This window comes from Colwellia sp. MEBiC06753 (genome assembly GCF_053470325.1).
Window position 1 is genome coordinate 1 of the sequence record NZ_JBQMTM010000024.1, and the last position, 57,671, is coordinate 57,671.

General features: G+C 39.9%; 48 protein-coding genes, 1 tRNA gene and 1 riboswitch (1 of these 50 running past the window's edge). Of the genes, 31 read left to right on the top strand and 18 right to left on the bottom strand.

The window, feature by feature from the left end; genetic code table 11:
• Positions 1-308 precede the first annotated feature (308 nt).
• Both ACOB82_RS15880 and ACOB82_RS15885 read left to right on the top strand, forming a co-directional pair.
• Positions 309-518, top strand: a complete 210-nt coding sequence (locus ACOB82_RS15880) for a hypothetical protein (RefSeq protein ID WP_448213969.1) — start codon at positions 309-311, stop codon at positions 516-518.
• 100 nt (positions 519-618) lie between these two features.
• The gene (locus ACOB82_RS15885) at positions 619-1,332 is read left to right on the top strand and encodes a hypothetical protein (RefSeq protein WP_448213970.1); all 714 of its coding nucleotides are present in this window, start codon (positions 619-621) and stop codon (positions 1,330-1,332) included.
• Between the two features lie 419 nt (positions 1,333-1,751).
• Here the strand turns inward: ACOB82_RS15885 and yihA are convergent, their stop codons facing one another.
• Positions 1,752-2,390: a ribosome biogenesis GTP-binding protein YihA/YsxC gene (yihA, locus tag ACOB82_RS15890; RefSeq protein ID WP_448213971.1), complete on the bottom strand. Its 639-nt coding sequence runs from the start codon at positions 2,388-2,390 to the stop codon at positions 1,752-1,754.
• Between the two features lie 229 nt (positions 2,391-2,619).
• On the opposite strand from yihA, the gene ACOB82_RS15895 reads away from it, so the two are divergent.
• The 5 genes from ACOB82_RS15895 (at position 2,620) to ACOB82_RS15915 (ending at position 10,052) form a co-directional block, all read left to right on the top strand.
• Positions 2,620-3,846, top strand: a complete 1,227-nt coding sequence (locus tag ACOB82_RS15895) for a c-type cytochrome (protein WP_448213972.1) — start codon at positions 2,620-2,622, stop codon at positions 3,844-3,846.
• A gap of 118 nt (positions 3,847-3,964) precedes the next feature.
• Positions 3,965-4,591, top strand: coding sequence for a paraquat-inducible protein A (locus ACOB82_RS15900; protein WP_448213973.1), 627 nt, complete (start codon positions 3,965-3,967; stop codon positions 4,589-4,591).
• Positions 4,584-5,192 carry a paraquat-inducible protein A gene (locus ACOB82_RS15905; protein ID WP_448213974.1) on the top strand — a complete coding sequence of 203 codons (609 nt, stop codon included), beginning with the start codon at positions 4,584-4,586 and terminating at the stop codon, positions 5,190-5,192. Before ACOB82_RS15900 ends, ACOB82_RS15905 begins: the two co-directional genes overlap by 8 nt.
• Positions 5,193-5,212: 20 nt before the next feature.
• Positions 5,213-8,224, top strand: a complete 3,012-nt coding sequence (locus ACOB82_RS15910; RefSeq protein WP_448213975.1) for an MlaD family protein — start codon at positions 5,213-5,215, stop codon at positions 8,222-8,224.
• 88 nt (positions 8,225-8,312) lie between these two features.
• Positions 8,313-10,052 (top strand): M1 family metallopeptidase, encoded by a 1,740-nt coding sequence (locus tag ACOB82_RS15915; RefSeq protein ID WP_448213976.1) that lies wholly within the window; start codon positions 8,313-8,315, stop codon positions 10,050-10,052.
• A 27-nt stretch (positions 10,053-10,079) separates the two neighbouring features.
• Here the strand turns inward: ACOB82_RS15915 and ACOB82_RS15920 are convergent, their stop codons facing one another.
• The gene (locus tag ACOB82_RS15920; protein WP_448213977.1) at positions 10,080-10,379 is read right to left on the bottom strand and encodes a c-type cytochrome; all 300 of its coding nucleotides are present in this window, start codon (positions 10,377-10,379) and stop codon (positions 10,080-10,082) included.
• A 123-nt stretch (positions 10,380-10,502) separates the two neighbouring features.
• On the opposite strand from ACOB82_RS15920, the gene ACOB82_RS15925 reads away from it, so the two are divergent.
• The 3 genes from ACOB82_RS15925 to ACOB82_RS15935 are packed head-to-tail and all read left to right on the top strand — an operon-like array spanning position 10,503 to position 12,725.
• Entirely contained in the window at positions 10,503-11,975 is a 1,473-nt protein-coding gene (locus tag ACOB82_RS15925; RefSeq protein ID WP_448213978.1) for a protein adenylyltransferase SelO, read from the top strand.
• Positions 11,963-12,277 carry a DUF3630 family protein gene (locus ACOB82_RS15930; protein ID WP_448213979.1) on the top strand — a complete coding sequence of 105 codons (315 nt, stop codon included), beginning with the start codon at positions 11,963-11,965 and terminating at the stop codon, positions 12,275-12,277. The genes ACOB82_RS15925 and ACOB82_RS15930 overlap by 13 nt, the downstream gene beginning before the upstream one ends.
• Positions 12,270-12,725, top strand: coding sequence for a DUF523 domain-containing protein (locus ACOB82_RS15935; RefSeq protein WP_448213980.1), 456 nt, complete (start codon positions 12,270-12,272; stop codon positions 12,723-12,725). The genes ACOB82_RS15930 and ACOB82_RS15935 overlap by 8 nt, the downstream gene beginning before the upstream one ends.
• 44 nt (positions 12,726-12,769) lie before the next feature.
• Here the strand turns inward: ACOB82_RS15935 and ACOB82_RS15940 are convergent, their stop codons facing one another.
• Positions 12,770-13,774 carry a GGDEF domain-containing protein gene (locus ACOB82_RS15940; protein ID WP_448213981.1) on the bottom strand — a complete coding sequence of 335 codons (1,005 nt, stop codon included), beginning with the start codon at positions 13,772-13,774 and terminating at the stop codon, positions 12,770-12,772.
• A 325-nt stretch (positions 13,775-14,099) separates the two neighbouring features.
• Here ACOB82_RS15940 and ACOB82_RS15945 point away from each other — a divergent pair, with 325 nt between their 5' ends.
• The 3 genes from ACOB82_RS15945 (at position 14,100) to ACOB82_RS15955 (ending at position 18,736) form a co-directional block, all read left to right on the top strand.
• The gene (locus ACOB82_RS15945; RefSeq protein WP_448213982.1) at positions 14,100-15,872 is read left to right on the top strand and encodes a DUF885 domain-containing protein; all 1,773 of its coding nucleotides are present in this window, start codon (positions 14,100-14,102) and stop codon (positions 15,870-15,872) included.
• A 231-nt stretch (positions 15,873-16,103) separates the two neighbouring features.
• A riboswitch (cyclic di-GMP riboswitch) is annotated at positions 16,104-16,186 on the bottom strand.
• Positions 16,187-16,316: 130 nt separating this feature from the next.
• Positions 16,317-18,158 carry a tetratricopeptide repeat protein gene (locus tag ACOB82_RS15950; RefSeq protein WP_448213983.1) on the top strand — a complete coding sequence of 614 codons (1,842 nt, stop codon included), beginning with the start codon at positions 16,317-16,319 and terminating at the stop codon, positions 18,156-18,158.
• A gap of 23 nt (positions 18,159-18,181) precedes the next feature.
• Positions 18,182-18,736 (top strand): hypothetical protein, encoded by a 555-nt coding sequence (locus tag ACOB82_RS15955; RefSeq protein ID WP_448213984.1) that lies wholly within the window; start codon positions 18,182-18,184, stop codon positions 18,734-18,736.
• Positions 18,737-18,829: 93 nt separating this feature from the next.
• Here ACOB82_RS15955 and ACOB82_RS15960 read toward each other — a convergent pair whose 3' ends face one another.
• Positions 18,830-19,081 (bottom strand): hypothetical protein, encoded by a 252-nt coding sequence (locus ACOB82_RS15960; protein WP_448213985.1) that lies wholly within the window; start codon positions 19,079-19,081, stop codon positions 18,830-18,832.
• A gap of 385 nt (positions 19,082-19,466) precedes the next feature.
• Between ACOB82_RS15960 and tesB the strand changes: the two genes are divergently transcribed.
• Positions 19,467-20,330, top strand: coding sequence for an acyl-CoA thioesterase II (gene tesB / locus ACOB82_RS15965; RefSeq protein ID WP_448213986.1), 864 nt, complete (start codon positions 19,467-19,469; stop codon positions 20,328-20,330).
• A 23-nt stretch (positions 20,331-20,353) separates the two neighbouring features.
• Here tesB and ACOB82_RS15970 read toward each other — a convergent pair whose 3' ends face one another.
• Together ACOB82_RS15970 and ACOB82_RS15975 are read right to left on the bottom strand one after the other, a co-directional pair.
• A complete protein-coding gene (locus ACOB82_RS15970) occupies positions 20,354-21,592 on the bottom strand; it encodes a mechanosensitive ion channel family protein (protein ID WP_448213987.1) in 1,239 nt (412 codons plus the stop codon).
• A complete protein-coding gene (locus tag ACOB82_RS15975) occupies positions 21,592-22,497 on the bottom strand; it encodes an acyltransferase (protein ID WP_448213988.1) in 906 nt (301 codons plus the stop codon). The genes ACOB82_RS15970 and ACOB82_RS15975 overlap by 1 nt, the downstream gene beginning before the upstream one ends.
• Before the next feature lie 479 nt (positions 22,498-22,976).
• Here ACOB82_RS15975 and proB point away from each other — a divergent pair, with 479 nt between their 5' ends.
• Complete coding sequence (proB, locus tag ACOB82_RS15980) at positions 22,977-24,104, top strand: glutamate 5-kinase (RefSeq protein ID WP_448213989.1); 1,128 nt, start codon at positions 22,977-22,979, stop codon at positions 24,102-24,104.
• Entirely contained in the window at positions 24,091-25,344 is a 1,254-nt protein-coding gene (locus ACOB82_RS15985) for a glutamate-5-semialdehyde dehydrogenase (protein ID WP_448213990.1), read from the top strand. The genes proB and ACOB82_RS15985 overlap by 14 nt, the downstream gene beginning before the upstream one ends.
• Before the next feature lie 29 nt (positions 25,345-25,373).
• Here the strand turns inward: ACOB82_RS15985 and ACOB82_RS15990 are convergent, their stop codons facing one another.
• Positions 25,374-26,297, bottom strand: coding sequence for a hypothetical protein (locus tag ACOB82_RS15990; protein WP_448213991.1), 924 nt, complete (start codon positions 26,295-26,297; stop codon positions 25,374-25,376).
• Between the two features lie 432 nt (positions 26,298-26,729).
• Here ACOB82_RS15990 and hflK point away from each other — a divergent pair, with 432 nt between their 5' ends.
• From hflK to acnA, 4 genes are all read left to right on the top strand, one after another.
• The gene (gene hflK / locus ACOB82_RS15995; RefSeq protein ID WP_448213992.1) at positions 26,730-27,806 is read left to right on the top strand and encodes an FtsH protease activity modulator HflK; all 1,077 of its coding nucleotides are present in this window, start codon (positions 26,730-26,732) and stop codon (positions 27,804-27,806) included.
• A complete protein-coding gene (gene hflC / locus ACOB82_RS16000; RefSeq protein WP_448213993.1) occupies positions 27,803-28,777 on the top strand; it encodes a protease modulator HflC in 975 nt (324 codons plus the stop codon). The genes hflK and hflC overlap by 4 nt, the downstream gene beginning before the upstream one ends.
• 72 nt (positions 28,778-28,849) lie before the next feature.
• Positions 28,850-29,023, top strand: coding sequence for a hypothetical protein (locus tag ACOB82_RS16005; protein WP_448213994.1), 174 nt, complete (start codon positions 28,850-28,852; stop codon positions 29,021-29,023).
• Positions 29,007-31,763 (top strand): aconitate hydratase AcnA, encoded by a 2,757-nt coding sequence (acnA, locus tag ACOB82_RS16010; protein WP_448213995.1) that lies wholly within the window; start codon positions 29,007-29,009, stop codon positions 31,761-31,763. The genes ACOB82_RS16005 and acnA overlap by 17 nt, the downstream gene beginning before the upstream one ends.
• Positions 31,764-32,014: 251 nt before the next feature.
• On the opposite strand, the gene ACOB82_RS16015 is transcribed toward acnA, so the two are convergent.
• Positions 32,015-32,090, bottom strand: a tRNA-His gene (locus ACOB82_RS16015).
• 135 nt (positions 32,091-32,225) lie between these two features.
• Here ACOB82_RS16015 and ACOB82_RS16020 point away from each other — a divergent pair.
• Entirely contained in the window at positions 32,226-32,771 is a 546-nt protein-coding gene (locus ACOB82_RS16020) for a DUF1285 domain-containing protein (protein ID WP_448213996.1), read from the top strand.
• A 38-nt stretch (positions 32,772-32,809) separates the two neighbouring features.
• Here the strand turns inward: ACOB82_RS16020 and hemN are convergent, their stop codons facing one another.
• From hemN to purU, 4 genes are all read right to left on the bottom strand, one after another.
• Complete coding sequence (gene hemN, locus ACOB82_RS16025; protein ID WP_448213997.1) at positions 32,810-34,189, bottom strand: oxygen-independent coproporphyrinogen III oxidase; 1,380 nt, start codon at positions 34,187-34,189, stop codon at positions 32,810-32,812.
• A 121-nt stretch (positions 34,190-34,310) separates the two neighbouring features.
• Positions 34,311-34,808 (bottom strand): DUF2489 domain-containing protein, encoded by a 498-nt coding sequence (locus tag ACOB82_RS16030; RefSeq protein ID WP_448213998.1) that lies wholly within the window; start codon positions 34,806-34,808, stop codon positions 34,311-34,313.
• 6 nt (positions 34,809-34,814) lie between these two features.
• Positions 34,815-35,372: a Der GTPase-activating protein YihI gene (gene yihI, locus ACOB82_RS16035; protein ID WP_448213999.1), complete on the bottom strand. Its 558-nt coding sequence runs from the start codon at positions 35,370-35,372 to the stop codon at positions 34,815-34,817.
• A 1,027-nt stretch (positions 35,373-36,399) separates the two neighbouring features.
• On the bottom strand, positions 36,400-37,260 hold the full coding sequence (purU, locus tag ACOB82_RS16040; protein ID WP_448214000.1) for a formyltetrahydrofolate deformylase: 861 nt from the start codon (positions 37,258-37,260) through the stop codon (positions 36,400-36,402).
• A gap of 246 nt (positions 37,261-37,506) precedes the next feature.
• Here purU and ACOB82_RS16045 point away from each other — a divergent pair, with 246 nt between their 5' ends.
• Positions 37,507-39,354 carry a methyl-accepting chemotaxis protein gene (locus ACOB82_RS16045; RefSeq protein ID WP_448214001.1) on the top strand — a complete coding sequence of 616 codons (1,848 nt, stop codon included), beginning with the start codon at positions 37,507-37,509 and terminating at the stop codon, positions 39,352-39,354.
• A gap of 64 nt (positions 39,355-39,418) precedes the next feature.
• Here the strand turns inward: ACOB82_RS16045 and ACOB82_RS16050 are convergent, their stop codons facing one another.
• Entirely contained in the window at positions 39,419-42,292 is a 2,874-nt protein-coding gene (locus tag ACOB82_RS16050) for an ATP-binding protein (RefSeq protein WP_448214002.1), read from the bottom strand.
• Between the two features lie 228 nt (positions 42,293-42,520).
• Between ACOB82_RS16050 and ACOB82_RS16055 the strand changes: the two genes are divergently transcribed.
• The 6 genes from ACOB82_RS16055 to ACOB82_RS16080 all read left to right on the top strand — a co-directional run bounded on the left by ACOB82_RS16055 (position 42,521) and on the right by ACOB82_RS16080 (position 49,293).
• Entirely contained in the window at positions 42,521-43,135 is a 615-nt protein-coding gene (locus ACOB82_RS16055) for a peroxiredoxin-like family protein (RefSeq protein WP_448214003.1), read from the top strand.
• An 85-nt stretch (positions 43,136-43,220) separates the two neighbouring features.
• Positions 43,221-43,670 carry an META domain-containing protein gene (locus ACOB82_RS16060; RefSeq protein WP_448214004.1) on the top strand — a complete coding sequence of 150 codons (450 nt, stop codon included), beginning with the start codon at positions 43,221-43,223 and terminating at the stop codon, positions 43,668-43,670.
• 190 nt (positions 43,671-43,860) lie between these two features.
• Positions 43,861-44,667: an N-formylglutamate deformylase gene (gene hutG / locus ACOB82_RS16065; protein ID WP_448214005.1), complete on the top strand. Its 807-nt coding sequence runs from the start codon at positions 43,861-43,863 to the stop codon at positions 44,665-44,667.
• Between the two features lie 2 nt (positions 44,668-44,669).
• Positions 44,670-46,037, top strand: a complete 1,368-nt coding sequence (locus tag ACOB82_RS16070; RefSeq protein ID WP_448214006.1) for a formimidoylglutamate deiminase — start codon at positions 44,670-44,672, stop codon at positions 46,035-46,037.
• Between the two features lie 39 nt (positions 46,038-46,076).
• On the top strand, positions 46,077-47,006 hold the full coding sequence (gene fdhD, locus ACOB82_RS16075) for a formate dehydrogenase accessory sulfurtransferase FdhD (RefSeq protein ID WP_448214007.1): 930 nt from the start codon (positions 46,077-46,079) through the stop codon (positions 47,004-47,006).
• Positions 46,996-49,293 (top strand): FdhF/YdeP family oxidoreductase, encoded by a 2,298-nt coding sequence (locus ACOB82_RS16080; RefSeq protein WP_448214008.1) that lies wholly within the window; start codon positions 46,996-46,998, stop codon positions 49,291-49,293. The genes fdhD and ACOB82_RS16080 overlap by 11 nt, the downstream gene beginning before the upstream one ends.
• Here the strand turns inward: ACOB82_RS16080 and ACOB82_RS16085 are convergent.
• Entirely contained in the window at positions 49,270-49,626 is a 357-nt protein-coding gene (locus ACOB82_RS16085; protein ID WP_448214009.1) for a hypothetical protein, read from the bottom strand. The genes ACOB82_RS16080 and ACOB82_RS16085 overlap by 24 nt on opposite strands.
• Before the next feature lie 128 nt (positions 49,627-49,754).
• Between ACOB82_RS16085 and ccoG the strand changes: the two genes are divergently transcribed.
• Genes ccoG through ACOB82_RS16100 form a run of 3 tightly spaced genes read left to right on the top strand, consistent with a single transcriptional unit; the run spans position 49,755 to position 52,826 of the window.
• Positions 49,755-51,194: a cytochrome c oxidase accessory protein CcoG gene (gene ccoG, locus ACOB82_RS16090; RefSeq protein ID WP_448214010.1), complete on the top strand. Its 1,440-nt coding sequence runs from the start codon at positions 49,755-49,757 to the stop codon at positions 51,192-51,194.
• A complete protein-coding gene (locus tag ACOB82_RS16095) occupies positions 51,194-52,171 on the top strand; it encodes a serine/threonine protein kinase (protein ID WP_448214011.1) in 978 nt (325 codons plus the stop codon). The genes ccoG and ACOB82_RS16095 overlap by 1 nt, the downstream gene beginning before the upstream one ends.
• A gap of 10 nt (positions 52,172-52,181) precedes the next feature.
• Positions 52,182-52,826, top strand: a complete 645-nt coding sequence (locus tag ACOB82_RS16100; RefSeq protein ID WP_448214012.1) for a DsbA family protein — start codon at positions 52,182-52,184, stop codon at positions 52,824-52,826.
• A gap of 50 nt (positions 52,827-52,876) precedes the next feature.
• On the opposite strand, the gene ACOB82_RS16105 is transcribed toward ACOB82_RS16100, so the two are convergent.
• From ACOB82_RS16105 to ACOB82_RS16120, 4 genes are all read right to left on the bottom strand, one after another.
• Positions 52,877-53,467 (bottom strand): TVP38/TMEM64 family protein, encoded by a 591-nt coding sequence (locus ACOB82_RS16105; RefSeq protein WP_448214013.1) that lies wholly within the window; start codon positions 53,465-53,467, stop codon positions 52,877-52,879.
• A gap of 161 nt (positions 53,468-53,628) precedes the next feature.
• Positions 53,629-55,764 carry an SHOCT domain-containing protein gene (locus tag ACOB82_RS16110; RefSeq protein ID WP_448214014.1) on the bottom strand — a complete coding sequence of 712 codons (2,136 nt, stop codon included), beginning with the start codon at positions 55,762-55,764 and terminating at the stop codon, positions 53,629-53,631.
• A gap of 129 nt (positions 55,765-55,893) precedes the next feature.
• Positions 55,894-56,550: a single-stranded DNA-binding protein gene (locus ACOB82_RS16115; protein ID WP_448214015.1), complete on the bottom strand. Its 657-nt coding sequence runs from the start codon at positions 56,548-56,550 to the stop codon at positions 55,894-55,896.
• 71 nt (positions 56,551-56,621) lie between these two features.
• Positions 56,622-57,671: the 3' portion of a beta-ketoacyl-ACP synthase 3 gene (locus tag ACOB82_RS16120; protein WP_448214016.1), read on the bottom strand. 36 nt of this gene lie beyond the right edge of the window; the window shows 1,050 of its 1,086 coding nt (coding positions 37-1,086); the start codon falls outside the window, past its right edge; it ends in the stop codon at positions 56,622-56,624.

The window sequence follows — 57,671 nt, forward strand, 5'->3', positions numbered from 1 at the left end:
TGAATAATGACTAGCTCTGCACACTCACGTTTAAATTCTGCTGTTAATGTTTTCTTTGGCATTTTGACCTCGTTAGTTAATGTAATTTTACCTCTAACGAAGTCTCTAGTTAAATCATACCGTTACAGTCACAATGTATTTAAGAAAACACGTACCTTGTTAGATACGTTAGAGTCAATCAAATCAGAGGATTCATGGAAAGCTGGCGAACAGCTAGTACTGATTTAATACAACATCATTTTCAACGAACTAAAGCTTGAATGTAATAACTGAAGTGTTATATTTGAAGAACAAACGTTGGAGATTTTATGGCTAGATCAGATAAAAAAGATACGCTGATAAACTATAACCAAGATGTTGGTAAGGCATACCATATATCAAAAAATGGCGTTATAAATGTTGACTTGCACGATCAGAATTTTAAAGCTGAATTCATGAAACAGCTTCGAAAAATAAAACAAAAACGCGAAGAGTTAACAGTGAAGTTTAAGGAAGGTGAAGTAGAAATAGCGCAATAATCGAAAGGGAATTCTTTTAATAATGATAGCTATTCTAGTTATTTTCATTCTTGTATCTGGCTACATATATTCCAACAGACACCTACCATCAAGATATAAAATGGCAAAATCAGATGGGTGGGATCTGTACTTCCAAGTCGCTAAACGAGGAACTGAAATTACCTTAATTTCAGTAGGCATTTGTTTATTAATAGACATGACAGATATCGTTGGAAATGTCTTAAAAAGTTGCTTTGGGTTAATGTATAATGTTGACTTCAAACAGCTTCCTATCTCACATCATCAACTGAAATTATTATTAATAGGTATCTTTACAATTATCTTGTCTTATCTCTTTGCAGCTTTTAGCTCACGAGGATATGGCGATTCGAAAAACAAATTTATCTTATTGCGAAAAGTTGTAGCTGATAACCCATTAGAGTTTTTCATAATAGATGCGACTCTTACTTTTGTTGACAATGATCAGGATTCAAGAGTTGTATGTATTTCACTATCATCGGGCAAAGTGTATATAGGCTTTTGTGTAGGAGGAAATAACGTAACTCACGGGAACTTGGAACACATTAAAATAATCCCCATTAGAAGTGGTTATCGAGATAAAAATGATCAAGAATTAAAGGTAAAAAATAATTATGAAGAATATTATCTTGATCAAGAAGATGTTGATATAAATGAGTTTGTAATCGTCATACCTACATCCGAGATAATTTCATACCAAAACTTTGATCTTGCCGCATATGAAGCTATACAGCCCCCTACCATAATAGACCAAGAGAAATCCCAAATATTCAGAAGACCTGAAAATTATTCTTAAATAATAGAATTGACTCATTCTCGGATAATGTGACTGAAAATTGGAAAAATCGGATTTTTAGCTTTGCTACATACCACAGTTAGAAAGCCTCGACAGATGAGGCTCTCTCAAGCATTACGACTGGTCACACTCTCGCCTAATAAATCTAACCACAATTGCGTCAGGATGCCATGTAAAAAAATTTCAAAAAAATTAGAGTAACTACTTTACAATTATTGAGTAGTTACTCTATAATTCATCCTGTTCCTTGTGAACGCCTGTTGTAATAATTTGAAATTCTAGCTTTCCCCATAGCTAAATCCACCGCGGATACATTGTATCGGCGGTTTTTTTTGCCTGAAATTTAGTGCGTTGAACTAATTGAACTGAATTTTTAGTGCAGAGTGCTGAATATTTACTGAGGTGGGAAGAAGCAGCGATTAATTCGCTACTTCGTCAATTTGTTCATCGCTTGGAGTAATAAACCAATCACAAATCACTTGATTAGCTTGCGCTAAGCCAGTTTTTTTCAGTGATGAAAACGCTTGAACTTTAATATCACCACCTAAAGGTTTTAATGCCTTTTTCACATTTAAAACTTCTGCACTGGCTTTCCCCTGCGATAATTTATCTGACTTAGTCAGTAGCGCCAAAACTGGCAATTCAGAGTCAACGGCCCACTCGATTAAATCTTTATCGAGATCTTTTAACGGATGACGGATGTCCATTAATACTACTAAGCCTTTTAAACAGTCACGCATTTCTAAATATTCGCCCAGCGCTTTTTGCCATTTCTTTTTCATTTCCAGTGGTACTTTGGCAAAACCATAGCCGGGTAGATCGATTAATCGCTTGTTTTCGGCAATTTCAAACACGTTTATAAGTTGAGTGCGACCTGGTGTTTTACTGGTACGTGCTAAACTTTTTTGATTAGTTAAAGTATTTAATGCGCTTGATTTTCCTGCATTTGAGCGGCCAGCAAACGCTACCTCTATACCAATGTCTTCTGGTAGACGACGAATATCAGGGGCACTAATGGTAAATTTGGCTAGATTTAAGTTTATAGTTTGCTCAGACACAATAGTTTTTCCAAAGTTAATATCGCGCCATTATAGCGTCTTTTTCATTATTTCTGGCAGATAATTGCAAGAATAACCTGATTTTTTATAGGTTTTTATGTGCTAGGCTGTTACACAAAGAAAATATTCGTGTAAAATATTGCGATTAATTAAGTAACCAAGTTTATTGATTGCCGTACGTTGGGTAGTGGCAAAAGTAAATTAAATAAAAATAAGCAGAGATCATTCGATGAAAAAAGTTATCGTATCACTTGTTTTGGGTTTAGGCGTGCTTGCAAATGCGAATGCACAAGGCGACGCTGAAGCGGGTAAAGCAAAAGCTGCAACATGTGCCGCTTGTCATGGTGCAACAGGTCATAGTGCGGTAGACACTTACCCTAACTTAGCGGGTCAACATGCTGATTATATTGTTAAACAATTAAAAGCGTTTAAAGATGGCTCTACTCGTAATGATCCGGTAATGGCGCCAATGGCGGCGGCATTATCAGAGCAAGATATGCAAGATGTTGCGGCATATTATGCTAGTCAACCACGTGTAGCTGGTGGCGAATCGGCAGACGGTGGCTCTGCGCCAGCAGCTGCAGCGCCAGTTGCTATTGTTGGTGATGCAGCAGCGGGCAAGTACTTATATGAAAATGGCGATGAAGCTCGTGCCATTGGTGCCTGTATTGGTTGTCATGGTGCTAAAGGTAACAGTGACGTATTAATTTACCCTAATCTTGCAAAGCAGCACCCAGAATATATTGAAAAGCAATTAAAGAACTTCAAAAACGGTGATCGCCAAAACGCAGCAATGAATAACTTTGCTGAGCCATTAACCGAACAAGAAATTGCTGACTTAGGCGCTTACTTTAAAGATCCAGACTCAGTAGCTGATATTGTTGCAGTGAAAACCAAGGCTACGGTTAAAGTTGCGGGTGATGTTGAAGCAGGTAAGGCCTTATCAGCAACGTGTGCCGCATGTCACGGTGCAGACGGCAATGCTATGGTAACCATGTATCCTAAACTGGCGGGTCAACATGAAGGTTACTTGTTAAAGCAATTACAAGAATTTAAATCTGGTGCGCGTGATAATGCTGTGATGGCGCCAATGGTTGCAGCCTTATCAGAAGATGACATGAAAAACTTAGCGGCTTACTTTGCTAGCCAAACTACAGCTAAGCTACCAGCAGCGGATTCTGTGAATAATGCTGGTAAAGCAATATTCTTCGGCGGTATTCCTGCTAAAGGTGTTACTGCTTGTGCTGCTTGTCATAGCCCGTCGGGTCAAGGTATGGCCAATGCCCGCTTCCCGAGCTTAGTCAATCAACACCCTGATTATGTGAAGTCGCAGTTAGAGCAATTCCGTAGTGCTGGTCGTGCAAATGATATGAACGGTATGATGCGTGATGTCGCGGTTAAGCTTTCAGATAAAGAAATTGCTGATGTAGCTGCATTTATTGCAACATTAAAGTAATTACATAAAACCCTTAAAAAGCAGCTATATGCTGCTTTTTTATACCTAAAATTCGTGGATATTTGGCTTAAAGCCTCTTACACTGTCTATTAAGTGTTCACTACTTAGAGTTAAATAATTGAAGTCAGTTGACCCTCTTGATGACTTAATCGTATGTCCGTTTTGTGATGACGTTTCTCAACGTATACCCCTAAAAGCTGGGCATAAAGCTTTGTGCGCCTGTTGTGGTGAGGCACTTTATGAGCGCAGGAAAAATACTATTGAGCGCACGCTGGCAATCTCTATTGGCGGTTTATTGCTGATAATTCCCGTGTTAATTTTGCCTATTATAGGGGTAGGTATCGCCGGAAATTATAATGAAGCTTCGTTAATCGATTGTATTGTGTTAATGATTAATAATAAGTTTTATGTAATAGCCTTTAGCGTCTTTATGTTTACCATTGCCTTGCCTGTGGTCAAGCTGTTTTCATTATTCTATATTTCGTTCGCTCTATTTACCGACAACATCACGCCTTCCCTACTCAAATTTTTTCGCTCCTATCATCAACTGGAAAGTTGGGCCATGGTTCATGTATTTTTCCTTGGTGTTGTTATCTCTATGTATAAGTTATTTGAGCTAGCAGACCTAACTGTGGGTGTTGGTTTGATTAGTTTATTGATGCTTCTACTTTGCAGCACTTTGGTTTCAGTGACATTAGATCATCACTATGTATGGCACAAAATGGAGCAAGCTGTTAATGCCTAGTGGTATTTCTATGGGCTTAGGTTGCTGCCCGTGTTGTCATAAAACGGTGGATATGGAAAAGTATGCTCATTGCTGCCCACGTTGCCATAAAACCTTTGATTATCGAAAGGCTGATAGTTTACAACGGACGTTTGCATGGACTTGTGCGGCATTGGTTATGCTGATCCCCGCTAACATTTATCCAATGATGATTTTTTATATTCTCGGTAAGCCCGATGCGTCAAATATATTAGAGGGTTTATTTACCCTAATAGATTTAGGCATGTACCCAGTCGCGTTTATTATTTTTATCGCCAGCTTTATTGTACCGCTCAGTAAAATTGCCGGCTTATTTGTTTTAATGTACCACATGAAATGGGGTACAAATTTAACGACCAGGCAGCTGACTAAAATCTATAACGCCATTGAGTTTTTTGGCCCTTGGTCGATGCTGGACGTGTTTGTTGTAACTATTATGGCAACCGTAGTCAAACTAGGTTTTTTTACCTCAATTGAAGCCGCACATGGCGTGACGTTTTTTGCACTAATGGTAGTAACAACTATGGTGGCTGCAGAACAAATTGATACTCGACTCTTACTGGAAAAATCCACAACACAATAATAACTTTAAGGCAATTCTACATGGAAAAGGATACAAATACGCTTTCAACACCTATTGTAAAACCGCGCAAAGGTATTCCAGCGGTGTGGCTTGTGCCAGTTATTGCTGTGGTATTTGGTGCATGGTTGATTATTAAAACCGTTGCGGAGCGTGGTGTGTTTATCGATATTCGCTTTGATAATGCAAATGGTATTGTCGCCGGTAAAACTGAAATCCGTTATAAAGGACTAACGCTAGGTGTGGTCAAAACTATTAATACAACCGACGATCTGCAGGGTGTAGTTATAGAAGCTGAAATTATCAAAGAGGCTAAAGACACGTTAACTGAAAATACGAAGTTTTGGTATGTGACCGCAGATGTGTCATTAAGTGGTATTAAAGGCATAGATACGTTACTTTCGGGAAGTTATATTAATATGCTCCCCGATATTGATGCCGATGGTCAGCCGCAACGAGAATTTGTAGCTTTAAAAGAAGAGCCGATGCTAGATCAATTGGTACCGGGCTTACATTTAACATTGACCGCAGATTCTCTGGGTTCATTAGTCAAAGATTCACCGGTTAGTTACAAAGAGATTAATGTTGGGCATGTCTCTGGATATGACTATGATAAACAAGGAAATAATGTCGATATTTATGTTTTAATCGAGCCTGAGTATGCCGACTTAGTGAAAGGAAATACGCGATTCTATAATGCCAGTGGCTTAACAGTGACCGGGTCATTAACTACAGGTATCAACGTACATGCAGAATCGTTTGCCTCGCTTATTTCCGGGGGCATTGCCTTTGATACCTTAGATTATCAAGCAAGCAAACCGTCAGCAGAAAATGGCGATAAATTTCAATTACATGCAAACTTTCAGGATGCTGAGTTAGGGAAAACCATTAGTTTAGATCTAGATTGGGACTCTTCAATCGATGTTGGTACGCCGATTGTTTATCAAGGCATTACATTAGGCAGATTAGATAGTTTTACGAAAATTGATCCCGCGACTAAAAAAATACAGGCATTGGCAAAAATTAACCCAAGGGTTGATCAATACCTTAACACTGAAACTCAATTTTACCTGATTAACCCAACCTTTGATTTAGGCGGAGTAACCAACCTTAATCGCATCATATCCGGCACTCAAATTGGCGTTAGTCCTGCGCTTGGCGGCGAACCCACCACACAATTTCGCTTGTATCATGATAAGCCACCATTGAAATATTCTGAGCCAGGTTTGCATATTCAGCTTACCTCTAGCCATGCTAACTCGATTGCTGTCGGCACCGAAATTTATTATCAACAGCAGTTAGTTGGTAAAGTTGAAGCTATTGAAAATACAGATGTTAATAACAATCTACTTTACGTTTTTATTGAGCCAGAATTTCAACAATTTGTACGAGAAGATAGCCGATTTTGGGATGCCTCTGGCATTAACATTAGCGGTGGGCTGCAAGACTTCAGTGTGCAAACTCACTCGATGCAGGCGTTGTTAAAAGGAGCGATAGCGTTTGATAAAGGCAGTTCAACTAAAGAAGTGGCGAGTAATGGTCAAAAATTTAGTTTGTTTCAAAATAAAAACACCGCGCAGCAACGGCTATCTTTTGAGATACTCTTACCATCGGCTAAAGGTGTAAAAGTTGGAACACGAATTTTATACCGAGGTGAAGTTGCTGGTGCGATTCATCAAATTAAACATATCGATGGTCAGGTAAAGTTAACTGCTGGGTTATTTCCTGAATTCGATTTTATGCTTAAACAAGGTAGCCAGTTTTGGTTAGTTGAAGCGAGTTTATCACTGGCCGGACTTAACGATACCGATGCATTATTTGGTGGTAATTATTTTTCGGTAAATGTCGGTAGTGGCGCGGCAACTGATCAATTTGTTGGTTACTTGTCTGCACCTAAAAAACCGTTAAATGCTGAAGGTTTACAAATTGCTATTAACGCTAGTGCTGGTGGTAGTTTAGCACCTTCTAGTCCTATTAGTTATCGCGGTATTACGGTTGGTCAGATAGATAACGTCGCCTTGGCACAGGATGGTAAACAGGTGTTAATTAATGCCACTATAGATGAAAAGCATCGCCATTTGATTGGCAATGATACGCGATTTTATCAGGCAGGTGGCGTAACCGTTATCGGTGGATTAGGGAATTTTAGTGTCAAAACAGAATCTGCTTCGACAATGTTGACCGGCGGCATCAGTTTTTATAATTCATCTTCGTTTGAGCAAGAGCAAGAGCAAGAAATTGAAGAAGGTACCTCGTTTAAGTTATATGAAAATTTACTTCAAGCACAAAATGCCGGCTTGGCGATCAAAGTAGAATTTGACGATGTGGGCAGCTTACATGCTGCAATGCCGGTGAAGTATCAACAGCAACAAGTAGGTATGGTCGAACGGTTAGTGTATCGCGAAGATGGTTATGGCGTTACCGCGATTATTTTATTAAATGAACAAGGTAAAAAGTTTGCAGTGGCAGGTAGTAAGTTCTGGCTAGCAACGCCTGAGCTTGGTTTAGTGGGAAGTCAAAATTTGGGGGCGATTTTAGATGGTGGCGTAGTTGCTGTTTTGCCAGGAAATGGCGAGCAACTAACAACGTTTCATGCTGAGCAGGTACCACCAGCGGTATCACGCTTGCCTTTTGGTCTTAATTTAACCCTGATCGCCGATACACTTGGCTCGGTGCGTGTGGGTAACCCCGTGCTTTATCGCCAAGTAAAAGTGGGTACAGTAATTGGTGTTGATTTGGCCGCGACTGCAGATAAGGTCAATATTTTTATTAATATTGCTGATCGTTATCGCAACTTGGTTTCACCTGACAGCCAATTTTGGAATAGTAGTGGCTTTTCTGTTGATGCCGGGATTTTCTCTGGGGTTCAAATTGATTCGGAGTCCATAGAAACCTTGTTATCTGGCGGCATTGCATTTGCCACGCCTGAAGAGTCTGATGCTGGTAAGGCTAATCAAGGGCAGCAATTTATTTTAAATTCAACGGTAGATGAAAGCTGGCAGCAATGGCAGCCTAAAATTGCTATCGGCCAGTAAGCACTGGCGCAACTAACAGCACTCTATTTTTTATTATGAGCTAAATGGTGAAACTAAAAAGTTCAGTACTTATTGAATGAGTAACGTAATGAAATTAATCAAATATTTTATATTAATACCGCTAATAATTAACGGTATGTTGGGGTCGATAGTAACCGCACAAGACTTCACCCAAAAATCAGCTCAAAATTGCGATCATAGTGAGCCACAGCACGATCAAGCGTTACACCAAGCTCAGCTTAGAGGTTCGTTAACGGCCGAAAGAATATGGTGGGATTTATTACATTATGAACTCGCTGTCGATGTTGATATGAATAATCGAAAAATATCTGGCACTAATACCATTCGCTACAAAGTATTAGATAACGCCAAGCAATTGCAAATTGAGTTGCAGCAGCCAATGGTGTTGGTCAGTGCGATGCAGAACAACCAATTATTAGCGATTCGCCAAGATGGTTATAGCTATTTTATCCAAACACAAATGCCTCAAGAGCTAGGTGAAACCTACACGCTTACTTTGGCCTTTGAAGGCACGCCACCAGTCGCTAAAAATGCACCATGGGACGGTGGTTTTAGTTGGGCTGAAGACGGTTCAGGCATGCCGTTTATCGCAACCTCAAATCAAGGAGAAGGCGCAAGTTTGTGGTGGCCGAATAAAGATCATGGCTATGATGAACCGGATGAAGGTGCGCTCATTCATGTTACCGTTGCTCAGCCGTTTGTTGCGGTTGCTAATGGTCGATTAATTGATGCCCTAGATATTGATGAAGGCACCGGCACTCAGTTCACTTGGCAGGTGGTTAACCCAATCAATAATTATGGTATCAATATTAACATTGGTGATTACGTTAATTTCAGTGAAAAGTATCAAGGAGAAGCCGGCGAACTGGACATGGAATACTATGTCTTACGTGAAAATGAAGAGCAGGCGAGAGCGCATTTTAAAGAGGCAAAGCGCACACTAGAAGCGTTTGAACATTGGTTTGGCCCATACCCGTTTTATCAAGACAGTTATAAGCTAGTGGAAGTGCCATATTTAGGTATGGAGCACCAAAGCTCGGTTACTTACGGTAATGGTTATCAAAATGGCTATAAAGGTCGCGATTTAAGTAATACCGGTTGGGGATTATTATGGGATTTTATTATTGTTCATGAATCTGGTCATGAATGGTTTGCTAATAGTATCACTGCAAAAGATGTCGCTGATTTGTGGATCCATGAAGGTTTTACTTCTTATTCGGAATCACTCTTTATTGAATATTTTTATGGTAAAGCAGCTGGGGCAGAATATGTGCGTGGTGTGCGTAAAGTCATCAAAAACGAGCGTCCCATTATTGGTCAATATATTCTCAACCAAGTAGGTTCAGGTGATATGTACCCGAAAGGTGCCAATATGTTGCATACCATTAGGCAGCTGGTTGCAGATGATGAAGCTTGGCGACAATTGTTACGAAAGCTTAACCAAACATTTTTTCATCAAGTGGTAACGACTGAACAAATCGAAGCTTTTATCAGTGAGCAAACCAAACTTGATTTAGGGTCAGTATTTGATCAATACCTGCGTGACGTGAGAGTGCCAATATTTGAATATATGGTGGTTGGTCATGAGCTGAGCTATCGCTGGAGTAATGTGGTTAGTGATTTTGCTATGCCGCTAGGTGTCAGCATTAATGGTAATAAACAACGATTAGCCCCAACTACAGATTGGCAAACGTTAGAAAACGCTGAGGCAATTATCGGGGTGAATATTGATGAAAATTATTATGTTGCGGCAATGGCTATTGCCTTGGTAGAGCATAATGACCCTAAAAGAAAAGGCGCTAACTAGCGCCTTTTCTCTGAATTCTATCATTGCTTATTTTAAGCTAGCATAGTATGCGGCTAAATTAGCAATATCAGCATCTGTTAATGGCATTGCCATTGGTGCCATTACCGGATCTTTACGGTTACCCGCTTTAAAATCATTTAATTGCTTAACAATGTATGCTTCTTTTTGACCAGCAAGGTTAGGGTACATAGGGATTGCTGATACACCTTCTGCGCCGTGACATGCTGCACAAACGGCTGCCTTTGCTTTACCTGCTTCAATATCTGCTGCAAATGCTGGCGCTGCCATCATTGCTGCTGCTGCAATAGCAAGAGTCATTTTTTTCATAATATCCATCTCTCTTTGATGATTAGAATTTTTATAAGCCTTTTAGATTATAGGGAAAAACAGCTAAGTTGTCGTTTATTTTTTAGTATTATATCGTTAAACATAATTAGGTCAGTGAAACTTATGCATAAGCCACTCACATTAAACTTCGATAATCACCTGATAAAACACTTGCCATTCTTAGTGAGCAAAGTTTCGCCAGCCCCATTAATCGGCTCACATTTGATCATTGCTAGTAAAGCACTTTTATCTGAATTAAATATTGATATTGAACAAACTCAGCAGCAAAAATTTATTGATATTTTTGCTGGTAAATATTTGCCCGAAGGTGGTTGCTTTCATGCGCAGGTCTATAGCGGCCATCAATTTGGACAGTATGTGCCGCAATTAGGCGATGGTCGTGCAATTAGTCTTGGGGAAATTAAAACTGCAGCTGGTAAGCGGTTAGATGTGCAATTAAAAGGTGCAGGTCAAACGCCGTATTCTAGGATGGGCGATGGTCGAGCAGTATTGCGCTCTTGTATTCGAGAGTTTTTAGCTAGTGAGGCGATGGCGGCCTTGAGCATACCGACAACGCGGGCGCTATGCATTATCGGCAGTGATCATGAAGTTTATCGCGAACAAGTGGAAAAGGGTGCGATGATGACGCGGGTAGCACAATGTTATATTCGCTTTGGTCATTTTGAGTACTGGTTTCATCAAGGAAAAATGGATGAGCTAAATCAGCTTGCTGACTATTGCTTAGCGCAGTATTTCCCAAACTGTTTACAGCAAGCGAATCCGCATTTGGCAATGCTAGAACAAATTGTTCACTCTACTGCCGAATTAATCGCAAAATGGCAGGTTTATGGTTTTGCCCATGGCGTGATGAATACCGACAATATGTCGATTCTAGGGTTAACCATAGATTATGGCCCATTCGGCTTTCTTGATGATTATCAACCACATTTTATTTGTAATCACTCAGATCATACTGGCCGATATGCTTTTGATCAGCAGCCGAGTATTGGTTTATGGAACTTAAATGCCTTGGCCATTACTTTTTCTAAGTGGTTAACGGCACAAGAGATTAGGCAAGTATTAGAACAATATGAACCCACGTTAATTAGCCATTACCTTTATTTAATGCAACAAAAATTGGGGTTAACTGAGTGGCGTGATAGTGATCATGCGTTGCTTGGAGAGTGGTTGAATTTAATGGCACAGCAAAAAGCGGATTACAGTTTAAGCTTTCGCTTATTAAATTTAGTGCAGTTAGATGATCAGGACAATGAACACTGTCAGGCGCTTTTGGCTTTGTTTAAAGACAAGACGCCAGTAATGCAATGGCTCGCAAAATATCGTACAAGATTAAGCGATAACGACTGTACTGATAAACTTCGAGTACAACTGCAAAATCAATATAATCCTAAGTTTATTTTACGTAACTATTTAGCGCAGCAAGCTATATCTCTGGCAGAACAAGGGGATTATGCCGAACTTGAACGGTTGCATAATATATTAACGCAACCATTTGCAGAGCAACCTGACCTAGAGCAATATGCGCAGCAAGCACCTGATTGGGGTAAGTCATTGGAGATTTCATGCAGCAGTTAGCTATCAACCAAATTCAACGAAATGAGGACAATATCGCGATAGTCTTTAATCAGGAGTTTGATACTGATGATTTAACTAATGTGGCGTATTGGCTATTAGAATTGTTACCTACAATACAACTTATAGAAACGATATCAGGTGCCGATCGCGCGAACTTTAGGTTGATCTATCAGCAAGTGAATGTGGTCATGAACTTAGATGTTTGTAGTCAGTCATGCTGGCTTGAAGCTGAAATTCCTAGCGAGTCTGATGTACTTTCTACGATTTTTCTCGTGTTAACGAGCAATAAAAGCAATGGATAAAATATTAGTAAGTGCATGCTTACTTGGCGCTAAGGTTAGGTATGATGGACAAGCTAAACCTTTGCTTAATCGTAAGTTAACGCGCTGGCAGCAACAAGGTCGCTTAATTACAGTGTGCCCAGAAGTCGCTGGTGGTTTATCGATACCCAGAGAGCCCGCAGAATTGCAGGCTAATGGTTTGGTTATTACAACTAATGGTGCGAATGTTACAGCTGCTTTTATTCAAGGTGCACAACATGCATTGCATCTTTGCCAACGTCATCAAATTCGCTATGCCTTACTAAAAGAATCGAGTCCGTCATGTGGCAGCCAGTGGCGATACGACGGTAACTTTTCAGGTCAAAAAATAGCAGGACAAGGATTAACCGCAGAATTATTGATAAAACATGGTATTGCCGTGTTTTCTGAAGAAAACATTGAACAGCTAATTGAGTTGATTGACGACTAATTAAACGCTAACAGGGATTTTGGTCGTGAGTATTTCGTAGGTGCTTAGGCGACAGCGACTTGATTTCGGCCACTGGTTTGGGCGTGGAATAAAGCTCTTCTCGTTCGTGATACTAAACTGTTTAGTGACTCGCGCTGCTGAAATTCACTGACACCAAGTGATATGGTTAGTTGCGGCAACCTTACACCCGACTTACTGCTAATAAAGCGAATTTTTTCAACACCTTGTCTAATTTTTTCTGCAACTTCACCCGCAATTGATGCTTCAACATCTGGCATTAAAATTAAAAATTCTTCATTGCCTGTACGCACCGGTAAACCACTTTCGCCAACATAATTACTCACTTTATTGGCAATTTTTGACAAGATCACTTCGCCTATTAATGAGCCAAACTTTTCACTAAATTCTTTGAAATGGTCAACATTGACCACTACGGCGGCAATTTGCTTCTCAGGTTGGGCTTCTATCCAAGCGTCAAAATGCTTATTTAATGCTTTTTTGTTGTATAAGCGAGTAATAGGGTCTAGGTAAATTTCATTGCGCGCTGCTTGAAACTCTTGTGTAAGCAAGCTGGCTTGGTTTTGTGAAGCCTGTAGCTCACTTACTAGTGCCTGTTGCTGTTGTTTAAAGTGTAATGCTGCAGCTTTCAGTTGTTTTATTGCTTGCTGTTGAACAGGGTCGCTACTGACAATATTGGCAATACTATTATCAACTTGCTCTAAAAATTTTCGGCTACTTTTTGTCGATTTTAGGCAGGTGTCTTTAACGTCGGCTGTAACTTTCTCGACATCATCAAAAATTTCATCACGAAACTCACTTTTACCTAATACAAATTGCTCATAAAGTTCTTCAATAATAAAGTTATCTAAACTTTTATGGCTAAATAAGTGTTGATCGATTTTTGTGCGCAGCGGTGTATTTTTTTCACTGATATATTCGTAGCTAATTGCGTAATTTATTGGCGTAGCCGCTAGCTGCCACTGAGCAAGTTGCTTCAGCGTTTTAGCCAGTTTAATTTCTGCTTGCTTCATTGAATCATGATGCTTCAATGATTCACTCCATAAAAACGTAATTACTTGCCCATTCTGTCTAAAAATGCTGGAAAGTGCTAGCTTTGTCTGTAATTTTTGACAGATAAGTCGCACAAATTCGTGCAAATGCATAAATTCTCATCAAATTGTTGGAATATATCTAGCTAAATTCACTTGCTAGACAGTAATTAATTAGCCCCATTAAAGCTCATGTTATTGCCATGAATGGCACAAATTACAAGATAAGGTGTAGCGAAATAGTGATTGATACCTGTTAATGTTAATTTATCAAAATAACAAGGGTGCAAGCCTTTAAATAATAATGAAAATGCCGGAAGGTTTTATGAAATATATAAGTTTATTGTTTGTTTTACTGCTTAGTGCATGTAGTCAAAATGGTATGCAAAGTCAGTCCAAAGTCGATGTTAACCAAGCGCTAACTAAGGTTATTGAGCGTTATCATCAGTACGAAGAGCAAAGTAGCCCATTTAATAAGCCTGAAGTCGGTGGTAATAATGCAAAGTTGCCAGACTTAAGCGCTGAATCCTTAGCCGCGAATCATGAAAAGTTAAAAGTGATTTATGCCGATGTTATCGCGATTGATCCAGATAAGTTAGACAATGCTAATAAAATTAACTGGTCGGTTTTGGAATACCGCATTAAAAATCAATTAGATAGCTACGTATATAAAGATCATTTGATGCCGATTACCGCTGAATCAGGTTTTCACGCTTACATAAGCTTTTTACCTCGAATGGTCTCATTTAAAACAGCGCAAGATTATCAAGATTATTTAAGCCGATTAAATCAATTACCAGGTTATTTTGATCAACAAACCAATTGGATGAAACAGGGATTAGCACAAGGTTATACCCAGCCTAAAGTTGTGTTAACAGGCTTTGAAGATTCAATTAAGGCATTTATTAAAGATGATGTGACTGCTAGCGTTTATTATCAGCCATTTAAAGCTATGCCCAAGCACATTTCCCAACAGCAGCAAGCTGAGTTACAGCAACAAGCGCAAGAAATTATCAAACAAAAGATATTCCCTACTTATCAACGCTTTTACGACTTTATGGTAGAGACTTATATGCCAAATGCTAGTCAGGATATTGCGGCAAGTAGTTTACCAAATGGCAGTGAGTATTATGAAAATCGCGTTAAGCACTTTACTACATTGAATATGACAGCTGATGAAGTACACAACATCGGCTTAAGTGAAGTTAAACGTATTCGCGCTGAGATGCAGGCGATAATCGATAAGCTGGAATTTGAAGGTAGCTTTGCTGACTTTGTCGAATTTTTACGTACCGATCCGCAGTTCTATGCAAAAACGCCAGAAGGGTTATTAAAAGAAGCGTCATTCATAGCTAAGAAAATGGATGCAAAACTGCCAAGCTTATTTAAAACCTTACCGCGTACGCCTTATGGCATAATCGAAGTGCCAGCTAATATTGCACCTAAATATACCACTGGCCGCTATTCAGGTCCGTCACGCGATGACGAGCCGGGCAATTACTGGGTAAATACTTACCGATTAGATCGCCGCCCATTATATGTGCTTGAAGCATTAACCTTACATGAAGCGGTTCCGGGTCATCATTTACAAGGTTCAATTGCCCGTGAAATGCAAGATGTTCCAAAATTTAGAAATAACACCTACATTTCTGCCTTTGGTGAAGGCTGGGGCTTATATTCTGAGTTTTTAGGTATTGAAGCGGGTTTCTATCAAGATCCTTATAGCGATTTTGGCCGATTAACTTATGAAATGTGGCGAGCATGTCGATTAGTGGTTGATACTGGTATGCACGCGAAAGGTTGGACGCGTGACCAAGCGATGGATTTTTTAGCTAGCAATACGGCATTGTCACTACACAATGTAACAACTGAAATTGACCGTTATATTTCATGGCCAGGACAAGCGCTTTCTTACAAAATTGGCGAGTTAACTATTAAGCGCTTACGTAATGAAGCTGAGCAAGCGTTAGGCGCTGATTTTGACAAGCGAGAGTTTCATGATCGCATCTTAGAAAACGGTTCAATGCCGTTATCTATGCTAGAAACGCTTATTCGTCAGTACATTGCTGATAAAAAAGCTAAATTAGCCGCTAACTAAAATGATCATGGGGTAGGTAGTACTATGGAGCTATCTACCCATTCAATCCATTATGATAGTTCAAAAAGGCTAGCTAAAATTTTTTAATGTGAAGAAATAACGTTTTGGAAAAACTATAAACTGCTAGTGAAATACTAACTTAGAACAAGGTAAAGGAGGACACGCAAAGTACCGGAGGATTTTAGGTATGCATAAAACACCCTATAAAGATAAGCCCCCACTGTATCTAAATTTGGCAGTTCCGCTGTCCTAGGTTTCCCCTTAGACCGGTAACTTTGCGTCTCTAGCTTTCACTAGATTTGCCTTTACGAGCTTAGTCACTCAAGTGCATTATAGTTCAAAGCAATCGCTTGTAAACCTTTTAATTTGGTGCTTATCAAATCAACAAGGTAGAATGAGCAGTGTTATTGATTTTTAAACTAAAAAAATAAGGCATTACATCGGGTGAACATTGTCTCTGTACTCAAACTGCCAATCATCTGTACAGTTTTGCTATTGGCTTCGACCATAGCTCAGGCCCAGCAAACACGTGAAGTCGTGGTCAATAATATTGATCGTATCAATACTCTTTACGATCAAGATAAAGAAACATTGCCATACGATGCGATTGTTGGATTATCAACAGAAGTTGTACAGTTTCGCCAGCAATACCCTAATGAAGTTATCGCGAAAGCGTATTCACTCATGGCTGAAGTGGCTAATCGTAAAGGTGACGCCGCTAGAGCTTTTCAATTTGCCGTTGACGGACTCACGTATCAACCGCTACCAACCGAGTTACAGTTAAATTTAGAATTAAAATTAGCTGCCGGCTATTTTGTTAAAGGTAAATATCATAACGTTTTTCATTTTGTCGACCAGGCATTAGTTCGCGCTAAAGAAGAAGGCTTAGTTAAATATCAGTTGCTTGCGTTAAGTTTTCGATCTATGGCAAACGCGCTTTTGGGTAAAAATCAAATAGCGAGTGATGATTTACAAGCGGCTAAATCATTAATTGAGCTTAATCAACAATATGCTGATCATTTAGGGTTATTAGAAATTATTGCTATTTCCTACCACTATTTGGGGGAATATCAAATTGCAATGGACATGAATGAGCGAATTTTAAAATTACGCTTTTCCATGAACAAATATAATGGCATTGATCGCACTTATTATAATTTGGCCAGAGCTTACCGTGAAATTGGACGCTTAGATGATGCATATAATGCTTATTGGGAAGTAAAGAAAATATCTGAGCAAAATAATTGGACGATAAAGCGCGCTTACGCTGAATTAGGGTTGGGCCAAGTGCTGTTAGACCAAGAAGATTATGACAATGCGTATTTAGCTCTAGTTGAAGCGGAAAATTCTTTTAAAGGACAAAACTTAAACAAGCCGTATTTGACCACATTAATTGCTTTTGCCAAAGCAAGTTTTGCCACTAATCGCGAAGCATTTGGTAATCATTTACTGGCCTTGGCTGAAGGTTTAGTCGATATTACTGAAGTTGATCGCCAACAAATTGAATTATTTTTAATGTTGGCCAAACGTTATAAGGCTGAAGGAAATATTGAAAAAGCATTTTTAATGCTAAATCAGTATGTTGATTTACGTAACCAATTTAATTTGGGCAATACCACTGATGGCTCCGCTAAAACGAAGCAATTACCGGTGGAAGAAACCAATAAAGAGCTAGCATTAAACTTAGCGGAAAGTTATGAGGTACATGCAGAGTTCAATGAAAAACTTCAGCGCTTACAAATGTTAGCGGATATTTTGACTTTATTGCTAATGATTGCAGTATTTATCATTGTTATTCAGTGGTTTAACTATCGTTCAAAGAAGCAGCATTATACTTATGAACAACTTGAGCGCCCGGCTCATTTTTTAGCGACTCCAGCGCAAACTAAATATATTTATCATCGCGCCTTTAAAAAAGCACGGAAATATCAATACCCGTTAACTGTTGGTTACCTAACCGTGAGTAATTGGCAGGACTTAACCTATACCTTTAATAAAAAAATAGTGAATGAGGTCAGCAAAACTATTGCGACGTTGATTAATGAACATTTAGGTGAATTTGATCAAACAGGCCAAATTAATGATGGTGAATATTTGGTGCTGTATCCTCATCAAACGAAAGCTGAAGCAAAGCTAGTATTTGAAAAGTTAATAGATGCACTTAAGGTAAGATTTTTTGCCAATTTAGGTGAGTTTTCGGTTAATATACGCTTTTCTTTAGACACACCTGCAGTTCAGGATATTGACCCTTATATTTTCCTCTCTCGCTTAAGTGATGTCTCTTAAATTGAATAGGTAATTCTGTTTTGATGGTATTAGTATTAATAGTTGCCGCGATATTTGTTGTAGTCAGCATTTATTTTTACTTTCGTTCTGAACGTTTGCAACATGAGCTTGTTGGTCAACGTCGTGAAACTGCACAAATGCGCAAAGAAAACCGACTCTTTGCTGATATATTTGCTGTAGTTGCGGCAAAACAAGAAGAGTTTCTTGAATTTCGGTTTAATAAACTAAAAGAGCGTGCTGAAAAATCGGCACCAACGGTTGTGAGTGATTTAACCTTAATTAGCCCACTAATCACCAATTACGCGACAATCTTTCGAGCCTGCGCTTCAGGAAAAACCCAATTAAAAACGATTAGTGAGCAATGTTTAGAAAGCTACCGCGTTGGTTCTTTTAAAGAATTCCAGCGATTTATCTCTGGACAAGAAAAATATATCAAGCGCATGTGGGCCAACAATAATCTAAATGGCTATATGTCTATGATTGAAGCACTGCTAACAGAGAAACAAAAAGAATTAGCCAGAATCAATCAAGCGAATAAAGCAAACAATGACATTATGGCGGACTTTAAAAAGTTCTAAAAAGGATTTAATGATCCGCTGGGAAGGGGTAAATAAGAAATAAGCGCCGATCCATCGGCATTCTTTATTTTACAAAACTAGTCGTTAATACAACTAGCGAATTGCAATATGTGGTGAAGTATCTATTTCACCATCACCAGAAATAGTGGCTGGTTTACCTTCACAAAGCAAAATTGCTAAGCTACCTGCGCTGCTATTTCTAATAAATGCTAAGTTATAGCCAAATTGCAATAAACTGCTTGCAGCAAATTTTTGAGCCAAAGTTAAATTTTCCCATAGGGTAGATTGCACTTGCTCTTGCTGTCTTCGCTCTAATAGCACTTCTCTTTCAGATAATGCTTGCATTGTTAGCCTCTTAAAATAACAAATAATTTTGTATAAATTATCGCCTGAGTAGAACACTATATTACTACGTAGAATTTTTCAATAAAGATCGAAAAAATCTTTTAAATTAATACTTAATGTAACTTAATGGCTAAATTTGATTACACTTTTTTATTACTTTTTAGCACTCATGCGCGTCGTCAGCTGCTCTTGAAAAAAGCCGCTTGCTAAAGATTTTTCCACGTCTAATGGACGTAAACCCTTAGGTTCTTCTAAGAGCATAAACCTAGTGTAAAGATATCAAACCAACTGTTGCAAAAATAAACCTGAAAGATCAACACGACCTATATTCAGCAGTAAATGTCTGTTTATAATAGGATCAATATTATTCAAAAAAAGGGTTGTCATGAGTCAGGTATTAGACGATTTACTTTCATTGTTAAAGCTAGAAACTATCGAGCAAGGCATTTATCGCGGTCAAAGTCAGGACCTGGGATTTAAAGCACTTTTTGGTGGCCAAGTTATGGGACAAGCACTGTCGGCAGCCCAAGAGACGGTAGAGACTGAACGCCAAGTACACTCATTACACTCATATTTTTTACGCGCTGGTGATGCGTCGAAGCCGGTGGTTTACGAGGTAGAAGAGCTGCGAAATGGCCGAAGCTTTAGTGCTCGTCGTATTCAAGCTATCCAAAATGGTAAAACAATTTTCTATATGACCGCGTCATTTCAGGCGCCAGAAGTTGGATTAGATCATCAAGATAGCATGCCAGAAGTGCCTAATCCTGAAGAAGTATCTTCTTATCAAGACTTTATCTTTGAACATCAGGATATTTTACCTGAAAAAATCCGTGGTAAATTTTTGTCTGAAAAGCCAATTGAAATTAAGCCAATAGATCAGTACAACTGGGTTAATCCAGAAAAAATGCCTGCTAAGTGTAATATGTGGATTAAGACTAATGGTGATTTACCTGATGACTTACGTATTCATACCAATATGTTGGCTTATACTTCTGATTTCCATTTTTTACCGACGGCTTTATTTCCTCACGGCCAAACTCATTGGAATCCAAACCTGCAAATCGCCACGATTGATCATACTATGTGGTTCCATCGCCCATTTAGATTTGACGATTGGCTGTTATATGTCATTGACAGCCCGTCAGCAACCAGTGGCCGCGGACTAGTAAAAGGCCAAATTTTTAATCGCCAAGGTGAGCTAGTTGCTTCTACCATGCAAGAAGGGGTTATTCGCGTTCATAAACCTTAATTTAGGTTTTTAGTGATTTGGCTTTAGCGAGTTTGCCAATCAAAGCCTGTAGGGTGTTGAAAAACGCGTAAACCAAATTCAGGCGCTATGGCATAGAGGTGGTCAAAAATATCTGCTTGTATGCCTTCATAGGTTATCCAGCTGGGGTCATTAGTAAAAAAGTATAACTCCAGTGGAATACCGGTTGGAGTTGAAGCTAGCTGTCTGACCATGCAGGTCATGCCATGATGCACACTTTCATGTTGTTTTAGGTAAGCCTCGACATAGGCGCGAAAGGTGCCAAGATTGGTTAACTGCCTTTGATTGACTTTATCATGTTCAGCAATACCTTTTGCTCGATTATTTTCAGCAATATCTTCACACTTTTCATTAAGGTATTGCTTGATCAAACTAATGCTTTTTAGGCGCTCAATTTCTTCTGCTTGATAAAACTTAATACTGGCTAAGTCGATATTGATCGCGCGTTTGACTCTGCGACCACCTGAATTAAACATATCACGCCAGTTTTTAAACGAGCCGCTAGTTAAAGCATGAGTTGGTACAGTAGTTACCGTGCGATCAAAATTTTGAACCTTTACCGTATTCAGGCCAATTTCTAACACGTCACCATCCGCACCGTATTGAGGTAACTCCACCCAATCACCCGGTGCGACCATTTTATTTGCTGAAATCTGAATGCTGGCCACCAGCCCTTTAATGGTGTCTTGAAACACCAACAATAACACTGCCGTTAGTGCACCTAAGCCACTAAGCAAATAAATGGGTGACCGATCAATAATTGTCGAAACCGCTAATATGGTTGCCACTAAATAAATCGCTAATTTGATCAGCTGGATAGTGGCATTTAGCGGTACATAACGCGCTTTTGCTTTTGACTGGTAAAGGTGCTGAATTACATCCAGCAATGCAGTTAAGCAACGGGCAATTTGGTAAAAAATAATGACCTTGATAAACATGCTCAGCACTGGAATTAGTGCCGAAGACTCAGGTAATAGCAGCGGGGTAAAGACAAGAACCAAAAAGTATGGAAATAACAGTAATACCTTACTTACTAACTGATGTTTTAAAAATAAGTCGTCCCAAGTATTTTTGGTTCTTTCAACCAATGAATTAATGAAAACTAGAATACGATGCTTAACAAGATAGTGGCTAACCGATGCTAAAAGCACTAACAATAATAAACCTGCTAGGTTTTGTCCTAACACCATATATTGCGATGGCCAACCAAGCGCGTTAAGTTGTTGCGTAATCCAGTCTGTCATTAACTACCCCTTAATTGTTGGCTATTCATCTCAAGCAAAATTTGATCTTTTTCAGTCCAAGTGCTGTTAAGCCAACGTTGAAAATTTTGCTTAAATACTTTGTCATTGAAATAGTCACCAATGATCTCTTTTGGTATATCAATCGCTTGTACATTGACATATATCTCTTTGACTTGACCACAAATAAATTGTTTAAAACTAGGAATTCCTTTGGGGTAAAAAATAGTAACATTAACAATTTTATTTAAATGCTGTCCCATTGCATCAAGTACTAAGGCGATGCCGCCAGCTTTCGGGCGCAATAAGTAACTAAACGGTGATTTTTGCTTGCTATGTTTGGCTTGGGTAAATCGCGTACCTTCAATAAAGTTCATTACACTTACCGGCTTATGTTTAAACTTCTCACAAGCAACGCGGGTTGTTTCTAAATCTTTGCCAATTAAGTGCGGATTTTTTTTAAGGTAGCTCTGGCTGTATCGCTTCATAAAAGGAAAGTCTAACGCCCACCAAGCAATCCCTAAAAATGGCACATAAATTAGTTCTTTTTTGAGGAAAAACTTAAGGAATGGAATTTTGCCATGCAATATGCGTTGCAATACCAGAATATCTACCCAGCTTTGATGGTTACTGACAACTAAGTACCAGTCTTTTTTAGTGACGTTCTCAAGGCCGCTAACGTGATACTTGATTGGCGTTAGTAAATTTTGGATCCAAGAGTTTACTGCCACCCAGTTGCTTGCCATTTGATCGAGAATATAACTGAATACTTTCTGCCAGCCTTTGGCCGGTACTAGTGCTTTAAGCAGCGAACTGATAATAATAGGAATAAGCCAGAATAAGGTGTTAACGGTATAGAAAAGGAATGACAAAATTCCTTTAAGCGGGCCAGGTAGAAAACTTAACATAGTAACTTTGATATTTTGGTTATTAATTAATAGGTGCTAAGTAATTGTATGCTTTTATCGGATAATTTGAAAATTGCATTTTTGACAATTTGTTGAATAATTTTCAGAGGTTATCTTGGTTTAGCAAGTTATGGCTCAGGTCGAAAATTGGATTAGAGCCGTTGTTTTCGTTAAACACTGAGTTTTGCTCTATTTAGCCGATATTATCTTTTCACGTTCCGTTTAAAAATGATAAACCTGCTTATTTTCAAAGGGCTATGTCTTTAGTTGTCGTTAGGTTACAAAAACAACACCTTTTAACTTACCTTAAGTTTCGTAGCACTTAAATGCTTAACCTAGCGCAATAAAATGACGAAAGTTTGCGGTATATGCGATAAACCTATTAAAAATATCATTTTTGTCGATAAATTCAGCAAAAGTTTGTTGCTATTACTTGGTGAATGGCGTATTGCTATCAAGGAGTTTAATTAGGAGGAGCAATGAACTTTCAGCGTGTTGTGATTAAAGTTGGCAGTGCTTTAGTAGCACCTGACAAACAAGGCTGTAGCGGGCACTATTTACTTGCTATCGCGCGCTTTGTTACTGAATGTCGACAAGCGGGTAAAGAGGTTATTCTAGTATCATCTGGCAGCGTGGCTGCTGGACGCGCACTTATACAACACGGTTCACCCAATCCCTCTATTCCAACCAAGCAGGCAATGGCGTCAGTTGGACAAATGAAAATGATGGCAAACTGGCAGCGATTCTTTGACGTGCCATGTAGCCAGCTATTAATTACCCATGGTGATTTAAAAGATCGTCAGCGTTACATTAACATCAAGAATACGCTAAGAATTTTATTGGAAAACGACATTATTCCAATTGTTAACGAAAATGATACAGTCGCTACCGAAGAGTTGAAGGTTGGTGACAATGACAACTTAGCGGCACTTGTAGCGTTAGTGAGTGAAGCAGATAGCTTACTGATTTTAAGTGATGTTGATGGTTTGTATCGTGAAAACCCCAATGATAACCCTGATGCTGAAATGTTGACGGTAGTCGACAAAATAACACCTGAGGTTTATCAAATGGCAGGTGGCACCTCAAATGTCATTGCAACTGGCGGTATGCAAACCAAAATACAGGCGGCGGAAAAAGCCGTAGAAAATGGTATTGATACCTTTATTGTTAATGGTAAAAAAGCAGAGGCTTTTGAACGCTTACTTAAAGGTGAAAACCCAGGAACGCGATTTATTGCCCAGCAAACGCATATCAAAGCGAAAAAGCATTGGCTTAAGCACACCTTAAAAAGTGCTGGGCAAGTATTGCTTGATGATGGCGCTACGAGAGCGGTAATGAAAAATGGTGCTTCTTTGTTACCGTCGGGTATTTGTGAGATTACTGGCGAATTTTCCGCCGGTGACACTATAGATTTAGTGTCGAAAAATTCAACACAGGTGATTGCTAAAGGTATTACTCAATATAGCCATCGAGATTTGGTAAAAATTAAAGGAATCAATAGTAATCAAATTAGTCAAGCGTTGGGTTACTGCCCAAGTCGGGTGATTGTTCATCGTGATGATATGGTGACTCTAGTGAAAGAAGAAGTAGATAATGACTCAATTTAATATTGCGACCATGGCGCAGCAGGCAAAGCTAGCCAGCCGCCAAGTAGCGCAACTAAGCACTACAGAAAAAAACACCCTGTTAGCTGATATGGCGGCTGCAATTGTTGGCGCTAGTGAACAAATTCAACAAGCTAACCAGCAAGATTTAGACAGTGGCCGCGACAAAGGCCTTTCAGATGCGATGCTTGATCGATTAACACTCACGCCAGAGCGTATCAAAGATATTGCTAATGCCATCTTAGAAATTGTTAACTTACCGGATCCTGTCGGTAATATTGCGCATATGCAACTGCGACCAAATGGTATTCAGGTCGGCAAAATGCGTATTCCGCTTGGTGTGATTTCAATGATTTATGAATCACGACCTAATGTGACGGCAGAAGCAGCTGCCCTGTGTATTAAATCGGGCAATGCGGTAGTATTGCGGGGTGGCTCGGAAGCTATTCACAGTAATTTAGCGCTGGCCAGCTGCTTACATCAAGTGTTAGCACAGCATCAACTTAACCCTGCTATGGTCTCTGTTATTCCAGATACCAGCCGTTCAGTGATTGAACAACTATTAACCTTACGCGAAGATATTGATTTAGTGATCCCACGCGGTGGTGAAGGCTTAATTCGCTATGTTACGGAACATAGCCAAATACCAGTGATTCAGCACTTTAAGGGCGTATGTCATTTATATATCGACGAATTTGCAGATATTGATAAAGCATTAAATATTTTAATTAATGGCAAAACTCAGCGGCCAAGTGCGTGTAATTCAATTGAAACTTTATTGGTGCACCAAACGATTGCCGCAAAATTTTTGCCCAAAGCCGCACAACGTTTGCAGACGTTTAACGTTAAAGTACACGCCTGTGGGCAAAGTATTGGTTATTTTGCTGATGCCTTGGCGGCAACCAATGATGATTATTTAGCAGAATACTTAGCGCAAGAAATTGCGATTAAGGTAGTTGCTGATTATCAGCAAGCAATTGATCATATCAATCAATATAGCTCAGATCATACCGAAGTGATTGTTAGCCAAGATACATCACGCTGCCAGCAATTTATTCGTCAAATAAATTCGTCAGTAGTGATGGCAAATGCCTCATCGCGTTTTTCAGATGGCAATCAACTGGGGCTAGGCTCGGAGATAGGCATATCAACGAGTAAGTTGCATGCCTATGGTCCTATGGGGTTAGAGGCGCTAACTACGGAAAAATTTGTCGTTATTGGCGATGGCCAAATACGTGACTAGTTGAGCGCTGAATAGTGTAATCGCCTAACTTAGCAAGATTGGGCTGCACTAAGCTTACACTGTAACTTGTGATATAAGTTGATATTTTCTTTTAACAAGTGCTGAGTTTGGACATTATCTAATGCCGACTTGGCACTATTTAGGTTATTACTATCGGTATAAATTTCTGCCAGTCTCAAATAAGCAAGGCTCTCAAAAGAAACCTCTTGTAATTGTTGTGCAGCAGCAATCACGGCATTTAGCTGTGGAATGGCTTGTTCATCGTTTCCTAAAAAGTGTTGCGCGCGGGCAACATTGTATAGCGCTAATAGTTGGTAGTAGCGACCATTATCATTATTGGCGTTGCTAAGGGCCAATTCCATGTATTTTAGTGTAGCCTCATGATTTTCTAAGCGATGAGATAAGTAGCCAAGAATGGTATAAATTTTCTTTTTGATAAAGCTATTTTGATGATCAACAAACTTGGCTTCCAATGCCAACAATAGTTTCAAACCTTTGTCGAAATCGCCGGTATATAGTTGAAATGTTGCATAATCAATAATGGCTTGCGGATTCCCGCTTTTTGCTAGCTCTTTGAAGGCATTATCAACACGCAATGTATAGTCGTCGACATTGATATCACCATCTATTTGATGCAGCTTTACTTTATACATATAACTGTTGAGCTCAACGCGCAGCGGCTTATTAGGTAATGCCAGTAGCTCGTTTACTTCGGCAATAATTTCATGATAGCGCTGCACAATAAATAACATGTCGAGCAAATTTAGCTTTTGATTAAACCACAGATGAGTTGCTTTTGGCGTTTGATCAATTTGCAGCTTCAAATCAGTAATACACTGTTGAAGGTTTTGATTACAATTTTCGCTATTGTCGTAAGCGAAAGCATGATGAGAAAAAGTTATTAGCGTGGTGAACAAAAAGCTAATAAGCAAGGGCTTTAATTTGACAATCATCTTATCTCGACACCATTCATCTGTGGTTTTTTTTACGCTATTTATTTTGTTTTATCAAGCGTCGAATTATAAATTGATAATACGTTAACCCAATGGTAACCGATTTGTTACAAGTACTAAAAGTAGAGTAAGTCAGCTTTGAAACTTTCTATAACATCATGTTTTTGTTGATGTGCTTAACGATAAGCTGAACAATATCAATGCGCCTATCAGCACGGTGCATTTCAACTGCAACTATATATCTAAATTAGAAATATTTCATTTTCTCTTTTTAAATGTATGCTGTTGATTATTAAGTTGAAAAATTCTTCATTTCACTTATTTAAAATTTAAGTTCGATCATTTTCCGCCCTCACTCTTGATTGTTCATTTTTCGACCTCATATATAAGCATAAGTGATTAATTAAGGTCATTTATTCAGAGGGCATTATTATGCCTACTAACGTCACACCTCCTCCTCGAGGTCCATGGGGCGATAAATCGCCTGCTCCACCCGATTTAGATAAACTTTTTAATACTGGTCTGCCTAAGCTCCAAGGATTTTTACCTGGGGGAAGTTTTCTTAAATTCTTATGGCTACTGCTTTTAATTCTTTTGAGTTTCACTGCTTGGACGTCGGTCTATACGATTCCAAGTGATTCTGTCGCTATTGTTAAACGGTTTGGCAAGTATGCTAGAGAGGTGCCTCCGGGGCTGCATTTTAAACTTCCCTTTGGTATTGAATCAGCAACCACTGTTCCCGTTAAGCGACAATTAAAGCAAGAATTTGGCTTTAAAACGTCTGGTGCACAAGATCCTTTTCAAAATAGCTTAAATCATGACGAACAACGTGAAACTCAAATGGTGACAGGCGACCTTAATGCCGCCTTAGTTGAGTGGGTCGTACAATATCGAATTTTAGATCCCGTTAAATTTCTATTTGAAGTTAGAGAGCCCAGTGAAACACTTAGGTATGTCTCTGAGTCAGTCATGCGTGAAGTAGTTGGAGATCGAACTGTTGATGAAGTGATTACGATTGGTCGTCAAGAAATAGAGTCACAAGCATTAGTAAAAATGCAAACCCTTTCAACCAAATACACTATGGGTATTAGTATTGATCAAGTGCAGTTAAAGAATATTAACCCACCTAAACCTGTACAAGAGTCTTTTAATGAGGTGAATCAAGCACAGCAAGAAAAGGAAAAACTGATCAATGAAGCGAGGCGAGACTACAACAAAATTATTCCTTTAGCACTGGGTGAGAAAGATCAGCGAATTCGTGAGGCGGATGGCTATCGATTAAAACGTATTAATGAAGCTGAGGGGGATATAGCGAGATTTGATGCTCTACTGGTTCAATATGTTAAAGCACCGGAAGTCACACTTCGTCGTATTTACATTGAAACCATGCAGCAAGTGCTACCTCAAGTGCACTCTAAAATCATTATCGACAAATCAACAAGCAGTATATTGCCACTGCTTAACCTTGAACAATCAAATAAAATGTTAAAAATAGGAGAGAAACAATGATCTCCAAAAAGATTACTATTTTCCTGATCGTACTAGCGTGTTTAGTTATTACAGTACAGCAATCGCTTTATACCGTAGATGAAGTGGAACAAGTGATCATTACACAGTTTGGTAAACCGATTGGCGAGCCAGTAATGACGGCTGGCTTAAACGCAAAAATGCCTTTCATTCAATCTGTAAACGCCATTGATAAGCGTATATTAGAATGGGATGGTGCCCCCTCCGATATGCCAACTAAAGATAAGTTATATATTTCAGTAGACCTTTTTGCCCGTTGGCGAATTACTGACCCTCTGCAATATTTCTTAAGGTTGCGAGATGAGCGTAGTGCGCAATCTCGGCTCGATGATATATTAGGCAGTGAAACGCGCAATGCTGTGGCAAAACATGAACTCATAGAAATAATTCGTACCACGAATGACCGCAAGCCACTTCGCGATGCCATGCTAACCAAAGCAGAAAGAGATTTAAAAATGGGTAATTTAGTGCCTATTAAGAAAGGTCGAAAATGGGTTGAAGAAGAGATATTTACTGCCGCTGCGGAGAAAGTCAAAGTATTTGGTATTGAATTGCTTGATATTCGCTTTAAGCGCATTAACTACAATGAAAGCGTACGCCCTAAAATTTACGACCGTATGATCAGTGAGCGTCGCCAAATTGCCGAACGATTTTTATCGGAAGGTAACGGTGAAGCTGCAAGAATACGTGGTAACCGTGTTAGAGACTTAAATAAAATTCAATCTGAGGCTTATAAAGCGGTTGAAAGCATCAGAGGCTTAGCAGATGCACAAGCCGCGAATATCTACGCAAAATCCTATAGCCAAAGCCCAGAAGCTATGCAGCTTTATCAATTTACGAGAACCATGCGAGCTTATCCTGACATTATTGCTGATAATACAACGCTGGTTATGTCAACAGATAGTGATTTATTAAAATTTATCAATGGCATTAGCCATTCGGGCAAAAAATAGCTAAGCCTAATTGTTATACGGTTCGCTTCTTTTTACGCGCCGTTCTTTTTAAACGTTAATGGAGTGAACATAATGATGACAGTGACGGCTCAAAACGTATTGATGAAAAAGTACGGTATTTTATGCAAGCAAATGACAATTTATTGTTATAAACATTCACATTTTAATAATTTTAAAGATGCATTAAATACCGAAGCGTTAGATCAAGATGTTCCTAGGGAGCAATCCAGTGATTCCAATAAATAAAGCCGCATGGCAAGAAAGGTACTTAACGCGTTTAATTGACAATAACAAACACAATAAAGGTAAGATTAATTACTACTGGTCACTAAACAAGCTTGCTGAAGATTTTCAGTTCAATTTGGATGATCTACCATTTATTACCAAGATATTTTTGGAAAACTTCCTTAGAAACTGCACAGCTAATGACACTTTTAATTATCAAAATGTTGTCAAAACAATCAAAAATATAGTTGCGTCAACATCTCCAGCTGACTTTGAATTTCCATTTTTCCCCAGTCGTGTATTAATGCAAGACTATACAGGCGTGCCTGCATTAGTTGATCTGGCAGCAATGCGAGATGCAATCGCAGATAAAGACGGTGATGCTACTATTATAAATCCCGTATGCCCCGTTGATTTAGTAATAGATCATTCACTTATTGCAGATCTGGCTGGACGCCCCAATGCATTAACACATAATCAACAACGTGAGATGGAAAGAAATCATGAGCGTTACCAATTCTTAAAATGGGCACAAGCCTCATTCAGTAATTTAACTATTATCCCACCAGGGCGTGGCATTTGCCATCAGGTCAATCTCGAATATTTAGCACAAGTAGTTAGGGATGAAGTTAATGTATTAATTCCAGACACATTGGTCGGTACTGATAGTCATACGACGATGATAAATGGCTTGGGGGTGCTTGGTTGGGGAGTCGGAGGTATTGAGGCCGAAGCCGCAATGTTAGGCCAACCATTGAGTATAAATACTCCTCAAATAGTAGGCGTTAAATTGCTAGGAAAAATGCAAGTCGGTACCACGGCAACTGATTTAGTCTTAACTATCACTCAAATATTGAGAAACTATGGTGTCGTTGGCAAATTCGTTGAGTTTTATGGTTCCGGTGTTTTAGAATTAAGTATCGCCGACAGAGCAACGGTTGCCAATATGGCTCCTGAATATGGAGCGACCTGTGGTCTATTTCACATTGATAATGAAGTTATTGAGTACTTAAAGCTTACTAATCGTTCATCGGCTTTAGTTGAACGTGTTCACACATATGCATTAGCGCAAAAATTATGGAGTGAAGATTCTAAGGCTAATGCAACATACCCTGAAAATATTGTCATAGACCTTAACACAATAGAGCCTTCGGTTGCAGGGCCAAAGCGACCACAAGATTGTTTTCCACTCAATACCATTAAACGAGTGACTAGAGAAGTAAGCGAACTTGATTGGCATTGTTCAGCTAGAGAGAGTTTACCTTATAGACTAAGGCCATTAACCTGCGGAGATATTGTCATCGCGGCGATTACTTCCTGTACTAATACCTCCAACCCGAAAGTAATGTTACAGGCAGGGTTATTGGCAAAAGCAGCCGTTGAACGAGGGCTGAAGATTAACCCTAATGTAAAAACATCGTTAGCGCCGGGTTCTCAAGTTGTTGCTCGTTATCTTGATAGCACTGGTTTACAACAATATTTGGATAAATTAGGTTTTAATTGTATTGGCTTTGGTTGTACAACTTGTATCGGTAACTCTGGGCCACTAGACCCTGATATAGAACAGCAAATTAGCGAAGGTAATCTAAATGTAGGTGCTGTTTTATCTGGAAACCGTAATTTTGAAGGCCGTATTCACCCCTCAGTTCGATTAAACTGGCTGATGTCGCCTCCGCTTGTTATTGCATTTGCTTTAAGAGGCCATACTCGAATAAACCTCGACAATGAGCCATTAGGTCTAGATAAAAATGGTCAACCGACATTTTTACGCGATATTTGGCCAAATGATTACTTAGTCAACGAGACAATGCGTGCGATAACCAAAGAGAGTTATGCATTGTCATATCAAGATATGTTAGCTGGCGATCATGCGTGGGAAGATTTACCAATAAGCAATACGGACTGCTATCCGTGGAATAGTAATTCGACTTATATTATTCAACCTCCTTTTCTCGAGTTATTAGCGCAAACAGGTCATGAAGGGCTTAATAGTTGCAATCAAGTCCATGGTCCAATCAAAATCAAATCAGCTAACATTTTAGCAATTTTTGGCGACTCCATTACGACAGACCATATCTCCCCAGCGGGACAAATTAGCCCGTATAGCCCTGCTGGCAAATATCTTATCGCTAAAGGTGTGACACCAGAGCAATTTAATAGTTATGGCGCTCGGCGCGGTAATCATGAGGTGATGGTGCGAGGCACGTTTGCTAATAACAGACTACATAATAAGATTATTGCGCCGGAACAAGGGGGAATAACGAGGATTTTTGATGACAAACAATTGCACAACAAAGCACATGTCTCAATTTTTGAAGCAAGTGAGTATTACGCAAAGAGTAACATCCCCTTGGTAATTTTCGCGGGTAAAGAATATGGCACTGGTTCAAGTCGAGATTGGGCAGCTAAAGGTTGTCAATTGCTTGGCGTTCAAGCCGTTATTGCAGAATCATTTGAACGTATTCATCGAAGTAATTTAGTTGGCATGGGGATCATGCCATTGCAATTACCAAAAGGTACATCTGTTGAAAGTTTACATTTACAAGGCAATGAATTAGTTGATGTTATATTCGACAATGATAATAGCAGTCACCGTTTAGCGCCAAACCAGACGTTACTAGTGACGATACACTCTACCGCATATGATGAAACAAAAGGAGCAGTAACTTTGCCTGTAGTTTTACGTATTAATAGTTCACTGGAGTTAGATTATTTTATTGCTGGAGGGGTTTTGCCTTACGTGGCAAGCCAATATTTATGAACAAACAAACACTTTGTTAATGCTCAGGCAATGCGTTGAGTTCTTACTTTTCTTAACTTTAATAGACAGTAATTAACAATACTTGTGCAACGAATATGCACAGGAGCCATTTATGAACTTGCTTGAGCATTAAAAATTTAACGCATAAAAGGCCAAAAAAATAATAAGTGAATAAACAATAAATTAGCTGAAATGCTTAATTCTATTGGTCTGATAGCTTGTTTAGGATTGTATTGGAACAAGGAAAAAAGTGGGGTGGCATATGGGACTTGAACCCACGACAACTGGAATCACAATCCAGGGCTCTACCAACTGAGCTAATGCCACCATAGAGTCTTGATTCAGGGCTGAATCAATCAGTGCGCGGATTCTATATCAACTGGCGCTGCTTTGACAAGCGAGTTCTCGTAATTTCTTTAATTCAAGGTAGAATTAAAAGGAAATAATGTGGTTGGAGGCCTTATGTCGCTCGATAATTTATTTGCCCAGCTTGATCAGCATATTTCAGGGGAGGAAAAAAAGTTACCACCAGTAGAGCTTTGGAACCCTGATTATTGTGGAGAAATTGATTTAATTATTAAGACCAATGGTGATTGGTTTTATATGGGCACGCCGTTTAAGCGCTTATCGTTAGTGAAGTTATTTGCTTCGGTATTGAAAAAAGAAGCCGATGAATACTTTTTAGTGACGCCGGTTGAGAAAGTAAAAATTCAGGTGGAAGACGCGCCATTTTTGATTACCCGCTGGCAATGGCAAAATGATCAGCCTCACGCTAATTTAATGGTGGCCACTAACTTAGGTGATGAATTTATTTTAGGGGAAGATCATCCGCTGCGTGTTGATAAAGAAGGGAATATTTATTTAACCGTACGTCGCAACTTAGAAGCAAAAGTACATCGTAATGTTTATTATCAATGGGTTGAGCAGGCTAAGCAGCAAGAAAGTGAACAAGGCACCGCTCTTGTCTTGGAAAGTCAGGGCCAGGAATTTGTGATTGGCCACTATTAGTGGCCATTAATAGTGGCTTTTAAGTAATGACAAAGGGTTTAAATTACCCGAGAAAAACGTTGCTGATTAAGATGTTGTTTCATGTAGGCATCAAAGGTCATGCAGATATTTCTGATCAACAGCCGAGCTTTCGCCGCCACTTCGATAGTGTCTATGTTATTGTTCACTAAGTTATCTTGAATAAAGGTCTTTAACGACAACAGTTCATCAGCAAAATAGTGATCAAAGTTAATGTTAAACTGCTGTTCAAAGGTGCGTTTATCTAGCGTCATATTACACATCAATGATTTAATCACTTCACCGCGAATTTCATCATCTTGAGTTAAGGTTACGCCTTTGTCTATGGCATATCCTTGTTCATCAATGGCTTGATAGTAAGCTTTTAAATCTCGCTGATTTTGGCTGTAACAATTGCCGATGGCACTAATTGATGAAACCCCTAAACCTAGTAAATGGCAGTTACCTTGGGTGGTATAGCCTTGGAAATTTCGATGTAATGTGCCGCCGCGCTGGGCAATGGCTAATTCATCTTGAGGCTTGGCAAAATGATCCATGCCAATAAACTCAAAACCTTGTGCGCATAAAGTTTCAACCGCTAACTGCATTAACGCTAACTTTTGTTTGGCGTTTGGCAACCATTCATCTTTTAGTTTACGTTGCGCGGCAAAGCGCGATGGCAAATGGGCGTAGCTGAACAAAGAAATGCGATCAACAGCCATAGTGTTGACGCTAGCTAATGTTCGCGAAAAGGTTTCTATGGTTTGATGCGGTAGGCCGTAGATTAAATCAATATTTACAGACTTAAAACCAACCGCTTTCGCACGATGGGTTAATTGGCAAATAAATTCAGTAGATTGTTCACGGTTAATTGCTTTTTGTACCTGTTGATCAATATCTTGAACACCAATGCTCATGCGGTTAAAGCCAAGTTCAGCTAAGTGATCGGCTAAGTCGAGCTCAATTTCTCTAGGGTCAACTTCAATACTGAGTTCGGCATTTTCAACGACATTAAACTGGCTTTGTAGTAGGTTGGTTAATTTGGTAATTTGTGTTTTTGTCAGAAAACTGGGTGTGCCGCCGCCCCAGTGAATTTGCGTTACCTGAAACTCTTTAAATAGCGGCGCTTGTTGTTTAATTTCTTTTGCTAGATAGTCTAAATAGATATCAGCTTTGTCACGGTGGCGGGTCACTATTTTATTACAGCCACAGTAGTAACAAAGGCTGTGACAAAATGGAATATGGACATACAGCGAAAGCTGCTTGTCTTTAGTCGCGTTAATGGTTTCAATGGCGTTGATAAAGGCGGGTCTATCAAACTCTGAATTAAATTCTAATGCGGTAGGGTAAGAGGTGTATCTTGGTCCGCTGGTATTATATTTCGCGATTAGTTTTTGGTTAAATAGTTCGGCGACTTGCATGTTATCTCCCTAAAGATCCCCTATAGGGGCAAGTCGCTATTGTAGATTGTTGAATTTGCCGCGTTTTGATCTCGCGCAAATAGTTGCTAGTTAACTCGACCTGTTAACTTAATTAATTTAATTAGTTGGGACTGCTAAGCTGCTGTTGCATTGCCAGTACAGCTTTGTGCAGTAACTCAAGTTCCTGATTAATTTGATCAGTTAATCGCGCTTCAGCTTGCATACGCTCAACATCTTGCTTCATACGTTGCTGTTTCGGCAACTGCTTGCGCTCGTCCAAAATAGCATGATGTTTGATGCTGGTGTACAACTCTGAAATAGCGGGATATTCATTCGACATCTGGTTAGTTAACTTAAGCGAGTCCATTAATACCGATAGTCGCCATGCACCTTCACCAAATTCACATTGCGACTCTTTCATGGCGCGGACAATAATGACCATGCTGCTTAATACTTTGTTATCATGCTCAGACAGCTTTTCGAGAATTTCAGCTTCAGCCTTAGCTTGAGCTGCTTGCTGTTGCTTAAGCTGCATTAATAACTTGCCTGCATATATGGCTAAAGCAAAAATGATAACACCACCTAAGCCAGCAAGTGTTAGCCAGTTATCAGTTAACATGGATCATTACTCGTAATCTGAAAAATTGGTTTTATCTAATTTATCCCAAAGCGCGTCATCATCTTCCACTTCAGATATTTCAGTTTCGTCTTCAGGTGGTAATTGCTCAGAAAGGGTTTCATATTCGTCCATTAACTGGTTGTAATAGTCGATTTCTTCCGCCGTTAGTGCTTCGTCTTGCTCTTGTTTGGACAAGATAAGTTGCAGTCTTTCATCTGCTTCAATAGCTGCAAGTTGTTGAGCAATACTTGGCGCTTGTTCGATAACGCGGATTCCAGCAATACCCGATTGTTTGCGACCAGCACTCGCTTTTTTCTTCTCAGGAGCAGCGGACTCTTTCACTAAAACAATTGGTTTCTTACTGCCGATACGAGGATCTTTGTTAACATTACCAGTATTGGAGTTTGTCTTGTTAGCTTTTGCCTCTTGCTGGCGGTTACCCGCAGCGTTACCAGTTTTCTTCTTTGGCTTTTTATCTTTGCTACTAAAAAGTTGAGTTTTGTCGACTTTTAGTGCGCCACTAGATCCTACACCAGGTTTTCTCGATTTTTTCTTACGTGTCATGAGTTGAAGGGGTCACGATAAATATTGCAGCTATTTTACGCGAAAATAATGCGTAAGGGAAAACAAGAGTGTGTTGATTGTTGTAGTCAGGCTTTTGACAAGAAAAAAGCGACGCTATTGCGTCGCTTTAGGAGATATCGTTTTGACTCACGTCAGTAACTTTGCATTCCGAATCTAAGTAGGTTTCCTAACCAATTAGCACATTCCCTGTTAATTCTGACAAGTCCTGTTATTATTTTATGCTTCCGTACGAGCTTTTCTTTTTCTCGGTCTTCCTGACACTTTATTGGGCTATCCTTATCGAGCCCTCCTGGACGAGGTAATTTATCTTCCTGATAACAAGTAAACCATCCATATTTCAAAAATCAGGGTTCATTTATGAACAACGTTTATAAAAAAAATTTATAAATAAGTGTTTGTAAAATGAACAACTCGCTTTCCGTGCAATGCTAGCGTTAACTAGTGTCCTTTTTTTATGGGCTACCTCTGTAGCTGTCTATACTCTACCTTGCTGGGTTTAAGCGGCAAGTAGAATATGACATATTTTTTTACATCATGAACAAAAATTAAGCTAAGTTAATGTATTTTAAAAGCAATAAATTTTTAGTGTCAGAATATTTATCACATTAATAAATTATTTATGGCAAATGTCTTACAAATTAAAAGGCATATAAGCCACGTTAATTTGCAGTATTTTTATACGAAATACTTCGTTTTAAACTAGGGTCTGTTGACCTTTCAGTTTATAACTCTGTTGTTTTTGAAAAAGCGGTCAATCGCGGCGCTTAATATAAAGTTTAGTTGTTCTAAATGCATATTAAGCAACAAAGAGTGACACTTTTTCAGAATAACCCTTAGGGCTATGGCTAATTTTCAACATAACTGCGTTGAAAATCGTTAATGTAGAATAACTACATTACACTCTGTTCGCCTTGTCATCTTAAAAATTAGCCGATAGCAGAGACTAAAATGAAAGATCAACAGACCCTAATGTTCTTCAGCTTACTTTAAACTTATGACAAATTGATTAAGATAAAATCACTGTTTTATCACCATTTAAACAAATGCGCTGCTCAGCATGCATTTTTACCGCGTGAGATAAGGCTGTAGCCTCTAAATCATGCCCAGTGTGAACCATTTGCTCTATGGTATAAGTGTGATTAATCGGTTTGACTTCTTGCACTATTATCGGCCCTTCATCTAAATCAGGCGTTACATAATGTGCCGTTGCGCCAATGACTTTTACTCCACGTTTATGTGCTTGATGGTATGGTCGAGCGCCTTTAAAACTCGGTAAAAATGAATGGTGAATATTTATTGCTTTGCCTCGCAGTTGCTGACAAAAGTCGTCTGACAAAATTTGCATATAACGAGCAAGTACCAGTAGTTCAGCATGACAATTTTTAAAAATGTCCATTATTTGGGCTTCTTGCGCTGCTTTGCTGTCAGGGGTTACAGGTAAATAATGAAACGGAATATTATGCCATTCGGTTAATGCCCGGCAGTGTTCATGGTTAGATACTACCGCTGCAATTTCGATAGGTAAAACACCTGCTCGCTGTTTCGTCAATAATGAGACTAAACAGTGGTCGTCTTTTGATACTGCAATCACTACTTTTGGCAGCAGATCTGTGCTACGAAGTAAGTAGTCCATTTTCAGTGGTTTAGCGAGTTCTTCAATACCTTGTTTGAATTCTTTTATGGGCACTGTTAAGGCGCGATCATCAAAGGCAATACGCGAGAAAAAACGATCAGTATATGGATCGCTGTATTGTGCGGTTTCGGTAATAAATGCGCCATGCTCGTATAAGTTTTGCGCAATCTTAGCAAGAACTCCGGTGTTGTCTGGGCATTGCCAAGTTAAAACATAGTGGTTATGTGGCTGCATAAGAATTCCAAGATCTAAATATTCAATATAGTGACAGACATTCCCAAGAAAGCTAGCTTAAAAGGTTATATGGTAACGTTGTAACTTATAAGTGAAATTTTCTTGTTTGTGACAGCCGTGGTTCAGCTAAATAATGCTGCTTTGCCAATGGTGGTTTAACCATGATATAAACACTATGGCTATTTGTTCAACAAAGTTGGGAAGTATATGTTTTCAAAGCTAAAATTTGCACACAAGATTAGCCTTGTGTCTGCGGTATTATTGGTTTTGGCATTAACCGTGTTAACGGTGCGTAACTATAGTACTGTTAAGGCAGAAGTGCAGACTAATTTACAGCAAGGCATTAGCGAAATTGCCTCGTCAGTATCCGGTAATATTGCTAATTGGCTCAATGGTAAATTAATGATTGTCGAAGCGATTGCCTCGGCGATAGATGCTACGACTAGCTCAGAGCAGATTTCACACATTGTCAAACAAGCGGATGCTTCAGGTGACTTCAAAAATGCTTATGTTGGTGTTGAACGTACGGGGGAGTTTATTTTAGATGACCCAACAATTCAGCTACCACCAGATTTTGATGCTCGCCAACGACCTTGGTACACCCAAGTTAAGCAAGATCGTCAATCGTCTTTTACTGAACCTTATATAGATGTCACGATTAATCAATTATTAATTTCTGCGGTGGCGCCTATTGTTAAAGGTAATCAATTTATCGGCGTTGCTGGCGGTGATATTTTACTGGATGAAATTGCCAAAATTATTAATGACATCGAGTTTTTAGGCTTAGGTTATGCGTATTTGGTAACTGAAAGTGGCAAAATTTTAAGCCATCCGAACCCTAAGTTTATCGATAAAAATGTCAGTGATTTACTAGGTTTTACGCCGAAATTTACCACTGAATTACGCGATATAGAGGCTAATAATCAAATTGTCTCTTTTATTCCTGTTAAAGGAATTTCTTCCGTTAAATGGTATTTGGGCGTCGTGTTAGATCAGGATAAGGCATATGCCCCATTAGCAGAATCGAGAAATAGTGCGATTATTTTTGGTTTGCTCAGTGTAATAGTCACTATGTTGTTGTTGAACTTCTTATTGCAACATTTGCTTAAACCTATTAATCATTTAACTGATGCTATTAAAGATATTTCGCAAGGAGATGGTGATTTAACTAAGCGTTTATCGGTTAATAGCCAAGATGAAATTGGCCAATTATCGCAACACTTTAATGATTTTATAGAGACTATTCATCAGTCGATGACGCAAGTGTTATCGGTTTCTAAAAACTTAAGCCAACAAATTCATCAGGTTAGAGAAAGTGCATCTAACGGTATTGATATGGCTGAGCAACAGCTTACTCGTGGTAATAATGTTTCGGCAGCAGTGACTGAGCTTAACAGCTCTGCCCAAGAAATTTCACAAAATGCAACGACTGCTTCAGAGTTTACCAGCAATATGCAGCAGCAATCACAAGCTGGTGTAGACGCGTTATCAGATAATATTATCTCAATTCACAAGCTTACCGATATTATGAGTGGTTCAAGCACTGAAGTCAGTAAATTGAGCACCGAAACTGAGAATATTGGCAATATTCTTGATGTGATCAAAGGCGTGAGTTCTCAAACAAATCTATTAGCACTAAACGCCGCGATTGAAGCTGCTCGTGCTGGCGAAGCTGGACGAGGATTTGCTGTAGTGGCTGATGAAGTGAGACAACTTGCTCAGCGCACGCAAGATGCTACTCAAGAAATTGAAGTCATGATTGAAAACCTACAGCAAGGCTCAAATGCCGTTGTCATTGCTATGAATGAAAGCCAGCGCAATAGTGAATCAAGTGTCGAATTTGCTAGTGTTGCAGATAGTACGATGAAGCAAATAATCAATACGTTAAATGATGTCGATCGAGAAAATCACTCGGTTGCCGTAGCAACGCAACAACAGGTTAATGTTATTCAGTCAATTGATGAAGATATCTTGCAATTGATGGAGCTAAATCAGCATGGGGTGGTTAACCTTCAACAAACTCAAGCTGCCTGCGACGACTTACAACAAGCATATGATGGCTTAAATAACTTAGTAAGCAAGTTTAAAGTATAAAGCGTTTTGACATAAAAACTGATAAATCAGAAGCGGTGCTAGTATTGGGCTAGTGCCGCTTTTTTTATTGAACCCTTCCTAACTCTTTTAATGAGCGATAAGCCTGATAAAGTTTATCTGTGATTTCTTGCTGTGTGCTGGGCTTGGACATGTAATCATTAAAGCCCGCGGCGATACATTTTTCAGCACTGCCACTCAGGGCATCGGCGGTAACCGCAATTAACCACACGGCTTGTTGTTGCTGGCTGATATGTTGCGCCAGCTCAAAACCATCCATATTTGGCATATGGCAATCGGAAATGATTATGTCATAAGGAGACTCTTGGTGCATAGCGAGTGCTTGTTTACCGTCTTGTGCAATATCAGGAAAAATATTAAGCCTTGCTAACTGAGCGGTTAATACTTTGACATTAACAATATTATCTTCCGCTAACAGGATGCGCAGTTGTTTAAACCTGTCATCATGCGTTAATACTGTATTGCGGTCTGGGTGGCGGCGCTCAGGCACGTCTATTTCGCCAGCGGCCACTTTCAAACGCAATGAAAAATAAAAGGTACTGCCTTTGTCTTTCTCTGAGGCAATATAGATATTACCGCCCATCGCATTGATGATTTCCTGACTAATAGAAAGTCCTAGCCCAGTACCACCAAAACGTCGACTAACTTCGTGATCGGCTTGAACAAATGGCGTAAACAGCGCCGACTGTTGCTCTTTGGTAATGCCAATACCAGTGTCGGTTACTTCAATTTTTATTTGGTGGTAAATATCGTTATTGGTCTGTATGTGCGTTGCTAAGTGGTTGATTGATAATCTAACCTCGCCATTTGGAGTAAATTTTACCGCATTACTTAATAGGTTGTTTAAAACTTGGGTAAGCCGTATGGGGGCTGAGTAATAGCGCTTAGCTAAATTTTTATCGCCAAAGAATTCTAGCGTAATCGGTTTTTCATTTTCATGGTGTTTAAAGCTGGCGACCACTTTAGCGCATAGGCTTTCAATATCGACAGGTATATGTTCTAGCGTCAGCTTGCCGGCATCAATTTTGGAAAAATCTAGCACATCATTTAACAAGTCTAGTAAGTTACGCGCTGAGCTATTGAGTATATTTAGCAAGTCTTTTTGAGTGCTGTTTAATTCAGTAAATGAAAGTTCTTCCGCCATGCCTAACACGCCGTTCATTGGTGTGCGAATTTCATGACTCATGCGCGCTAGGAAAGTGATTTTTGCTTGTGCTGATTTTTCGGCATCTGCCCGCGCGGCTTCTGCAATGGTTAGCGCATCCTCAACCCGCTTTTGGGCAGATTTGATCAGGTTAAGTTGTCTGAAGTAAACAAAGGCAAGCAGAAAGCCCAATAAAACAATGGAAACCAGCACATAGCCGGCTTGACGGTAGGCGCCGGCAACATACTCGTCAATATCCTTTTCTTTAAATACCGACTGGCTCCATTTGTTATAAATAGCGTTTAACTCTTCGACACTCATACTATTAATGGTGCGATTTAATAGGGCAAGCAACGGTTCGTCAGCGCGTTTTACCGCAAAGCGATAATAACTATCATTACGATAATTAGCTAAAGGTTGGCTCGTTAAATTAGTGAGTAGCAATTTTTTAATGTAGTACGAGGAAATTAAGGTGCTACCGATAAAGGCATTGATCTCACCATGCGATAGGGCTTTAAGCAACTGCTGATGATTGTCATATTCAGTAAAAGAAGCATTAGGCAAGCGTTGCATTAAAATTTTGGTGTTGGCTGAATTGCCAATAACACCGATTGACTCATTGGCTAAGGCATTTAAATTGTGTGCTATGTTAGTGTCTGTTCTCGTGATTAGGCTAAAACGAGTTTTCAAATAGGGTACGCTAAAGGATAATCCTGTAACATCTTTCTCCACACCGGTGGCAATTGGTATTAAATCAACAGAGCCACGCTCGGCGACAGAAAAATATTGCTCATTACTGTCTACATAGTGCGGGGCAAATAATAAGCCGAATTTTTCAGTGGCTTTTTGCATGACATCGATAACAAAGCCGCTATCGTTGATATTTGAAAAGCTTTTAGCAATTAAAAACGGCGGTAAGCCGGCACTTGGCAGTACATAGCTAATGTAGTTGTGATCGATAAGATATTGCTTTTCAGTTTCTGGAATAATTTTTAAATAATTTCCCACCGCCAAGGTAATATTAGAGTTACCGTTAAAATCATATTTTTGAGCCCACAATTCTGCTTGTAGTTTACTGATATTTCTAAGCCCTTCGTTGATGTCGTACATTAATGATCGATCGCTTTCGCGTGTTGCCGAGTGCAAATAAATACTGGAAATATCAGTAGGGTTCGCATAAAACTGATCAAGTAAATCAGCGGCTGTTAGTTTGGCTGTTAATGCCCAAGGCGTAATCGAATACAATGCATCAAATTTACTTTGTTCAGCGACTAACTGATCAAGGGTAGCAAAAATTTCTTGTGTCACCTGGCCGTCATTGATGAATAAAGGCTTATTTAGTGGCGAATGTATACCAATTTGAATGCCTTCGATTTGATCACTATCGATACGCCTAAACAAGCGTTGACGCACTTTGGCAAAAGGTATGCTATACAGCACGTTAGGTACTTTTTGTAACAACATGCTAGTGGCATTAATATCAATTTGGCCTGAGAGTAATGCCGATGTTGCCTGTCTTGGGTCAATTGCTACAAACTGGATATTATAACTGTAATCAATTGCCCAAATTTGCCAAAATTCCTGCAAGAAACGGGTCAGTTCATTGAGCGTTTGATTGTTTTTGACGCCAATTTGAGGTTGTTCAGGTATGCCTATGCGTATCACTCTATCACTTGAAGTGACATTTTTTTGGGTAAGTTCACTACTTAGTGCTGTTGGCGAATATGACGATGCAAAACTGCAAAGTATTAGGCAAAAAATAGTAAAAAAACGCATTATTTTTAACTGAAAAAACTGAACAAGCATTTGGGGTAAATAATTTGCGTGTGTAATTGTATAGTGTCAGCAATCATAAGCGTGATGCAAGTGATTTGCTTGGCAATTGATTAAATTTATTGAAATTAATCATAAGCTACCAAGGTCAAATTGCTAAGTTTTTAAATATAAGAGAGTTCTTTTGTGATGAGTCTGATAATTAATCGCGCCATTTTTACATTATTCATAATGATTACGTTTATTTGTGGCTCAGCAAATGCTGCAAGCGACAATAAAAAAATTGCAGAGTCTGCTGACTTGGTGCGCCCTTTACTTAATGGTCAAAACGTACCCCAAGTAAACACCACGACTATTAATGGCGATAAGCAAGCGTTATCATCAATTCTTGCTGGTAAAAAATCGATTTTATTCTTTTACCGAGGCGGTTGGTGCCCGTTTTGTAATACGCAAATGGGGCAATTAAAAGCAATCGAGCCGCAATTAACTGAACTTGGATTTCAGTTAATTGGTATTTCAACCGATAAACCCGCAGATCTCAAAAAAAGCGTTGAAAAAATGTCGTTAAATTATCAGTTACTTTCTGATTATCACTCAACCGTCAGCCAAGCTTTTGGTTTGGCATTTTTTAGCTCACAACAAGTAACAGAGCGCTATGTTGCTAAGCTTCAACTTGAAAACCCCTTACAAAAAAATGCAGCAGGTGAAGCGCGGTTAGTATTACCTGTGCCAGCTATTTATGTGATAGATGATCAAGGCTTAGTGCAATTTAGTTATGTTAATCCAAACTATAAAGTACGGTTAGATCCTTCGCTATTACTGGTAGCTGCACAATTAGTAAAATAAATCATTAGGTTACTAGGGCAATTAAGCTCGTAAGAAGTTGAATCGCTAGCTACAATTACCCTAGCAACCAAGATAGGATAGTTTTATGAGAGCACTTTTAACATCGTTATTGCTAGTGACAGCCGTTGGCTGTAGTTACAATCAAGCGACTACCACGCCCCTAGAGCAACCACAAACGACATCAGATATGAGTAATTTGCTTGAAACGTCACAGTGGTTATTGACCACGTTAAATGGCAATGCTGTGAAAACCAGTAGTGGTAAGTCGTTGAGTTTAGCGTTTGATGGAGCGAGCAATCGCATAAGCGGTTTTGCGGGCTGCAATAATTACTTTGCAACTTATAGCACCGATAACAGCATGCTTAATTTTAGTCATTTGGGTATGACCCGAAAATTTTGTCAAGACGGTATGGAGCTGGAATCGCAATTTGCCAAAATGATGAGCCAAGTTAAAGCTTATACGCTAAATGAAAACACTTTGATGCTATTAGGTGAAAGCAAACAAGTATTAGCGAGTTTTGTTGAAGATAATTAGCGCAACAGGCAAAAAAGCAAAGAACAAAAATTTAGCTAGAGTCCTGACTGTACTCAAGATCTTTAATCGATGAAAAGCTGGCATTTTGCCAGCTTTTTTATTTGGAAAAACTCTTAATTTACGGTCATTGCCATATATAAGCTGCTCGTGGTAAATTAACATCTAACTTGTATATACAATTTGGTGCCTTATGTCTGAATCCGTAACTTTAATAAACGGTAATGTTCCTGTGTTGATTAGCATGCCTCATAATGGTGAAGCTATTCCTGAAGACATTGCCAAAGTCATGACCGATGAAGCGAAAGCAATTAAAGATACTGATTGGTATAAAGACCGACTATATGATTTTGCCAGTGAGTTAGGTACTTACATAATCCAGCCAACCTATAGCCGATATGTGATTGATTTAAATCGCGATAAAGCAGGCGGTAATTTATATCCAGGAGCGAACAGCACTGAGCTTTGTCCAACCTCGGCTTTTAATTTAGCGCCGCTGTATCTCGATGGCCAGCAGCCTAATGAGCAAGAAATTACTCGACGCATTGAACAATACTGGCAGCCTTACCATAGCACTTTGGCAAACACCCTAGCGAAATTGAAGGCGGAGTTTGGTTGTGCGGTTTTATTAGAAGCACATTCTATTTTATCGCACGTACCACGTTTTTTTGACGGCCGCTTACCTGATTTTAACTTTGGTACAGCCGACGGTAAAAGCTGTAGCAATGAGTTAACCCAACAGATTGAGGCGCTTAATTTTTCTCCATATAGCCAAGTAACTAATGGCCGTTTTAAAGGTGGCTACATTACCCGTGCTTATGGCGATCCAGCCAATAATATCCATGCGATTCAACTAGAATTATCTCAGATCACTTACATGGATGAACAAACGCTTTCCTACAATGAGGCGTTGGCCGCTGATGTAAAAATCAAGCTGAAAGCAATTGTTAAAACATTAATTGAATTTGCACAAAGTCAGAGCATTCGGAGCGCTCAATAACCATGACCACATTATTTATTCGCCATTTGTTGTTAGACTCAGGTTGGGCGAAAGATCAGCTAGTTACCATTGAAAATGGCATTATCACTGACATTGCTTCAGGTAAACCGGAACAAGCAGACACAGTCAAAGGTATTGTGATTCCGGGCATGGTTAACTGCCATTCGCATGCGTTTCAACGGGCATTTGCTGGCTTTAGCGAGCAAGGCAGCGAAGGTCAGGACAGCTTTTGGACCTGGCGTAAAATTATGTATCAGTTCTTGGCGCAACTAACGGTTGAAGATGCCGAAGTGATTGCGCAGCAACTGTATATTGAAATGCTTAAGCAAGGCTATACTCGTGTTGCAGAGTTTCATTATCTGCATCACGACATCAATGGCCAGCCTTATCCTGAATTAGCGGCGATGGCTAAAGCCATTTTTAACGCAGCAAATAGTTCTGGTATTGGCTTAACTTTGTTACCTGTATTTTATCGATTTAGCGGTTTTGGCGAATTGCCACCGAATGATGGTCAAAAGCGTTTTATCAATTCACCTTCGCAGTTTAATCAGCTGGTGGATGAATGTTTTGAACTGGCTAAGCAATTTGCCAATACTAATGTTGGTATTGCCCCGCATTCGTTAAGAGCCGTTGATAAGCAGGCGTTATTGCAGGCAGTTGAACATGTCCGTTCAAAGGCTGATGATGCACCTATTCATATTCATATTGCTGAGCAGCAAAAAGAAGTCAACGACTGCCTTGCGCATTATCAGCAGCGTCCGGTGCAGTGGTTGTTAGATAATGCGCCGCTGGACAAACATTGGTGCCTAATTCATGCGACCCATATTGATGAACATGAGCGTCAGGGTATGATCAAAAGCGGTGCTATTGCTGGTATTTGCCCTACAACTGAGGCGAACTTAGGTGACGGTATTTTCCCTACTACCGAGTTTTTAACTGAAAAAGGCACGCTAGCCATAGGCTCTGACAGCCATATTTCCGTTAATCCGGTGGAAGAGCTACGCTGGTTAGAATATGCCCAACGTTTAATTAAACAACAACGGGCATTATTGGCCACCAGTGACACGCCGTCGGTTGGTCAGTATTTATGGCAAGCAGCCGCTAAAGGTGGTGCCCAGAGTACTGCCAGTAATACCGGCGAAATTGCTGTAGGTAAGCAAGCTGATTTATTAGTGATTAACTCTGATAAATTATCAGTTTATGCGCAAGATGATCGTCATCGCTTAGATAGTTTAGTGTTCGCTAGCGGTGATAACTGTATTCAGGATGTTATGGTGAATGGTTGCTGGGTCGTGGAAAATGGTCAACATCCAAACCAAGTAGCAAGCCATAACAAGTTTAGTGCCTTGCTGGCTCGGTTATCTGCCTGAATACCGCAAAAATAGCGGAAATAAGAAATAAGTAAACCTATGAAATCAGTAGCACAGTCCTCCAGCCAGTTAGCTAAAAAAGTCATGAAGAAACATGTGACAGAAGCTAAACCAAACAGCAAGGAAGCTGCTGCTGACACTCAACTTTGGCAATTAACTAAGGCGTCACTCGATGACATTGCCAGTGAGCAGCCATTACAAATTTGGTTGCATTGGCTTGATAACGCTCAACAACAGAAGCAACAGCAAAATCAGCAAGGGTGGCAGCGTAAATCTTTGGCGGTAATCATGCGAACACCGGGGCAAGATCAAGCGTTAGTGTTAGGCTATTTGTTAACCCAAGGGGTAATAACGTCGATTGCTGATGTTGCAAAGCTGACCATGGATGAGGAAAACGTTGCTGAAGTTACTTTAGATGCCAGTATAACTCCAGACTGGTCGGCGCTATCGCGAGTTTTTGCGAGTCATTCAGGGTGTGGTGTTTGCGGACAAAGCCAGTTAAAGCTGTTGGCTAATCGCTATCAAGCATTTTCACCGGAACCTCCTTGGTTATCTTCGGGTCAAATTATTCAAATGCCAGCGTTATTAGCGAATGCCCAACCGCTTTTTCAACGAACGGGTGGCTCACATGGCGCAGCAATTTGGCAGGCAGGAAAGTTACGTTTTATCGCAGAGGATGTTGGCAGACACAATGCGGTAGATAAAGTGATTGGCCAGCAGTTGCAATCTCAGCAAGATCTTCAGCAATGTGTATTGGTGTTAAGTGGACGCATTAGCTTTGAATTAGTGCAAAAGGCAGTGGTTGCGGGTATTAATACGATTGTTGCGGTTGGCGCCCCGTCGGATTTAGCAATTAAAACTGCACAGCAGTTTAACCAAACGTTGATCGGTTTTGTTAAAACTAATCAGGCCAATATTTATTGCGGTGAATATCGAATTAAAGTGATGCAGGTGAACGATGAGTTATAAAAAATATCAAGGCTCAGCCGGTGGTTGGGGGGCGTTAGCCAGCACCGCCAAGCATTTGCTTAAAAGTGAAAATGTCGCGAAAAATATTAAAACCTTGCTAAAAACCAATCAAGATCACGGTTTTGACTGCCCTGGCTGCGCTTGGGGTGAAAAAGATGAACCTGGCCGTTTTCGTTTTTGTGAAAATGGTGCGAAGGCAGTGAATTGGGAAGCAACGGGCAAAAAATTATCGGCCAGTTTTTTTGCTGAGCACAGTGTTGCATGGCTCAGTAAGCAAAGCGATTATTTTTTAGAATATCAAGGACGTTTAGCGCAACCATTAGCTTATGATCAAACCAGTGATCGCTACCAGCCGATTTCTTGGCAACAAGCGTTTGATACAGTTGCAGCTGAATTAAATGCGCTGGAAAGCCCCAATCAAGCAGAATTTTATACCTCGGGTCGAGCGAGTAATGAAGCGGCATTTATTTATCAGCTTTTTGTTCGCGCCTTTGGAACTAATAACTTTCCTGATTGCTCGAATATGTGTCATGAAGCTAGTGGTGTTGCGCTTAAACAATCGATTGGGATTGGTAAAGGCACAGTGACCATTAAAGATTTTGAGCAAGCCGATGCTATCTTTATTTTTGGTCAAAACCCCGGCACAAACCACCCTCGTATGCTCGATACTTTAAGCCATGCTGCGCGGCGTGGCGCTTCAATTGTTACCTTCAATCCATTGAAAGAACGCGGCTTAGAGCGGTTTACCAATCCGCAATCGCCAGTGGAAATGCTTTCAGGACAAGGTACGCCCATTTCCTGTCAGTATTTCCAGCCAAACCTAGGCGGCGATATGGCGGTGGTCCGTGGCATGGTGAAAGTGTTAGATGCCAGACATCAAGCGGCAGCAGCGCATGGTAAAGCGTTATTTGACTTAGCTTTTATTGATGCTAATACCACTGGCCTAGAGGACTATTTAACCGAAGTAAGAGCGACTGATTGGCCACTAATAGAGCAGCAATCTGGCTTAACTCAAACACAAATAGAGCAAGCGGCAGATATTTATCAACAAGCCAATCGAGTGATTATCACTTGGGCGATGGGTATTACTCAGCACAAACACTCGGTGGCCACAATTCAGGAAATCACTAACCTACAATTGTTGTTTGGTCAGATAGGTAAACCTGGCGCAGGTCTATGTCCCGTTCGTGGTCATTCGAATGTGCAGGGCGACAGAACCATGGGCATTAATGAAAAGCCGGAATCGGGTTTTTTACAAGCCTTAGCAGAGGTTTTTGATTTTACGCCGCCGACAGAGCCTGGACACAACACTGTGCAAGCGATTGCCGCGATGCTTTCTGGCGACAGTAAAGTGTTTGTTGGCTTAGGGGGTAATTTTGTTGCCGCAACCCCAGATACTGTATTAAGCAAGCAGGCAATGCAGAATTGTCAGCTTACCGTGCATATTGCCACTAAACTTAATCGCACTCATGTGACTCCCGGTAAACAGTCGATTATTTTACCTTGCTTAGGTCGAACCGATGTTGACCTAACCGAATGTGGCCCGCAACGAGTTACTGTTGAAGACTCATTTTCTATGGTGCATGCCTCTGCTGGCGTCATTGACAATGATATTGCCGATATGCGCTCAGAGCCTGCTATTATCGCGGGCATAGCGCAAGCAACACTAGGTAAACACCCTATCGATTGGCTGAATGTCGTTAGAGATTATGATCAAATTCGTCACTATATTGCTCAGACGTTACCAGCGTTTCACGACATGAATAATCGTATTGATTCACCGGGCGGCTTTTATTTAGGTAACAGTGCTGCCGAGTGGTTGTGGCAAACGCCGAGTAAGCTGGCTGAGTTTAAAGCGAATGCTTTACCCGAAAGTGTAGTGCCTGCTTCTATTCGGGCATTAACGAAAAATCGAATATTTACTTTACAAACATTGCGTTCTCACGACCAATACAACACGACAATTTATGGTTTTGAAGATCGCTATCGCGGTATTAGCGGCGAGCGAGAAGTTTTGCTGATGAACCCGCAGGATATCGATGCGCTGGGCTTAACTGAAGGTGAGTTAGTGGATATTGAATCGCTGTGGCCTGATGAAGTTAACAGAAAAGTGACCGGCTTTAAATTAGTGCCTTACGATATACCTCAGGGCAATACGGCGGCGTATTTTCCTGAGGCTAATCCGCTTGTACCACTGGCGAGTGTTGGTGATGGTAGTTTTACCCCCACGTCAAAATCAATTGCAATTGTTGTGGAAAAGTCGTTACAGCAAGCCCGCATATTTTGATATGGTGCTGCAAACCAATTTTTGATTAGTTGGGTGAAAAATTGGTTCGCCAACGCTTTTATTACAATAATTGTCGTAAAATTCTTTTACCGTTTTTCGCGACTCAGTAATGGCTTTCAAGTGGTTGATTTCATCTTCACGAAAGGTGTTAAATTTAGGCTCTAAATCTTCATATATTTTGGCTGAGCGCAAACGAACACTGGTGTCAGTTGCATCTGAGAACATGGCTAAAAGATTGGCTTTTTGTTCTTCATAAAATTTTGTTACTTCCGGTTGCGGATAAAAATGAAGAAAAACAGCGGCAAAGACGATTAAGATCAATAAATTTTTCATGGCTTGTCATATAATGTTGAATTAGCGTTAGCATAATCAAATTTTCATCAAGAATAAAATAAAGACGGTGCCATTGCGTAAATCATTTAATAAAAGTTACGTATATATCCGCAGGGCAAAGGTTTAGTGTGAGTGAAGACAATAAAAAAATTGATAACCCTAAAGTTATTCCAGTTAAAAACGTTGAAATTCATCAGCCGAAATCGGGACGGCAGGAACAATACAATCCCCGTGATCAAATTTATGTGCGTAAAGTCACGGGTTTTTTCCAGCAATTAAGGCAAAAAATGAATTTTGTCTTTCTGATTTTATTCGCGGCGATCCCTTGGATTAGTTTCAATGGTCACCAAGCGGTATTGTTCGATATTACTGAACAGCGCTTTAATATTTGGGGCTTAACATTGTGGCCACAAGATTTAACGCTGCTGGCTTGGTTATTTATTCTTGGGGCGTTTTTACTGTTTTTTGTTACCACATTTTTGGGGCGGGTTTGGTGTGGCTATCTGTGCCCACAAACTGTGTGGACTTTCATTTTTATTTGGTTTGAAGAGAAAATAGAAGGTTCGGCTAATCAACGTAAAAAGCTTGATGCCCAACCGATGGATGCAGATAAGTTTAGAAAAAAAGCATTAAAACATTTCTGTTGGCTGTTTTTTGCGTTGCTAACTGCAATTACCTTCGTCGGTTACTTCACGCCGATTCGCACACTGTTTGTTGAATTCTTCACGTTTCAGGCAACTATCACGGCAACCATAGCGATTTGGTTCTTTGCCTTTTGTACCTATGGCAATGCTGGCTGGATGCGTGAAGTGATGTGCTTGCATATGTGTCCTTATGCGCGTTTTCAATCGGCAATGTTTGATAAAGATACGCTAACAGTCTCTTACGATTACAATCGCGGTGAAAGTCGTGGGGCGCGCGGTCGTAAACAAGATCCCAAAGCCTTAGGTTTAGGAGACTGTATTGACTGTAATTTATGTGTGCAGGTTTGCCCGACTGGCATTGATATTCGTAACGGTTTGCAATATGAGTGCATAAACTGCGGCGCTTGTGTTGATGCTTGTAATGGCGTGATGGAAAAAATGAATTACCCACAAGGACTAATTCGTTATACCACAGAGCACCAATTACAAGGTAAAGAAGTTCATATTGTCCGTGGTAAATTAATTGGCTATGCCTTGTTATTAGTCATTATGACCAGCTTGCTAGGGTATGAAATTATCAATCGCGTGCCGGTTTCATTAGATATTATTCGTGATCGTAATGAGCTGGCTCGAGAAAACTTTAATGGTGAAATTGAAAACGTTTATACGTTGAAAATTCTGAATAAATCGCAAACGGATAATACCTATCGCTTATCGGTGGAAGGTATTGAAAATGCCAAGTGGATTGGTGACAGCGAAGTGTTTGTTAAAGCAGCTTCTGTTTATACGTTGCCGATCAGTGTCGCCGTTGATCCGTATGAGTTAAAAAATTATATGACCGATATTACCTTTGTAGTGGAATTGGCAGAAGAAGGCAGTGATGTGCGATTAACCCATGACAGCCGATTCTTTAAGAAACGTTAATGGCGGTTTTTGACTTTTCATCACTGACCCCTGATTTAATCTTAGATGGCCTAGAAACCATAGGTTGTTATGCTGAATCAGGGTTGTTAGCACTAAATAGTTATGAAAACCGGGTTTACCAGTTTCAAGACGAGAATAAACAGCGCTTTGTCACCAAGTTTTATCGACCTCAGCGCTGGCAACTTGCTCAAATCCAAGAAGAGCACGATTTTGCGCTAGAGCTTGCTGAAAATGAACTACCCGTTGTTGCACCTTTGGTGATTGATGGTCAAAGTATTTTTGAGCACCAAGGCTATTATTTCGCGCTATATCCCTGTCGAGGAGGTCGTATCTTTGAAGTGGATAACCTTGACCAACTCGAATGGATGGGACGATTTGTTGGCCGAATACACGCCGTTGGTGCGCAAAAATCGTTTAGTCAACGCCCAAGTTTTAATACCCAAGAACTGTTAATTGATGCCCGTCAAACCATAGTTAATAGCCAGTTTGTTCCAGCAAGTTTAACTTCGGCATTTTTTACCGTACTTGATCAAGTGATTGAAATTGCTCAAGGCCAATATCAACCTACAACCCAAATACGGCTGCATGGCGATTGTCACGCTGGCAATATTTTATGGCGCGATGAACAGGGGCCACACTTTGTTGATTTAGACGATTGTCGACAAGGACCTGCAATTCAAGACTTATGGATGATGCTTTCCGGTGACCGCCAACAACAATTGTTACAATTAGATACCATGCTTTGCGGTTATGAAGAGTTCTTTTCATTTGATACTAGTGAACTTGCACTGATAGAATCTTTACGTACAATGCGTTTAGTGAATTATATCGCGTGGCTTAGTAAGCGTTGGAGTGATCCTGCGTTTCCTCGTAACTTCCCTTGGTTTAACACCGAAAAATATTGGGAACAGCAAGTGCTTACCTTAAAAGAGCAACATGCAGCGTTAACCCAGCCACCGCTCAGTTTGATACCGTAAAGGAATAATAATGAAGAAGTTTATTGTAAGTTTAATGATTGCTATGTTTATGCCGGTTGCGGCCATGGCTGCTAATTATGTTGAAGGTCAGCAATACACTAAAGTTGACGAGCAGCTATCAAAGAAGCCGGAAGTGCGTGAATATTTCTCGTTTTACTGCCCACATTGTTTACGCTTTGAGTCTTTCTTTGCCAATGTTAAAAAGAACTTACCAGAAGGGGTAAAGTTTGAGCGCAATCACGTTGATTTTCTACGTTTCGCTACGCCAGAAGTTCAATTTATGATCACTAAAGCGCTAGCAACAGCTCAGCAGTTAGATGTTGAAGAACCAATGGCTGCGGCAATATTTAACTACTTACAAGTACAACGTGGTGCGATCACTGAGCCAAAAGATTTACGTAATATCTTTGTGCTTAATGGCGTTGACGGAGAAGCATTTGATAAGGCGTTTAATAGCTTTAGCGTAAACAGCAAAGCAAAACTAATGCAAAAAATGCAAAACGATTTAGTGAAGAAGCGCGCGCTAACTGGCGTTCCAACTGTTGTGGTTAACGGTAAATACCGCATTAATGTTGATAAATTAGATCGCGACAACTTTGAGCAAGACTATATTAACTTAGTAAAGCATTTACTGACATTAGATAAAGCTAGCTAAGTACATAAGCACACAAGTAAGAATAAATTAATAAAGGCTTAGTTTTCATTTTATTGAGAACTAAGCCTTTTTTTTATCTTAGGTTTTAGCCACAGCATGGCAATTAGTATTAGCGCAATAATTAACAAGCTTAGCGTTAGCTCTTGCTGTTGTTCTTTGGCAATGGTGATACCGCTGCCGATTAAACTAAATATGACCATTTGTGGGATAAAGCCAATGGCTGACCCCAGTACATAAGGGCGAAGCTTAATGCGCGTTGCCCCTGCGATAATATTGGTTAAAAAATTACTGCCTAACGGTAATATGCGAATAACCAGCGCTTTAATAAAAGTATCGCTAGCTAAAAATTGATGAACTACTTGGGCTTTTTGTTGGAAGTTCCTTTTAAGCCAGTTAGCCAACAAGTAACGAGCGGTAATGGCTGTGAGGGTACAGCCAAATACGGTAGCAGTTAAAGCAATGAAAAACCCGTAAACAGCGCCACACAACATACCTGCACTAAATGCCGCTAATTGCCTTGGCAAGCCAATGCTTGTGGCGACACTTAACGTCATTAAAAGTAACAAGTAGCCTTGTGGTTTTTGACTAAACCAAGGGTTATTGATTAGCCAATTTAATATCGGATCTAAAATAAAGCACATCCTATCAGGCGATAATTAAAGCGCAGTTCGACATTATACCTATTTTAATTACCGTGCCACTAGCTTGAGTAATCGATGCCCTGATAGGTGCAGTGATAGCAGCGCTAATAGCAGTGCTCTTATTGATGCGCTTGGTAGCGATAGAGGTAAAGTTACTACAACTACTTTAACCCTTTAAGTAGTTTCGCTTTTGCTTGTTCAAACTCGATGTCGGTTAAAAAGTTTTGCTTTCGTAAATTAACTAATTTATCCAATGCTTCCACCAGCTGTGCATCAATCTGAGCGTTATTTACTGTGTTATTTATTGCATTTTCTACTGTGGCGTTAGGGATAACCGCTTCAGGCGTTGTCGCTTGGTTAGGTGCTTGAGTAGCCGCTTTGTTAGGTGCTTGACTGGTTGGTGTAAGCTTAGCTTTTACACTCTCATTTTGACTTGAATTTCCAGCGCTACTTTCGTCAAGTGGCGAACGCCTTACTTGATTCAGTCGTCTAATTTTAGCTTTGATAGGCCGAGATTTGTTGACTATGGTTGTATGCTGCGAGTGCTCTCGGGTTTGAGATGTATTGGGAAGTAGTTGCCAGAAGGTATCAATAATTTGCTCAATAACCATTTGATAGTTGGCTTTAGAAATGCGGTGATCGCCCTTTCTCAAATAAAGCGAAACGCTAGTTTCTTCGCTACCTTTTTGGGTAAATATCAGCTGAATATGCCGTAACTTATTTGGTACCATTTTTTCACGCTTTTCAGCATTAAATGCAGCACGTATCTTTTCTTCAATGGCATTATTCATAAGGCTTTCATTAGATATTTCAGCAATTGTTTGGTTAGTTAACTTGATTGTCATTGACTGAATATTGGCGGCATCTATTACTTTGCACGGTGTGGTTTGGTGATAATCAAAAATATGGATGATTTTGCCATTATCCACCACGTCAAAGTGCGTGTGTTGGCTGTGGTAGAAGCGGGATATCGACATCTTTTGTTTTAAGATAAATTTAAGCCCCTTTGATGCTGCCCAAAGCAGTGCGCCAAGTAAAATAGCGAGTACAATAATTTCTTCAGTTGCTCCTTCTTGCTGTTCATTAAATGATTCAGTTGTGTCTTGTCCTGGTATCGCTATGTTGACTAGCGTGGAAATGGCGCGATTGCTGCGATCAAAAATTAACGGGCTTTGAAAATGATCACTAAAAATTTGCGGTGCTTGATCACTATCTAAAGGCCAAAAGGTCGCAATCTGGCTATCTATATTGGGCTGCACCGTCATTACCTGCCATCGTTTATTGACTTGGCTGCTAACGAGCAATGCACCGCTTAACTGAGAGAACTGGGTGCCGCTAAACTTCAACATTTGATGTGGTATTGGTGTTACTTCACCTAAGGTGGCGATAACTTGAGGCTGATTTTGTTTGGCGTTTATTAGATTGAAACTAGCAATTTGTCGCTGGTTCTGCGGCTTGTGATCAATGATCAAGACATTAGGCTCTTTTCCTGACCAATCAAAACTCGCAATATCACCAAACTGAAAGCCTAGAATTTCATCGTTAATATCGCTGGCTTGCAGATGAGGGTTCTTGGCTGGCACAGTATAGTTTCTTAGACCGAATCGTTTCGGGTCAATACGCAAAATAGCGCCAGAGTATAGCGGTCGTTCGGTGTAGCTTAGGCTTTTATTTAGGCCAATATAAAGTTCACCAAAGTCCTCATGCCACATTTTAACGGCATGATTAAACGCTAGATGGTTAATGGTGGTTGATAGGTCAGGAATCCCAATTCGAATAATTTCCCGTTGACTGGCGACGTTTACATGCAATTCAGGCTCTAATTGCCATTCATTAATGACAATGTCGGCAATAATATCTTCAGTTGGTACTTGCTTATCTGCGACCCGTAAGCGTTTTCTGCTGGTATCTAGTTGTTCAATATGAGCAGTGTAAATGGTTAAATAACCGGTTTGATCGCGCAATGTGAAATTAGGGTGCGGTGTGACCGCAGTTAAACTTACAAAATGGGGAAATAAGGTGCTGGCATCAAATACTATATTACTGGCGTTATTTTCATTTTCCGTGGCGTGCTGGTTAGCAGCTTCTGAGGAGAAGTTATACAGATAAATACGGCCAGTATTTGCCGGAATTAAATAATGTTGGGCGCGCTTTTTAACCGGAATAATATTTACTAGGGAGTCGGCGACATTCGTAGGTAAGGAGCTCAGCTTTTCAATGGTTATTTGATAGGCCTGAGCGCTTAATGAACTAGCTAGCACCAGTATTAGCAATAGTAAATTACGCAGGTTAGTCATATTATTTGTAATGCGTTTTCGCGTCCTTTCTTTTAGTCTAATTGACGTGTTCCTAGCAAATAGCGCTAGCTATATATGCCAAACTTCATCATATCGTTTAGTTGTTAAATTACAATCATTGTCTTGAAGTTACTTCGCAAATAAATGGATGCTAGTTGCATCAATTTGTTGAGATTTCTGCTGGTTTTGACTATAGCTTAGTCGCCCTTCTATGATGATATTATCGTCTGGTTTTGCATGTTCAGCAATGTATTGTCCTTGTTTGCCCCAAAGTTGGACGGGTCTAGTAACTTTGTGCAACATCATAGTGCCTTTGTGTTCAGCGATTGCTTGATGGCTGATGGCAACGTTGAAGCTGGCTAACGTTTGGTTGTAGTCCGTTGTCACCAGCTTTACTTCAGAACAAATGGTCGCGCTGCAAGTAATTTGGTTAATATTTAATGTATAACCTTTAGCGAAATGTTCGATAGCAGTAGCGTGAATAATCTCAATGGGCTGTGTTTTATTATTGGCCAGATAACCATTGACTAAAACAATGTCACCTTTTTGTGCATGTAATAAATATTGCTCAACTAATTCGCCGACTACTTTGACATGATGATAGCTAGTCCACTCTTTTTGTTGTTGGTTTTTGTCTTTCCAACGATGTGTGGTGGCCACTAAGATATCTGTTACCGCAAGTAGAGGGTTGGCCAAATACCGAATTTCGGGCTTAGCTACTAAGTTGCCCAGCAAGGTGACATTACAAAGTTGGTGTTTTTGTTCAGCGGGAGTTGGTATCGGCATAATTTGATAATTAGGTTAATAAAAAAAGCTGCATAAGCAGCTTTTTATTAGAACATAGATAATACAATTGATTAATTGTTTTCTACTGTAGCAGTGCAATGTTTTATTGCAGTGGCTAATAATTCTTTGGCAGATTTATTGGTTGCTGGTAATTCATCTTTGCATTCGCTAATTGGTGTGACGCGATCACCCCATTTAATATAGCCAGCCCCCCAAGTTAAGCCAGCACCAAAGGCTGCAGTGATAATGTTATCACCTGGTTTAACGCGACCATCTTCTAGCGCCTCACAGATAGCAATTGGTACAGTTGCGGCAGACGTGTTGCCGTATTTCTGAATATTTACCATTACTTGATCATCTGATAGCTTAAATTGCTTTTGCAGTGCTGAAATAATTCGTAAGTTGGCTTGATGCGGAATAAGTAAGTCAATGTCATCAATGCTTAAATTAGCTTTGCTCACTACAGTTTCTGCGCCTTGACCCATAGCCCGCACAGCACGTTTGAAAATTTCAGGGCCTTCAAAAGCAATTTCTAATGCTTTAGGTGGGTTTTCGTAACGATCCATGTCTGTACCGAAACCACAAATTTCTAGAATATCACGCGCTTCTGAATCACAACCTAATTTAGCTTCAATCATGCCTGAAGGTGTATCGCTTGCTTCAATCACTACCGCGCCAGCACCATCACCAAATAATACACAAGTGTCACGCTTAGCCCAGTTAATAAACCAGCTCATGCGTTCAGCACCAATTACGATGGCTTTATTGATAGCACCAATGCGGATTTGTGCAGTTGCATTTTGTAATGCGTAAAGAAAACCTGTACATGCTGAGCTTAAATCAAAAGCAGCAGCATTTTTTGCGCCGATAATTTGTTGCACTTTTGATGCGGTATTTGGTACCAAAGTGTCAGGACAAGAAGTGGCAATAGCGATTAAATCAACTTCTTCCGCTGATATTCCAGCAGCTGCCATTGCGCGTTTTGCTGCCAAAGCAGCTAATTCCGCTGTGTTAACATGTGAAATGTGGCGTTCTTTGATACCTGTTCTGCTGGTGATCCATTCGTCGCTGGTATCAACAAAGGTGGCCAAATCATCGTTCGACAAGGTGGCTGGTGGAAT

Bases quoted from the DNA above. Each gene is read 5' to 3' on its own strand.
- ACOB82_RS16030 (WP_448213998.1), bottom strand. From the start codon at position 34,808: ATGTTAACTGATAACTGGCTAACACTTGCTGGCTTAGGTGGTGTTATC.
- ACOB82_RS15920 (WP_448213977.1), bottom strand. From the start codon at position 10,379: ATGAAAAAAATGACTCTTGCTATTGCAGCAGCAGCAATGATGGCAGCG.
- ACOB82_RS15925 (WP_448213978.1), top strand. From the start codon at position 10,503: ATGCATAAGCCACTCACATTAAACTTCGATAATCACCTGATAAAACAC.
- ACOB82_RS16055 (WP_448214003.1), top strand. From the start codon at position 42,521: ATGATTACGTTTATTTGTGGCTCAGCAAATGCTGCAAGCGACAATAAA.
- ACOB82_RS15930 (WP_448213979.1), top strand. From the start codon at position 11,963: ATGCAGCAGTTAGCTATCAACCAAATTCAACGAAATGAGGACAATATC.
- ACOB82_RS15945 (WP_448213982.1), top strand. From the start codon at position 14,100: ATGAAATATATAAGTTTATTGTTTGTTTTACTGCTTAGTGCATGTAGT.
- ACOB82_RS15895 (WP_448213972.1), top strand. From the start codon at position 2,620: ATGAAAAAAGTTATCGTATCACTTGTTTTGGGTTTAGGCGTGCTTGCA.
- ACOB82_RS15985 (WP_448213990.1), top strand. From the start codon at position 24,091: ATGACTCAATTTAATATTGCGACCATGGCGCAGCAGGCAAAGCTAGCC.
- hemN (WP_448213997.1), bottom strand. From the start codon at position 34,189: ATGCAAGTCGCCGAACTATTTAACCAAAAACTAATCGCGAAATATAAT.
- ACOB82_RS15880 (WP_448213969.1), top strand. From the start codon at position 309: ATGGCTAGATCAGATAAAAAAGATACGCTGATAAACTATAACCAAGAT.
- ACOB82_RS16005 (WP_448213994.1), top strand. From the start codon at position 28,850: ATGATGACAGTGACGGCTCAAAACGTATTGATGAAAAAGTACGGTATT.
- ACOB82_RS15885 (WP_448213970.1), top strand. From the start codon at position 619: ATGGCAAAATCAGATGGGTGGGATCTGTACTTCCAAGTCGCTAAACGA.
- ACOB82_RS15975 (WP_448213988.1), bottom strand. From the start codon at position 22,497: ATGTTAAGTTTTCTACCTGGCCCGCTTAAAGGAATTTTGTCATTCCTT.
- ACOB82_RS15955 (WP_448213984.1), top strand. From the start codon at position 18,182: ATGGTATTAGTATTAATAGTTGCCGCGATATTTGTTGTAGTCAGCATT.
- hflC (WP_448213993.1), top strand. From the start codon at position 27,803: ATGATCTCCAAAAAGATTACTATTTTCCTGATCGTACTAGCGTGTTTA.
- tesB (WP_448213986.1), top strand. From the start codon at position 19,467: ATGAGTCAGGTATTAGACGATTTACTTTCATTGTTAAAGCTAGAAACT.
- hutG (WP_448214005.1), top strand. From the start codon at position 43,861: ATGTCTGAATCCGTAACTTTAATAAACGGTAATGTTCCTGTGTTGATT.
- ACOB82_RS16100 (WP_448214012.1), top strand. From the start codon at position 52,182: ATGAAGAAGTTTATTGTAAGTTTAATGATTGCTATGTTTATGCCGGTT.
- ACOB82_RS15960 (WP_448213985.1), bottom strand. From the start codon at position 19,081: ATGCAAGCATTATCTGAAAGAGAAGTGCTATTAGAGCGAAGACAGCAA.
- ACOB82_RS16085 (WP_448214009.1), bottom strand. From the start codon at position 49,626: ATGAAAAATTTATTGATCTTAATCGTCTTTGCCGCTGTTTTTCTTCAT.
- ACOB82_RS16080 (WP_448214008.1), top strand. From the start codon at position 46,996: ATGAGTTATAAAAAATATCAAGGCTCAGCCGGTGGTTGGGGGGCGTTA.
- ACOB82_RS16050 (WP_448214002.1), bottom strand. From the start codon at position 42,292: ATGCGTTTTTTTACTATTTTTTGCCTAATACTTTGCAGTTTTGCATCG.
- proB (WP_448213989.1), top strand. From the start codon at position 22,977: ATGAACTTTCAGCGTGTTGTGATTAAAGTTGGCAGTGCTTTAGTAGCA.
- ACOB82_RS16105 (WP_448214013.1), bottom strand. From the start codon at position 53,467: ATGTGCTTTATTTTAGATCCGATATTAAATTGGCTAATCAATAACCCT.
- fdhD (WP_448214007.1), top strand. From the start codon at position 46,077: ATGAAATCAGTAGCACAGTCCTCCAGCCAGTTAGCTAAAAAAGTCATG.
- ACOB82_RS16095 (WP_448214011.1), top strand. From the start codon at position 51,194: ATGGCGGTTTTTGACTTTTCATCACTGACCCCTGATTTAATCTTAGAT.
- ACOB82_RS16070 (WP_448214006.1), top strand. From the start codon at position 44,670: ATGACCACATTATTTATTCGCCATTTGTTGTTAGACTCAGGTTGGGCG.
- ACOB82_RS15990 (WP_448213991.1), bottom strand. From the start codon at position 26,297: ATGATTGTCAAATTAAAGCCCTTGCTTATTAGCTTTTTGTTCACCACG.
- ACOB82_RS15935 (WP_448213980.1), top strand. From the start codon at position 12,270: ATGGATAAAATATTAGTAAGTGCATGCTTACTTGGCGCTAAGGTTAGG.
- ACOB82_RS16110 (WP_448214014.1), bottom strand. From the start codon at position 55,764: ATGACTAACCTGCGTAATTTACTATTGCTAATACTGGTGCTAGCTAGT.
- ACOB82_RS16020 (WP_448213996.1), top strand. From the start codon at position 32,226: ATGTCGCTCGATAATTTATTTGCCCAGCTTGATCAGCATATTTCAGGG.
- ACOB82_RS16060 (WP_448214004.1), top strand. From the start codon at position 43,221: ATGAGAGCACTTTTAACATCGTTATTGCTAGTGACAGCCGTTGGCTGT.
- ACOB82_RS15910 (WP_448213975.1), top strand. From the start codon at position 5,213: ATGGAAAAGGATACAAATACGCTTTCAACACCTATTGTAAAACCGCGC.
- purU (WP_448214000.1), bottom strand. From the start codon at position 37,260: ATGCAGCCACATAACCACTATGTTTTAACTTGGCAATGCCCAGACAAC.
- ACOB82_RS15970 (WP_448213987.1), bottom strand. From the start codon at position 21,592: ATGACAGACTGGATTACGCAACAACTTAACGCGCTTGGTTGGCCATCG.
- ACOB82_RS15915 (WP_448213976.1), top strand. From the start codon at position 8,313: ATGAAATTAATCAAATATTTTATATTAATACCGCTAATAATTAACGGT.
- ACOB82_RS16115 (WP_448214015.1), bottom strand. From the start codon at position 56,550: ATGCCGATACCAACTCCCGCTGAACAAAAACACCAACTTTGTAATGTC.
- ACOB82_RS15905 (WP_448213974.1), top strand. From the start codon at position 4,584: ATGCCTAGTGGTATTTCTATGGGCTTAGGTTGCTGCCCGTGTTGTCAT.
- yihI (WP_448213999.1), bottom strand. From the start codon at position 35,372: ATGACACGTAAGAAAAAATCGAGAAAACCTGGTGTAGGATCTAGTGGC.
- hflK (WP_448213992.1), top strand. From the start codon at position 26,730: ATGCCTACTAACGTCACACCTCCTCCTCGAGGTCCATGGGGCGATAAA.